56 protein-coding genes, 1 tRNA gene and 6 pseudogenes (2 of these 63 running past the window's edge) are annotated in these 55,445 nt (G+C 60.9%); 30 read left to right on the top strand and 33 right to left on the bottom strand.

Features of this window, described 5'->3' with window-relative positions; translation table 11 throughout:
- Positions 1-754, bottom strand: partial view of an ornithine cyclodeaminase gene (ocd, locus tag NKH57_RS01810; RefSeq protein WP_352941179.1) — the 5' portion only. It extends 314 nt beyond the left edge of the window; the window shows 754 of its 1,068 coding nt (coding positions 1-754); its start codon is at positions 752-754; its stop codon lies beyond the left edge, outside the window.
- 209 nt (positions 755-963) lie between these two features.
- On the opposite strand from ocd, the gene NKH57_RS01805 reads away from it, so the two are divergent.
- The 9 genes and pseudogenes from NKH57_RS01805 to NKH57_RS01770 all read left to right on the top strand — a co-directional run.
- Positions 964-1,650, top strand: coding sequence for a GntR family transcriptional regulator (locus tag NKH57_RS01805; RefSeq protein WP_352941176.1), 687 nt, complete (start codon positions 964-966; stop codon positions 1,648-1,650).
- Positions 1,651-1,859: 209 nt separating this feature from the next.
- Positions 1,860-3,098 (top strand): NAD(P)/FAD-dependent oxidoreductase, encoded by a 1,239-nt coding sequence (locus NKH57_RS01800; protein WP_352941173.1) that lies wholly within the window; start codon positions 1,860-1,862, stop codon positions 3,096-3,098.
- 247 nt (positions 3,099-3,345) lie between these two features.
- Positions 3,346-3,753, top strand: coding sequence for a cupin domain-containing protein (locus tag NKH57_RS01795; RefSeq protein ID WP_352941171.1), 408 nt, complete (start codon positions 3,346-3,348; stop codon positions 3,751-3,753).
- A gap of 85 nt (positions 3,754-3,838) precedes the next feature.
- Positions 3,839-5,068 carry an IS4 family transposase gene (locus NKH57_RS01790; protein WP_352941169.1) on the top strand — a complete coding sequence of 410 codons (1,230 nt, stop codon included), beginning with the start codon at positions 3,839-3,841 and terminating at the stop codon, positions 5,066-5,068.
- Positions 4,962-6,468: pseudogene (istA, locus tag NKH57_RS01785) on the top strand (IS21 family transposase). The gene NKH57_RS01790 and the pseudogene istA overlap by 107 nt, the downstream one beginning before the upstream one ends.
- A pseudogene (locus NKH57_RS33825) lies at positions 6,468-6,797 on the top strand (ATP-binding protein); the annotation flags it as partial. The pseudogenes istA and NKH57_RS33825, both read left to right, overlap by 1 nt.
- 101 nt (positions 6,798-6,898) lie before the next feature.
- Positions 6,899-7,189 (top strand): ATP-binding protein, encoded by a 291-nt coding sequence (locus NKH57_RS33820; RefSeq protein WP_502907261.1) that lies wholly within the window; start codon positions 6,899-6,901, stop codon positions 7,187-7,189.
- 35 nt (positions 7,190-7,224) lie between these two features.
- A pseudogene (locus NKH57_RS01775) lies at positions 7,225-8,304 on the top strand (IS5 family transposase).
- A 210-nt stretch (positions 8,305-8,514) separates the two neighbouring features.
- Positions 8,515-8,695: pseudogene (locus NKH57_RS01770) on the top strand (IS5/IS1182 family transposase); the annotation flags it as partial.
- A 118-nt stretch (positions 8,696-8,813) separates the two neighbouring features.
- On the opposite strand, the gene NKH57_RS01765 reads toward NKH57_RS01770, so the two are convergent.
- The 3 genes from NKH57_RS01765 to NKH57_RS33810 all read right to left on the bottom strand — a co-directional run bounded on the left by NKH57_RS01765 (position 8,814) and on the right by NKH57_RS33810 (position 10,379).
- On the bottom strand, positions 8,814-9,566 hold the full coding sequence (locus NKH57_RS01765; protein ID WP_352941167.1) for an SDR family NAD(P)-dependent oxidoreductase: 753 nt from the start codon (positions 9,564-9,566) through the stop codon (positions 8,814-8,816).
- A 394-nt stretch (positions 9,567-9,960) separates the two neighbouring features.
- The gene (locus NKH57_RS33815; protein WP_502907260.1) at positions 9,961-10,113 is read right to left on the bottom strand and encodes a hypothetical protein; all 153 of its coding nucleotides are present in this window, start codon (positions 10,111-10,113) and stop codon (positions 9,961-9,963) included.
- A complete protein-coding gene (locus tag NKH57_RS33810) occupies positions 10,113-10,379 on the bottom strand; it encodes a hypothetical protein (protein WP_502907259.1) in 267 nt (88 codons plus the stop codon). Before NKH57_RS33810 ends, NKH57_RS33815 begins: the two co-directional genes overlap by 1 nt.
- A 1,559-nt stretch (positions 10,380-11,938) precedes the next feature.
- Between NKH57_RS33810 and NKH57_RS01755 the strand changes: the two genes are divergently transcribed.
- The 5 genes and pseudogenes from NKH57_RS01755 to NKH57_RS01735 all read left to right on the top strand — a co-directional run bounded on the left by NKH57_RS01755 (position 11,939) and on the right by NKH57_RS01735 (position 16,706).
- A complete protein-coding gene (locus NKH57_RS01755; protein ID WP_352941165.1) occupies positions 11,939-12,127 on the top strand; it encodes a hypothetical protein in 189 nt (62 codons plus the stop codon).
- A 953-nt stretch (positions 12,128-13,080) separates the two neighbouring features.
- Positions 13,081-13,645: pseudogene (locus NKH57_RS01750) on the top strand (redoxin family protein).
- 133 nt (positions 13,646-13,778) lie between these two features.
- A complete protein-coding gene (locus NKH57_RS01745) occupies positions 13,779-14,759 on the top strand; it encodes a thiamine pyrophosphate-dependent dehydrogenase E1 component subunit alpha (RefSeq protein ID WP_352941163.1) in 981 nt (326 codons plus the stop codon).
- Between the two features lie 43 nt (positions 14,760-14,802).
- Positions 14,803-15,810, top strand: coding sequence for an alpha-ketoacid dehydrogenase subunit beta (locus NKH57_RS01740; RefSeq protein ID WP_352941161.1), 1,008 nt, complete (start codon positions 14,803-14,805; stop codon positions 15,808-15,810).
- A 476-nt stretch (positions 15,811-16,286) separates the two neighbouring features.
- A complete protein-coding gene (locus NKH57_RS01735) occupies positions 16,287-16,706 on the top strand; it encodes a hypothetical protein (protein ID WP_352941158.1) in 420 nt (139 codons plus the stop codon).
- Between the two features lie 178 nt (positions 16,707-16,884).
- Here NKH57_RS01735 and NKH57_RS01730 read toward each other — a convergent pair whose 3' ends face one another.
- Positions 16,885-17,106, bottom strand: a complete 222-nt coding sequence (locus NKH57_RS01730) for a hypothetical protein (RefSeq protein WP_352941156.1) — start codon at positions 17,104-17,106, stop codon at positions 16,885-16,887.
- A 49-nt stretch (positions 17,107-17,155) separates the two neighbouring features.
- Here NKH57_RS01730 and NKH57_RS01725 point away from each other — a divergent pair.
- Positions 17,156-17,682, top strand: a pseudogene (locus NKH57_RS01725) (IS66 family transposase); the annotation flags it as partial.
- On the opposite strand, the gene NKH57_RS01720 reads toward NKH57_RS01725, so the two are convergent.
- From NKH57_RS01720 to NKH57_RS01685, 8 genes are all read right to left on the bottom strand, one after another.
- Positions 17,625-18,170 (bottom strand): hypothetical protein, encoded by a 546-nt coding sequence (locus NKH57_RS01720; RefSeq protein WP_352941153.1) that lies wholly within the window; start codon positions 18,168-18,170, stop codon positions 17,625-17,627. The pseudogene NKH57_RS01725 and the gene NKH57_RS01720 sit on opposite strands and share 58 nt — an antisense overlap.
- Before the next feature lie 140 nt (positions 18,171-18,310).
- Positions 18,311-18,562 (bottom strand): hypothetical protein, encoded by a 252-nt coding sequence (locus NKH57_RS01715; RefSeq protein ID WP_352941150.1) that lies wholly within the window; start codon positions 18,560-18,562, stop codon positions 18,311-18,313.
- A 486-nt stretch (positions 18,563-19,048) separates the two neighbouring features.
- Positions 19,049-22,825, bottom strand: a complete 3,777-nt coding sequence (locus NKH57_RS01710; protein ID WP_352941147.1) for a vitamin B12-dependent ribonucleotide reductase — start codon at positions 22,823-22,825, stop codon at positions 19,049-19,051.
- Between the two features lie 621 nt (positions 22,826-23,446).
- Positions 23,447-23,752 carry a PilZ domain-containing protein gene (locus NKH57_RS01705; protein WP_352941145.1) on the bottom strand — a complete coding sequence of 102 codons (306 nt, stop codon included), beginning with the start codon at positions 23,750-23,752 and terminating at the stop codon, positions 23,447-23,449.
- A 93-nt stretch (positions 23,753-23,845) separates the two neighbouring features.
- Positions 23,846-24,334 (bottom strand): NUDIX hydrolase, encoded by a 489-nt coding sequence (locus tag NKH57_RS01700; protein ID WP_352602587.1) that lies wholly within the window; start codon positions 24,332-24,334, stop codon positions 23,846-23,848.
- A 211-nt stretch (positions 24,335-24,545) separates the two neighbouring features.
- Positions 24,546-25,046, bottom strand: coding sequence for a xanthine phosphoribosyltransferase (gene gpt / locus NKH57_RS01695; RefSeq protein ID WP_352602584.1), 501 nt, complete (start codon positions 25,044-25,046; stop codon positions 24,546-24,548).
- A gap of 244 nt (positions 25,047-25,290) precedes the next feature.
- On the bottom strand, positions 25,291-26,124 hold the full coding sequence (locus tag NKH57_RS01690; protein ID WP_352941141.1) for a universal stress protein: 834 nt from the start codon (positions 26,122-26,124) through the stop codon (positions 25,291-25,293).
- An 80-nt stretch (positions 26,125-26,204) separates the two neighbouring features.
- Positions 26,205-26,945: a competence/damage-inducible protein A gene (locus NKH57_RS01685; protein ID WP_023759468.1), complete on the bottom strand. Its 741-nt coding sequence runs from the start codon at positions 26,943-26,945 to the stop codon at positions 26,205-26,207.
- A 236-nt stretch (positions 26,946-27,181) separates the two neighbouring features.
- On the opposite strand from NKH57_RS01685, the gene NKH57_RS01680 reads away from it, so the two are divergent.
- Together NKH57_RS01680 and NKH57_RS01675 are read left to right on the top strand one after the other, a co-directional pair.
- Complete coding sequence (locus tag NKH57_RS01680) at positions 27,182-28,195, top strand: alpha/beta fold hydrolase (RefSeq protein ID WP_352941137.1); 1,014 nt, start codon at positions 27,182-27,184, stop codon at positions 28,193-28,195.
- Positions 28,196-28,247: 52 nt separating this feature from the next.
- The gene (locus NKH57_RS01675) at positions 28,248-28,529 is read left to right on the top strand and encodes a hypothetical protein (protein WP_352941134.1); all 282 of its coding nucleotides are present in this window, start codon (positions 28,248-28,250) and stop codon (positions 28,527-28,529) included.
- Positions 28,530-28,621: 92 nt separating this feature from the next.
- Here NKH57_RS01675 and NKH57_RS01670 read toward each other — a convergent pair whose 3' ends face one another.
- The 4 genes from NKH57_RS01670 to NKH57_RS01655 form a co-directional block, all read right to left on the bottom strand.
- On the bottom strand, positions 28,622-28,861 hold the full coding sequence (locus tag NKH57_RS01670; protein ID WP_023759465.1) for a DUF2188 domain-containing protein: 240 nt from the start codon (positions 28,859-28,861) through the stop codon (positions 28,622-28,624).
- 29 nt (positions 28,862-28,890) lie between these two features.
- Positions 28,891-29,169, bottom strand: coding sequence for a DUF982 domain-containing protein (locus NKH57_RS01665; protein ID WP_032907483.1), 279 nt, complete (start codon positions 29,167-29,169; stop codon positions 28,891-28,893).
- Between the two features lie 141 nt (positions 29,170-29,310).
- Positions 29,311-29,628, bottom strand: a complete 318-nt coding sequence (locus tag NKH57_RS01660) for an SH3 domain-containing protein (RefSeq protein WP_352941132.1) — start codon at positions 29,626-29,628, stop codon at positions 29,311-29,313.
- Positions 29,629-29,751: 123 nt separating this feature from the next.
- Positions 29,752-30,855 (bottom strand): NADH:flavin oxidoreductase/NADH oxidase, encoded by a 1,104-nt coding sequence (locus tag NKH57_RS01655; RefSeq protein WP_352941129.1) that lies wholly within the window; start codon positions 30,853-30,855, stop codon positions 29,752-29,754.
- A gap of 155 nt (positions 30,856-31,010) precedes the next feature.
- On the opposite strand from NKH57_RS01655, the gene NKH57_RS01650 reads away from it, so the two are divergent.
- Both NKH57_RS01650 and NKH57_RS01645 read left to right on the top strand, forming a co-directional pair.
- Positions 31,011-31,589 carry an NUDIX domain-containing protein gene (locus NKH57_RS01650; protein ID WP_352726657.1) on the top strand — a complete coding sequence of 193 codons (579 nt, stop codon included), beginning with the start codon at positions 31,011-31,013 and terminating at the stop codon, positions 31,587-31,589.
- A gap of 228 nt (positions 31,590-31,817) precedes the next feature.
- A complete protein-coding gene (locus tag NKH57_RS01645) occupies positions 31,818-32,075 on the top strand; it encodes a PilZ domain-containing protein (protein ID WP_031260248.1) in 258 nt (85 codons plus the stop codon).
- A 541-nt stretch (positions 32,076-32,616) separates the two neighbouring features.
- Here NKH57_RS01645 and NKH57_RS01640 read toward each other — a convergent pair.
- The 4 genes from NKH57_RS01640 to NKH57_RS01625 form a co-directional block, all read right to left on the bottom strand.
- Entirely contained in the window at positions 32,617-32,919 is a 303-nt protein-coding gene (locus NKH57_RS01640; RefSeq protein WP_084025427.1) for a helix-turn-helix domain-containing protein, read from the bottom strand.
- A gap of 422 nt (positions 32,920-33,341) precedes the next feature.
- Positions 33,342-33,536, bottom strand: a complete 195-nt coding sequence (locus NKH57_RS01635) for a hypothetical protein (RefSeq protein ID WP_050589529.1) — start codon at positions 33,534-33,536, stop codon at positions 33,342-33,344.
- A gap of 245 nt (positions 33,537-33,781) precedes the next feature.
- Positions 33,782-33,867: transfer RNA gene (locus NKH57_RS01630), tRNA-Leu, on the bottom strand.
- Between the two features lie 234 nt (positions 33,868-34,101).
- Entirely contained in the window at positions 34,102-34,767 is a 666-nt protein-coding gene (locus tag NKH57_RS01625) for an outer membrane protein (RefSeq protein ID WP_352941125.1), read from the bottom strand.
- A gap of 197 nt (positions 34,768-34,964) precedes the next feature.
- Here NKH57_RS01625 and ade point away from each other — a divergent pair, with 197 nt between their 5' ends.
- Positions 34,965-36,785: an adenine deaminase gene (gene ade / locus NKH57_RS01620; RefSeq protein WP_352485700.1), complete on the top strand. Its 1,821-nt coding sequence runs from the start codon at positions 34,965-34,967 to the stop codon at positions 36,783-36,785.
- A gap of 155 nt (positions 36,786-36,940) precedes the next feature.
- On the opposite strand, the gene NKH57_RS01615 is transcribed toward ade, so the two are convergent.
- Both NKH57_RS01615 and NKH57_RS01610 read right to left on the bottom strand, forming a co-directional pair.
- Positions 36,941-38,104 (bottom strand): alpha/beta hydrolase, encoded by a 1,164-nt coding sequence (locus tag NKH57_RS01615; protein WP_023759426.1) that lies wholly within the window; start codon positions 38,102-38,104, stop codon positions 36,941-36,943.
- 142 nt (positions 38,105-38,246) lie between these two features.
- On the bottom strand, positions 38,247-39,320 hold the full coding sequence (locus NKH57_RS01610) for an alpha/beta hydrolase (protein ID WP_023759425.1): 1,074 nt from the start codon (positions 39,318-39,320) through the stop codon (positions 38,247-38,249).
- 450 nt (positions 39,321-39,770) lie between these two features.
- Here NKH57_RS01610 and ilvA point away from each other — a divergent pair, with 450 nt between their 5' ends.
- Together ilvA and NKH57_RS01600 are read left to right on the top strand one after the other, a co-directional pair.
- On the top strand, positions 39,771-41,027 hold the full coding sequence (gene ilvA / locus NKH57_RS01605; RefSeq protein WP_352941121.1) for a threonine ammonia-lyase IlvA: 1,257 nt from the start codon (positions 39,771-39,773) through the stop codon (positions 41,025-41,027).
- Positions 41,024-41,584, top strand: coding sequence for a DUF1697 domain-containing protein (locus NKH57_RS01600; protein WP_352941118.1), 561 nt, complete (start codon positions 41,024-41,026; stop codon positions 41,582-41,584). The genes ilvA and NKH57_RS01600 overlap by 4 nt, the downstream gene beginning before the upstream one ends.
- Before the next feature lie 58 nt (positions 41,585-41,642).
- Here the strand turns inward: NKH57_RS01600 and NKH57_RS01595 are convergent, their stop codons facing one another.
- Together NKH57_RS01595 and gloA are read right to left on the bottom strand one after the other, a co-directional pair.
- Positions 41,643-41,936 (bottom strand): DUF2218 domain-containing protein, encoded by a 294-nt coding sequence (locus NKH57_RS01595; RefSeq protein WP_352602558.1) that lies wholly within the window; start codon positions 41,934-41,936, stop codon positions 41,643-41,645.
- A 129-nt stretch (positions 41,937-42,065) separates the two neighbouring features.
- Positions 42,066-42,506, bottom strand: coding sequence for a lactoylglutathione lyase (gene gloA / locus NKH57_RS01590; RefSeq protein ID WP_352941116.1), 441 nt, complete (start codon positions 42,504-42,506; stop codon positions 42,066-42,068).
- A gap of 217 nt (positions 42,507-42,723) precedes the next feature.
- Here gloA and NKH57_RS01585 point away from each other — a divergent pair, with 217 nt between their 5' ends.
- From NKH57_RS01585 to NKH57_RS01575, 3 genes are read left to right on the top strand one after another with little or no spacing between them, the layout of a single operon-like run.
- Complete coding sequence (locus NKH57_RS01585) at positions 42,724-43,320, top strand: cold-shock protein (RefSeq protein ID WP_032907472.1); 597 nt, start codon at positions 42,724-42,726, stop codon at positions 43,318-43,320.
- A gap of 25 nt (positions 43,321-43,345) precedes the next feature.
- Positions 43,346-43,909, top strand: a complete 564-nt coding sequence (locus NKH57_RS01580) for a DUF192 domain-containing protein (RefSeq protein WP_023759420.1) — start codon at positions 43,346-43,348, stop codon at positions 43,907-43,909.
- 20 nt (positions 43,910-43,929) lie between these two features.
- Positions 43,930-44,697 carry an alpha/beta fold hydrolase gene (locus NKH57_RS01575; RefSeq protein WP_352941113.1) on the top strand — a complete coding sequence of 256 codons (768 nt, stop codon included), beginning with the start codon at positions 43,930-43,932 and terminating at the stop codon, positions 44,695-44,697.
- A 33-nt stretch (positions 44,698-44,730) separates the two neighbouring features.
- On the opposite strand, the gene NKH57_RS01570 is transcribed toward NKH57_RS01575, so the two are convergent.
- Positions 44,731-45,333: an HD domain-containing protein gene (locus tag NKH57_RS01570; protein ID WP_352941337.1), complete on the bottom strand. Its 603-nt coding sequence runs from the start codon at positions 45,331-45,333 to the stop codon at positions 44,731-44,733.
- A gap of 147 nt (positions 45,334-45,480) precedes the next feature.
- Between NKH57_RS01570 and cysE the strand changes: the two genes are divergently transcribed.
- Together cysE and NKH57_RS01560 are read left to right on the top strand one after the other, a co-directional pair.
- Positions 45,481-46,329 (top strand): serine O-acetyltransferase, encoded by an 849-nt coding sequence (cysE, locus tag NKH57_RS01565; RefSeq protein ID WP_127415464.1) that lies wholly within the window; start codon positions 45,481-45,483, stop codon positions 46,327-46,329.
- A 150-nt stretch (positions 46,330-46,479) separates the two neighbouring features.
- Positions 46,480-46,683 carry a DUF3126 family protein gene (locus NKH57_RS01560; protein WP_006200852.1) on the top strand — a complete coding sequence of 68 codons (204 nt, stop codon included), beginning with the start codon at positions 46,480-46,482 and terminating at the stop codon, positions 46,681-46,683.
- A 72-nt stretch (positions 46,684-46,755) separates the two neighbouring features.
- Here the strand turns inward: NKH57_RS01560 and NKH57_RS01555 are convergent, their stop codons facing one another.
- On the bottom strand, positions 46,756-47,481 hold the full coding sequence (locus tag NKH57_RS01555; RefSeq protein ID WP_023759416.1) for a hypothetical protein: 726 nt from the start codon (positions 47,479-47,481) through the stop codon (positions 46,756-46,758).
- A 115-nt stretch (positions 47,482-47,596) separates the two neighbouring features.
- Between NKH57_RS01555 and NKH57_RS01550 the strand changes: the two genes are divergently transcribed.
- A complete protein-coding gene (locus tag NKH57_RS01550; RefSeq protein WP_023759415.1) occupies positions 47,597-47,938 on the top strand; it encodes a DUF6949 family protein in 342 nt (113 codons plus the stop codon).
- A 20-nt stretch (positions 47,939-47,958) separates the two neighbouring features.
- Complete coding sequence (locus NKH57_RS01545; protein WP_352941109.1) at positions 47,959-48,486, top strand: gamma carbonic anhydrase family protein; 528 nt, start codon at positions 47,959-47,961, stop codon at positions 48,484-48,486.
- Between the two features lie 36 nt (positions 48,487-48,522).
- On the opposite strand, the gene NKH57_RS01540 is transcribed toward NKH57_RS01545, so the two are convergent.
- From NKH57_RS01540 to NKH57_RS01525, 4 genes are all read right to left on the bottom strand, one after another.
- Entirely contained in the window at positions 48,523-49,074 is a 552-nt protein-coding gene (locus NKH57_RS01540) for an ankyrin repeat domain-containing protein (protein ID WP_352941107.1), read from the bottom strand.
- Between the two features lie 255 nt (positions 49,075-49,329).
- Positions 49,330-49,938 carry a transglutaminase-like cysteine peptidase gene (locus NKH57_RS01535; RefSeq protein WP_352831013.1) on the bottom strand — a complete coding sequence of 203 codons (609 nt, stop codon included), beginning with the start codon at positions 49,936-49,938 and terminating at the stop codon, positions 49,330-49,332.
- A gap of 283 nt (positions 49,939-50,221) precedes the next feature.
- Positions 50,222-50,839: a PilZ domain-containing protein gene (locus NKH57_RS01530; RefSeq protein ID WP_023759411.1), complete on the bottom strand. Its 618-nt coding sequence runs from the start codon at positions 50,837-50,839 to the stop codon at positions 50,222-50,224.
- 182 nt (positions 50,840-51,021) lie between these two features.
- On the bottom strand, positions 51,022-51,654 hold the full coding sequence (locus tag NKH57_RS01525) for a PAS domain-containing protein (RefSeq protein ID WP_352726678.1): 633 nt from the start codon (positions 51,652-51,654) through the stop codon (positions 51,022-51,024).
- 570 nt (positions 51,655-52,224) lie between these two features.
- Here NKH57_RS01525 and NKH57_RS01520 point away from each other — a divergent pair.
- Positions 52,225-53,259 (top strand): substrate-binding domain-containing protein, encoded by a 1,035-nt coding sequence (locus NKH57_RS01520; RefSeq protein WP_352941103.1) that lies wholly within the window; start codon positions 52,225-52,227, stop codon positions 53,257-53,259.
- A gap of 62 nt (positions 53,260-53,321) precedes the next feature.
- Here NKH57_RS01520 and NKH57_RS01515 read toward each other — a convergent pair whose 3' ends face one another.
- Together NKH57_RS01515 and NKH57_RS01510 are read right to left on the bottom strand one after the other, a co-directional pair.
- Positions 53,322-54,338, bottom strand: coding sequence for an ABC transporter permease (locus tag NKH57_RS01515; RefSeq protein WP_352726681.1), 1,017 nt, complete (start codon positions 54,336-54,338; stop codon positions 53,322-53,324).
- Positions 54,335-55,445 carry the 3' portion of a sugar ABC transporter ATP-binding protein gene (locus NKH57_RS01510; protein WP_352726683.1) on the bottom strand. Its footprint extends 419 nt past the window's final position, so the window shows 1,111 of its 1,530 coding nt (coding positions 420-1,530); the start codon falls outside the window, past its right edge; the stop codon is at positions 54,335-54,337. The genes NKH57_RS01515 and NKH57_RS01510 overlap by 4 nt, the downstream gene beginning before the upstream one ends.

Genomic DNA, 55,445 nt, shown 5'->3' with positions numbered 1-55,445 from the left:
AACGCAGAAGGATATCGCGGTGCAGTTCGGTCTTACCGGGGCAGTCGCCGCCGATCGCGTTGATATGGACGCCGGGACCTACCATGTTGTCGGTCAGAATGGTCGCGAACTGCTTGTCTGCGGTGCAGGTGGTGATGATATGCGCGCCCTCCATTGCCTCCTCGCCGTCCTTGCAGGCGACTACGTCCAGTCCCTTGCCCTGCAAGTTGCGGACCGCCTTTTCAGTGGCCTTCGCTTCGATATCGTAGAGCCGGACGGTTTCGATGCCGCAGATCGCCTTGAAGGCGAGGCACTGGAATTCCGATTGCGCGCCATTGCCGATCATCGCCATCACCTTTGCCCCCTTTGGGGTCAGGTATTTGGCGACCAGCGCCGAGGTGGCCGCGGTCCGTAAAGCGGTTAGGATCGTCATCTCCGTCAGGAGCACCGGATACCCGGTACCGACGTCCGACAGCACGCCGAAAGCCGTCACGGTCTGGCGGCCCGAGCGGACATTGTTGGGATGGCCGTTGACATATTTGAAGCCATAGCTGCGGCCATCGGATGTGGGCATCAGTTCGATGACGCCGTCGGGCGAATGAGCGGCGACCCGGGGGGTCTTGTCGAACTGCGGCCAGCGGCGGAAATCCTCCTCGATGAAGTCGGCAAGTTCGACCAGCATGTGCTCGACGCCCCGCTCGATGACGATTCGCATCATGTTCTCCACGCTGACGAACGGCACGAGGCTCATCGGCCCGGGCTTGGGAGGCGACATGGCAATATTCCTTCTAGACGGGCAGGCGCTCGCTTCACGGACCGACGTCAGGCCGACCAGTTTCGCCTCGGATGATCTGGGTGAGGGGAAGTAGCAGCAGCGTGGCATCCTGTAAACTGTTGACAGTTGACAAACTGAGGGTGGGGGTGTAAACCTCTCCCAATCATCGGGAAGTCAAACCGGCAACCCGTTCCAGCAGAGGGGTGTAGATGTACGAGGACGTCGTCCATCAAATGAAGTCTCCCAACCTCTCCGAGGTAGTTCGCGACGAACTTATCAGGCTCATCACCCAAGGCGCCTTGAAGCCGGGTGCGCGGCTCAACGAGGTTCACCTTGCCAAGCAACTTGGGGTGAGCCGCGGTCCCTTACGCGAAGCCGCCCGCGAGTTGGAAGGGCTGGGCCTGATCACCAGCCGCCCCCGTAAGGGCTTTTGCGTGGCCGACTTCACCGAAGCCGAGATCGTGGACCTATACGAAGTCAGCCTGTGGGTCCATCAGGCGCTGGCCAACGATTTCATGACCTATTCCAATGTCGAAATTTGCCGCATGATCCTGTTAGACGTTGACAGCATCAAGACCGGCAGTGTGCCGGAATACTCGGAAACCCTATTGCAAGTCCGCGAGCGGATAGTGAAGCATGTCCACAACCGCTATCTAGCCGAACATGTATTGTCGCTTTATCGTCGCTTCTACATCGTCGGCGCACTCGTTCGGGCGGACGACAAGCCGGGGCGCATGAGGCGGGTCATCGAAACCCAACGCTCATTCTGGGCGGCGCTGGCGGAACGCGACCAAGCGAAGGCAGTCGAAATCATTCAAGCCGACAGCCGGTACTGGCTGCGGGACATACCGCCGCGCTTTTCCCGTGTGGACGGCCCGCGCCAGGGCCGCGAGTAACGGCGTGAACTCAACCCGCCGACGCTCTGGTCTGAGGTTCGGCGCGGCTGTTGAAAAAGTCGGAGCCAGATGGATTCGATCAGAACACCATTCCGAAGCGGATTTCGGAAGTCCGCTTGAACGAACGGTACGTCCGCAGATGGGTGCGTTTCAATCAGTTTTGCCGGAGAGCACTAACCAGATGGCTTCATGTAAGGCGGCTTTTTGAGATGGCCCTTCAATTCGACACAGTCGTAATTGGCGGCGGCATAGTCGGCACTGCAACTGCCTACTATCTTGCTAGGGCCGGAAAGCGGGTCGCGCTGGTAGAGAAAGGTCGTATCAATGGCGAGCAATCCAGCCGAAATTGGGGCGCCGTTCGCACTCAGGGACGCGACCCAAGCCAAATACAAATGATGCTTGACTGCCTCCAAATATGGCGTGGCATTGAGGCCGAGCTGGGCGAAAGCGTAGATTGGCGTGAGCAAGGCCAGATGCGCGTGAACTATGATCGGAAAATGACGGAACGCTCTGAAGCCTTCATGCCAATCGCCCGCGAGTTCGGCCTCACCACCAGGCTTCTGACGGCCGGCGAGGTCGCCGAATTACTCCCGTACTACGACGCTCGCGACTGCCAGAGTGCGCTTTTCACGCCGACCGATGGCAGCGCGGAACCTGAGAAGGTCGCCCCGGCCTTTGCTCGGGGGGCCTCGCGGCTCGGAGCCACAATATTTGATTTTACCTCAGCAAAGTCCATCGATGTGCGGAATAGTGCTGTCTGTGCAGTCGAGACGGAACATGGCCGGCTTGATTGCGAAACGATCGTGTTAGCCGCGGGCGCATGGACGGGCCGCCTCTTAAAGCCCTTTGCGATTGAGCATCCAACGCTTTGGATTCGCGGGTCTGTTGGCCGTACCGGCGTAGTGCCTATCGAGATGCGAAAACTAGTGGTTTGGGGCAAATGTGCTTACCGACAGCGTATAGACGGGAAGGTGAATATCGCTGTGGCGGAAGATGGCTTCCACGACCTGATGCTTGATAGCTTCGCCCACGGGTTGAAGTTTCTGCCACTGGCGGTGCGTAACTGGCAAAATGTTCGCTTCAGCCTCGGAAAACCCCTGGTACAGAGCGTGATGGGGGAGTTTTCCGATTTTACGACACATCGTACATTAGATCCCCGTCCCGACTGGAAGGGGTTGGCGCGAGCCTCAAAACTGTTTCTGGAAGAATATCCGAGCGCCGGGCCGATCAAGTTCGAGTGCGGCTGGGCCGGTTATATAGACTACATGCCTGATGAGCTACCAGTCATCGATGCTTTGCAAAAGCCTGAAGGCTTGTTTGTTGCGGCTGGCTTAAGCGGCCACGGTTTTGGGATAGGCCCGATCATTGGAAAGACTGTTTCTGACCTAATATGTAAAGGCCGCAGCGACTATAATCTGGCGCCGTTCAGTTCGCGCCGTTTCCGCTAGAGATTGCGGTTGTTCAAGTCTTTTGGTGAACATGCTGGGCGAACGCTTACCTAGTGAATATTACGCATGGCCGGATAACGACAGAGATTGGCAGTATTACTGGCTTCGACGCTGCGCCTGATCAATCAGATACTGCTTCGTCAGCGAGCCGCGGCTACGTCCAGAGACTTCTGGCAAGCGCCGGGCAATGACGGTGCCCAGTTGAGTGATGGCCTTCTACGAAACCTTCAACATTGGAAGTGAACAAATGTCTGAACCTATCCGAGTCATACGCCTGACCCCTGACGGCGATCCCGTCACCGGTATGACACCTTGGGAGCCGATCTCCCATAATAACGTCATTGCCGGTGAACCGAAGGAGCGCAGGCACCGCTTCTATGTAGGGGAGCGTGTTCAACCCGGCCAAGTTTATGTGGGTATCTGGGAAGCAACTCAGTATACCGAAGAACTCAAGAATTACCCTGACGACGAATTCATGTACGTCATTGAGGGTTCAGTCACGATCATCGAAGAGGACGGACGTAAAAATACCTTCGTCAAAGGCGATAGCTTCTTTATGCCGTCCGGATTTAACGGCATTTGGGAGCAGAAAGAGACGATGAAAAAATATTTCATGGTCTTCAGCGCCCGCAACGGCGATGGCCGAGAGCTTTAAGATCACTGGCACGGTACACGACAGTCAGGGTGAGAACGGGATGATGTGTTTGGATTGAAGATTCCTCAGCAAAGGATCTTCGCCCATGACACTTATTCATTCCGCTCTCATCGAGACGTTAGGTTGGCACTTTGCACTGAGCAAGAGGCGTCTTGCGACGCTTGCGGCGCTGATCGCCAGGCTTGCCCAGTCGCGCAGCGTCAACCTTTCGCATCTGGCCGTGCATCTATGCGGTCCGGCGCAGCATGCCTCGAAGTATCGGCGGTTGCAGCGGTTCTTCCAGTTCGTCCGGCTCGACCAGGCCGTGGCGGCACAGCTTGTGGTTTACATGCTCAATCTGGAGCGACCAAAATATCTGGCGCTCGATCGCACCAACTGGAAGCTCGGATCGCGCGACATCAACATCTTGATGCTGGCGATCGTCACAAGGCGCTTCCGGGTGCCGTTGCTGTTTACCCTACTACCGCATCAGGGTAACTCCGACACGGGTCACCGCGTCGCGCTGATGCGCCGTTATCTCAGCCTGTTCCCTGCGGCCTCCATCCGCTGCCTGCTCGCCGACCGCGAGTTCATCGGTGCCGAATGGATGGATTTCCTCAACGAAAACGATATCCCCTTCGCCATCCGCGTGAAGGTCGACATGACCGTCACCCTCGAGGACGGTCGCGCATGGTCGCTCGCCACGCTCTTGCGGCGCAGGCGGGCCCGATGCGCAACCCTCGTCGGGCACATCAACGGCACGGCGGGCACCACGTGCGAACCTCTTCGTTTTGCCGCCAAACGCCTTGGCACTGGCGAATGGCTGATCGTGGCCACCAACCGCCCCGATCCCAAGCAGGCCCTCAACGACTATCGAAAGAGATGGGGGATCGAATGCCTGTTCGGCGATACCAAGACACGAGGCCTCAATATCGAGGACACCCACATCACCAATCCAGAGAAGCTCGCAAGCCTCATCGTCGTCGTCATGCTCGCCATCACATGGGCCTATCGGTGCGCGGCGACAACTACGGTGGCCGGTTCAGCGACGACTATGATGGCCGGTGGGGGATCGCCCGTCAGGCCCGGTCGTAGGGAGGGGCGAAGCCCCGACCGGAGAGCGGGTCTGACGGGCGGGCGCGACAGAAGTCCCTGCGAGGGGGCTCTGATCGGGGCGCGTGGAGTGGTGGTATCGGAGCACCTATCGAACATAGCAGCGATAGGTACCGATGGCTGGCCTCCACATCACCGATCAACAGGTACATCGTTACATGTCTCAGCGTCGTCACCACACCCAGGCCGTTGCGGCCGCCAAGGCCGGTATCAGCGAACGTAGCGCACGCCGGATCGACAAGAATCCGCACCTGCCATCACAGAAGAAGCGCGAGCGGCACTGGCGTACCCGGGCCGACCCCCTGGAACAGATATGGCCACGCGTGGAGGAGCTGCTGAAGATCAGCGGCATCCTCTCCGTCACCATTTTCGAGACTGTGCAGGACGAGTTCGGGGAGGCCGCCGTTCCCGATGGCGTCAGGCGGACCCTCGAGCGCCGGATTGCCCGGTGGCGGGCACTGAATGGGGGCGAGAAGGAGATCTTCTTCCCACAGCATCACGTGATGGGCCGGCAAGGCCTCTTGGATTTCACCGTCGCTGACGATTTGCACGTCACCATCGCCGGCCAGCGCTTCGACCATCGCCTCTTTCATTTTCGCCTCGCCAGTAGCGGCTGGGAGGATTCAGCGGTCGTGCTGGGTGGAGAGAGCTTCACCGCTCTGTCCGAGCACCTGCAAGATGCGCTGTGGAAGCTGGGAGGCGCACCCGCCGAGCTCCGCAGCGACTCGTTATCGGCCGCCTACAAGAACCTCGACGCCGACGCCCAGCGCGATTTCACCCGCAACTATGAAGCGCTGTGCCGACATTATGGCATGACGCCGACGCGCAACAACAAAGGTGTCGCCCATGAGAACGGTTCAATCGAAGCTCCCAATGGCCACCTGAAGCGACGGCTCGATCAGGCCCTTCGCCGCCGGAGCAGCCGCGATTTCACCAGCATCGAGGACTACCGCCGCTTCGTCGATCAGGAGGTGGCCAAGCAGAACCGACGCCGGGCCAGGCTCGTGGATGATGAGCGCCGCGCACTCAAACCGCTGCCGCCGAAGCGAACCACGGATTTTACCCTGGTCAGCGCAGACGTCACGCGCAACAGCACCCTCAGCGTCGACCGTATCACCTATTCGGTACCCTCGCGCCTCATCGGCTACCGGCTCCATGCCCATCTCTACGATGACCGGGTTGAGTTCTTCCTCGGGCCGGACCGGGTGATGACCGTCGACCGGGTCCGCGTCAAACATTCGCAGCGAGGACACAATATCGATTTCCGGCACTTCATCGGCAACCTGAAGCGCAAGCCCCAGGCCCCTGCGCTATCTGGTCTACCGCAACGCCTTGTTCCCCACCCATGCCTATGCCCGGGCATGGCAGGCGCTCGATGCCGCTCTCGACGCCCGGCAGGCCTGCCGCGACATGGTCGCCCTCCTCGATATCGCCGCCAACGGCAACTGCGTCGATGCTCTGGCCCTGCGTATCGAGGCTGCGCTCGATAGAGGCAAACTCCCCGATGTCGCCAAGCTGAGGAGCGAGTTCCTGCCCACGGTCAGAAGCCGTGCAGACGTCACTATTCCACCGCCCGATTTCGCCAGGTACAACCATTTGCTCGCCAACGCACAGGTGCTGTGATGAGCCGGACCAAGGATCAGGCTGCCGCCGTGTTGCCCACCCTGCTGTCGGCACTGCGCCTGCCCAGCATCAGCCGCAACTGGAAGCATCTCACCGACACCGCCGATCGAGATGGCTGGCCCGCGGCCAACCTTCTCGCCTGCCTGCTCGAGATCGAGATGGCCGAGCGCGCCTCTCGACGCATCCAGCGCCATCGCGAACAGTCCGGGTTGCCTGCCGGCAAGACCTTCGCCACTTTCGATTTCGACTTCCCTTCCGGTATCCGAAAGCCCCATTTGCTTTCCCTGGCTACCGGGGAAGGCTGGATCGAAAGCGGCGGCAACATCCTCATTTTTGGTCAGAGCGGCACCGGCAAGACGCACCTGATTGCCGCCATCGGCCACGCCCTCATCGATGCGGTCGCCGCGTCCTGTTTTCCACAACCACCGATATGGTGCAGAAGCTTCAGGCCGCTCGCCGCGAGCTCAGTCTCCCCGCGATGCTCGACAAACTCGACAAGTACGACCTCATTGTCCTCGATGAGCTGTCCTATGTGCGAAAGGACCAGGTGGAGACCAGTGCCCTGTTCGAGCTCATCGCTCACCGATACGAACGACACTCCATCGCCATCACCGCCAACGAGCCTTTCTCCGGATGGTCGGACGTTTTTCCAGGTCCCGCCATGACAGTCGCGGCCATAGACCGCCTCGTGCACCACTCCGCCTTTGGAACCGGATTTTGATTCACTCGACGCATTGATTTGCGCGGAGGCAGTGGATGCGGGGACAGGCTGGTTTCTGGGACATTGATGAAGCGATATGTCCGGTTGAGCGAGGCTGGCGATCCGCTGGAGAAGCTGAACGCGCTGGTACCGTGGGAGGTTTTCCGCAAGCCACTGGCCAAGGCGCTGAAGCGTTCCGATGGCGCGAAGGGTGGTCGGCCCCTTACGATCCGGTGATGATGTTCAAGATCATGGTTCTGCAGGCGCTCTACGGCCTGTCTGACGACCAGGCCGAGTTCCAGATCCAGGACCGACTATCCTTCATGCGCTTCCTCGGGCTGGGTCTCGGAGACAGGGTGCCGGACGCCAAGACGATCTGGCTGTTCCGGGAGCATCTCACACAGGCCGGCGCGGTGGACAACCTGTTCGCCCGTTTCGACAAGCACCTCGGCAAGGCCGGCTACCTGGCGATGGGCGGGCAGATCGTCGATGCCACCATCGTGGCGGCGCCCAAGCAGCGCAACACCGACGCCGAGAAGACTGACATCAAGGCAGGCAAGGTTCCGGACGAGTGGAAGAACAAGCCCGCGAAGCTGCGCCAGAAGGACCGCGATGCACGCTGGACGGTGAAGTTCTCGAAAGCCAAGGTCGCCGAAGAGGGAAAGGCGCAGCAACGCGACATCGCCATTCCCGCCTTCGGCTATAAGAACCATGCCTCGATCGATCGCCGGCACGGCTTCATCCGGGGATGGAACGTCACGAGCGCGGCGGCCTATGACGGCGCGCAGCTTCGCAATGTGCTCAACCGCGGCAACACCGGCTCGACGGTGTGGGCCGACACGGCCTATCGCTCGAAAAAGAACGAGGAGTGGCTGGAGAAGAACGGCTACGTCTCTGACATCCCCCAGAAGAAACCGAAGGGTCGGCCGATGAGCGAGGCGACGTCGCGGGCCAATGGGCGGAGATCGAAAACCCGCGCATTCGTCGAACACGTCTTCGCGCAGCAGAAATCCAGGATGGGCCTGTTCGTGCGCACCATCGGCATCGCCCGCGCCAGGACCAAGATCGGCATGGCCAACCTTGCCTACAATCTCACCCGCTTCGTCTGGCACGAGGGGCAAACTGCGTCCGCATAACGGCGAGTGCGGCGAAAACCGCCGACGCAACGCCGAAATCAATCAGCCATCCACCCAGGCAAGGGGCGAAGAACCTTGTCATAGAGTCAGATGCGGCCAACCGCGCGCGTTTGTCCGCCTTGCCGTTCAAAAACCGCAGTAAATCGATCTGTCCAACCGACGATAGACCTCCCGACCCAAGGGACCGGCATAGCCGCAATCAGCAGAGACGGGCGAATGAAATGCCAAGCTTCCACCGGCCGCGGCAGGCGCGCGCGGGTCGAGATCGCCAGCGGGCGATACAAATCGATCATCGGACCACGGCTGCGGGCTCGGTCGTTTCACGCTCAGCAGACGGAAGTCTGCCATCGGCTGCGCCATCCTCAACCGCATGCTTGCTTGTGCACGCCCCGCAGTCCGTTCGCCGGAAGGCAAAGGAAGCGTAGCCCGCGTCATCAAAGATCGAGATCCGCCACGCTCCGTGCACCAACGTCCGTACACGGCCCTTAACGATCCTCGTTATTCTGCACTCACCAACTCGTGTACCCTCCGTCCACGTTAAGAACCGCGCCGGTCATGTAGCTGGAGGCGTCGCTGGCGAGAAAGTGAACAACATTTGCGATCTCCTCCGTGCGGCCCAAGCGGCCCATCGGCGTGAGTTCGACCCAGGTCGAAATGTCGTTGCTGTTATTGGTCATCTTCGTGGGGATGTATCCTGGAGCGACAGCGTTGACGCGAACGCCTAATTTTGCCCATTTGCAGGCGAAGGTCTTTGTGAGCATGTGCACGCCAGCCTTGCTAGCGTGGTAGGCTGGATCGTTCTGCGGCTTCGTAACGATGAAGCCGCACATCGAACCAATGTTGACGACGTTGCCCGAACCGCGCTCAGCCATCGCCGCGCCAAAGGTACTGCAGCAATAGAACACGCCGTCGAGGTTAACGGAGATCACGCACCGCCAGTCGTCGTCGCTTGTATCTCGCGTCCGCCCCTCGCGTCCGACGCCGGCATTGTTAACGAGAATATCCGGGCAAGGGCCGATCGCTGCGGCTAGGTCGCGCACCGACTGTGGATCGGTGACGTCGCAGCGGAAGGCGCCGACGTCGGGACCTACATCGGCTGCGGCCTTCCTGGTAGCATCCAGGTCGAGATCGGCCACAATGAGCGAGGCGCCGGCCATCCTTAGCGTGTGCGCAATTTCCAGACCGATGCCTCGCGCGCCGCCGGTGACCAGCGCCGAACGGCCGGTAAGGTCAAAACGCTTCATGAAATCGGGATGCATCATTGGCTTTGCTCCTCTGGGTGTGCTCCTCTGGGTTGCCATCTTGAATTCGCTGACGGATACTTGGCTGCGCTGCCTCGATTGGCTCGGTGCCCCAACAGCGACGATCAGACACAACTAGATGCCCTCGCGCATTTCCGGTACCTGGGGGGGATTCGTTGCCCTTGCGGTCCACTTGGTGGTCTCGAGGGCAATCGGTTGAATATCGTCATTGCTTTTCAATCTCCTTAGGGGCACTTGCCCGCGGCAGCAGATATCCCGCCACCGATTGGTCCAGATTAAGAAGAGAAGCTGGTTGGGATCGCCCTCGACGCGCGAGCGCCGCTCCTCCAGAATGACATTGCGCTTCCGGCACCATCACCGCGTCGGTGGATACGAGATGGCGCATCCGGTCAGCTTAGAATTCCATCATCGTCCGGAGCGCCTCCGGCGTGACCGTCTGAAAGTAAGCGGTTTGGTCGGACGAAGTGATGGCGCTCTCCTCACCGCCGATCTCCGGACCTTTGTCCCAAACTCGCCGGCCGGGTGGCTTCTCCGGGTTCTTGAACATCAGATGTTCCAAGAAATGAGCGATGCCAGATTTGCCGAGTGGCTCATCAGCGTTTGCCGACCTTGTACCAGACCATGTGCGTGACAATCGGCGCAAGGTGATCGGGTGACGACCACCTCCATGCCGTTGCTCAGCAGGAAATTTCTGATCTCGGATTCGGCTCGCGGGGCCTCGACGTCCGCCGCTTCCCAGGTCATCAGAGTTTGCAGCGCGACTATGCTCAGGGCAAGTGCACGGATACGCGAAATCATTCCAGCATGGATCATTGGTCGCCCTTCCCAGTTGCCGTGGCAGTGCACCCTTTGCGGAGATCCAAGACCGAACGGTTTGGACCAGTTGCAGAATTGGCGTCCGCCGAGGACAGACCTCTGCATGTGGAACGTCCCGACGCAGGAATGGCTGGACGCAGGCCGTGGCAGAAAGTATTGTGCTAACATCTCTACATTCTCCGCACGATTGTCGATCCGTTGCGCGTTTGCGGATGACACGATGCAATATGCGCGCCAAAGAAAAACTCCCTGGGTTCAAGGCAATAGATTAAACCGACTATGTCGCATGCCCAACATCGTCGTACATTGGACGATGCCGGTAATTTCTGGGGGGCGGATACGGCCCGAGCAGTCCATCCGCATCGTTTGTTCGGAGACAAAACGAAGGCGGTGAATGGACGATTACGACCGAGAGCAGGAACGAACTTGGCGACATCTGTCGGAAGGAGGGCCGCATCGACATGAGATGGGGGCTTGTTGACAGCGACATCGGCTTCTCGATCGACGAGGTCAAGAAGATCATGGCGGCGCCGCAGAGCGCGGTCGTGAACTATGAGGCGGAGACATATTCCCCCTTTCGCCGGATCTGCGCGGATTGCCACATGTCCGGCCGGTCAAGGACCACACGACGCGCCGGATACGGACCGTCTTCGGTATCGTTGAGTTCGTAATCCGCGCCGGATGCTGTGTCGGCAGTGTTACTCGGGCATAGTCGGCGCCTTCGCGCCGCTGAAGGAAATCGGTCCCGATCGAGCGACGGCCGACCTGATGGAATTGACAATGCGGCTGGGGAGCATGATGCCTACCGGCAGGCGGCGAACGTGCCCGCCGATTTCCAGCCCATTGAGGCCACCGAGACGCATGCGACCGTGCGCAAGCGCACCATCATGATCGGCGAGCGGCTCGACGACCAGATCGCGCAGGAAACATGGCGGGCGAGGTTTCAAACAAGTGAACGACGGCAGCTCGAAATGCAGCTTCCTGTGATCGTTGCAAGGAGTTCGTCATCAGCATCTCGGCGGCCGCTATTTCATCACCGGCGGCACCGACCAACAAGCAATCCGAGACCGAACTCTGCATGCACTTCGGCGCGGCTTCGGCGAACTCTCCGTGATTTCGGATGGCGCAGAAATTCCTAAGCGCCTGCCCTGCGCTATGCCGAAACTGATGACCCATATCATCAACTGGTTCCACACATCGCTTTGAAGATGCAGCCCATTCAGCAGATCGCCGATCACATGCCCGATCTCCCCGAAATCGTTTCCTCCATCGACAGAGACGCAGAGCCATGAAATGGGGGGTCTGGCATGGGCAGGTCCATCGCGCGATCCGCGACTTGGAGCGTCTTCTGCCGAGCCTGAAGGATTCGCAGGAAGAAGCCAGGTCCGGATCGCACGGCTTCACAGCCTCGGCGCGCAGCTCCTGACCTGTCCGTTCGAACCGCAGTGCTATCGTCAACTACGGAAACCGCAACCGGGCTGGGCTTCGCGTCGCCAGCTCTCGCCAAATCGGCAGTGAATTCACTCGTCGGAAAGCGGACGGCCAAGAAGCAGCCGATGCGCTGGTCGTTCCACGGGTGCGCTATGCTCATGCAGTTCCGGGCGGCGGAGATCAATGGCGAACTTCACAACCACCTGCCGGCTGCGTATTCCGGTGATGCCGGACGGCTATTCCAATCTGAAGCCGGACAAGCCTGTCCGGTCATTCCCTGGAATCCGCATGCCGGCACCGTTTCGACAGCTTGAGACCGTGCCTGCAATATTCAAGCCCATACCGCCTCTTCTGCATGCGCGCACCCAAAGAGAAATTGCCGATCTCGCAGACCGACCTCAAAGCGAGGACATTTGCAGGGGCAGGTCACGCCGCTTGTCGGTAGCACCGGCCCGGCCCATCCTTTTGTTAGGGCTTCCGACATTCTTGTCCCGCTTCGAACAAAATAAGGCTTGCGGATTTCTTCCGACTACGCCCTGTCGCTGCAAACGTAGTGTGATTGCCTAGCCTTAAGTCAAATGGCACCGCACTTGCGTCAGACTCACTGGAACCCAGAGGAAGCACGTAGAGCACTAGGAACAAGGCCATTGCTGACGTCGCAAAGCTCGATGGAAACGCCTGAGAAGACCGAGCCCACCCCAGTTGAACATCGGGACAGGGTCCACTCCAGAGGTCCGTGCTCGGCAGCTGTATTGTGCACGACTGGCCAACGCGTGGCGCTCGCCGTTTTGACCGGTCTTCATCCGCATGTGCGTGTCGAAGGCATCTATCTAAGGGTCACTCAAGCCAAGGTCGGCGTTTCACCCGCAATCCTAAAGGCGCTGAACCCATTCCGCGAACCGGGGCTTTTGCGCGTTTTCACAGTTGACCCATCACATGCCTCTTTAGACACGGACCCATCCGATCACTACCGATTTTTCCTCAAGGACGAGAAGCGGTCATCCATGTCCATTCCAGGCCATCAGCGTAGAAGGCCCGCCCGAGCCGCACAAAGGCACTCAGATCACCAATACCAACCTGGTCGTTCGGTGCGGGCGGCGAAGACGCGGAGCCAAAAGGTCCCTTCAACTGGATGGCAAAGAAACAGGAGCCGGAAAGGCCTCATCTCATGCGCGGGATGCCGGCCGAGATGGACGTTGCGTCGGCCCGACCGAGAAAGCCATGCATCAGTTTTCTTCTAGAGGAGCAACATTGATGACCGTGAAAAATGAGATTTCGCACGAGTGTCCGCGATGAGACCATCCAGGGGCCAAACCCATACCGCTGGGAAGACAAGACCTCCGACGACTGCTTCAGAGGCAACCGCGTCATCATGTTTTCACTGCGTGGTGCCTTTACCCCGACCCGTTCGACCTACCAACTGCCTAACTTCGAAAAGCTCTATGACGAGTTTGAGAGGGAGGGAATTGATGCGATCTACTGTCCGTCAACGATGCCTTCGTCATGAATGCGCGGGGGAAGGCTATAAGGGCTGCCGAGGTCAAGCTCATCTCGGGCGGCTCCGGCGAGTTCACGCGCAAAATGGGCATCCTGGCTGCCAAGGACAGTCTCGGCTTCAGTATGCGCTCTTGGCTCTACGCCGCCCCGATCAACAATGGCGCGGTGGAGCAGGGGGTCGAGGAGGAAGATTTCTCCGACAACTGCGAGGCCGATCCCTCTCCGGCGTTTCATCCCCCAGAACGTTCTTGAAACCGAGGCCGTTAAAGCTGAGGCCGCAAAGCAGACAATTCTCATCAAGCCTAATAGCGCAGCCAATCGCGCTGCCCAGATAGTTTGCTGGTAAGCTCTTGTTCTGGATTTCGTGATAGAACCAGGAATTTCGTTAATTATACGCAATGAATTTACAGAACATGCGCTCTGCCAAGGCGGCTTATTTTACCTTCATATTGGAGAAAAGTTTGAACCATGCAGTTGAGCGGAGATCTGAGATTAGAAGCTTATCGGCGGATGCTTCGTATCCGCGGATTCGAAGAAGAGGGTATGCGCCAGTTCAAAGATAGCAAGATCCCGGGTTGGTTCCACTCAAGCGTGGGTCAGGAAGCCGCTATCGTAGGGGCATGTCTCGCCTTCCGGGACGATGACGCCATGACCGGAACGCATCGTTCGCACGGCCATTCGATTGCGAAGGGTGCCCATCTTGACGCGCTCATGGCCGAGCTTATGGGAAAGGAAGTCGGCGTTTGTAAGGGGCGCGGCGGCTCGATGCACCTTGCAGACAATTCCGTCGGGATCATCAGCGAAGTGGCTATCGTCGGAGGGGGCATCCCCCTTGCTGCGGGGTGCGCGCTCAGCGCCAAGGTGCGGGGCGTCGATCAGGTTACCCTTTGTTTTTTTGGCGATGGAGCGGTGAATCAGGGCACCTTCCATGAGAGCCTCAACATGGCCTCGCTGTGGAAGCTTCCGGTCGTCTTTCTTTGCGAGAATAACGGCTATGCAATTACCACCTCGGTGGCGCAAAGTCACGGGCAGACCGACATCGCGCTGCGGGCGGCGGGCTACGGCTTGCCAGGGGTAACGGTTGACGGACAGGACGTGAACGCCGTCTATGGAGCTGCGACACAGGCCGTCACGCGAGCACGCGCGGGTGAGGGGCCTACTCTCATAGTAGCTAACACCTATAGGTTCGATGATCACAGTGTCCGCATGGTTGTTCGGGGCGTGCCGTATCGAACGGTTAAAGAGTTCGAGAGATACAAACGCGACCGCGATCCGATCACGCTATATCGTAACGTGCTCCTAGAACAAGGAGTCAATGAAGAGAGTGTGAGAGCAATAGAGGACGATGTCGCCGAGGGCGTCAAGCGGGCTGTACAATTTGCTTTGGTCAGCCCCATGCCTCGCCGCGAAACCCTGCCCGACTACATGTTCAGGTCGCCCCTCTCGTAGGACACAACAGCTTCGTGGCTGGGCAAGCGAGGACTTAATCGAAATGCAAACTAATGCACAGAAACTTGCCGTTACGCCCCGCACCTATATTCAGATGACATATCTGGATGCGATCATGCAGGCGCAGTTAGAGGAAATGACGCGTGACGAGCGCGTGATCTTGATGGGAGAAGACGTAGAGGTCTACGGCGGGGGTAAACTAATCGAGCAACTCGGAAGGAATCGGGTCTGGAACACGCCGATTTCTGAAGGCAGTTTCACCGGAATGGGAATCGGGGCTGCCATAAATGGGTTGCGCCCGATCATAGACCTGACAATGGCCAGTTTCGTCTATCTTGCTTCGGATCAGATTATCAACCAAGCCTCGAAGTTGCGTTATATGACTGGAGGTCAGATTAACATTCCGATCGTGGTTCGTTGCTGCATGTACCCGGAGGGGAACAACGCGGCGCAGCATGCCGACCGGCCTTATCCGTCTTTCATGAATGTTCCGGGCCTCAAGATTATCAGCCCGACCAGCCCAGCCGACATCAAGGGCCTTATGAAATCGGCCATTCGCGACGACGACCCTGTACTCATCTTTGAGGACAATCGATTATGGGCAGTCAAGGGTGACTTGTCCACAGATCCGGATCATGTGATCCCGATTGGCAAAGCGGATTTGAAGCGCGAGGGAAAAGACGTAACACTTATCGCTATTGCAGGCGCAATTCGGCCGACGATAGAAGCCGTCAATGCGCTTGCCGAGGAAGGCATTTCCGTGGAAGTGATTGACCCGCGTACGTTGAAGCCACTCGACCACGAGTCGTTCAAAACCTCGGTCGCAAAGACCGGTAGACTTGTAATCGTCGATAACGCGCACCGCGTCTGCAGCGTCGCGAGTGAAATCGCCGCAGTGATGGCGGAAGAGGCGTTTGATCTATTGAAGCGCCCGATCATTCGCCTGAGCGCTCCCGATATTCACGTGCCATTCAGTCCCGCCCTTGAGCAGGATTTCTACCCGACGAAGGATGGCATTATCGCAGCCGTTCGGCGGCTGCTCCAAACGTGAATCATCGAAATGTTTGTGGAGGGAGTTGGTGGCGGCGAACGGATTGCGGGCGTGCACAGGCAAGCATGCGGTTGAGGACGGCGCAGCCGATGGCAGACTTCCGTCTGCTGAGCGTGAAACGACCGAGCCCGCACGCTTCCTCAAGCCCGACTTCAACAGTCGCGTGAGAACAAAGGGGGGATGAAGCGTAACCGGGGCAATTTCCGGGCGGAGGGGGTTTGCAGGCGGGTGCGTTCGTGATTCACCCTTTGCGTGACGCTAGCACCGACTGGTTCGCTTAAAGGTCTGTCGCTTGCGGAACTCCGCGGGCTGGTTTCTGCGTTGATCGGCGAAGTGCGCGGTCTTCAAGGCCGGGTCGAGAGCCTTGAGATGGAGAACCAGGCGCAACGCACCGGAACCAGACCCTGAAGGATGAGATCACCCGGCTGAAGGACCTGCCGCCGCGTCCCCCGGTCAAGCCGACCAAGCCATCGGGCATGGAGAAGGCGACGCAGCCGACCTCTGGCAAGCGCCAGCGGCGCGGCGCCAAGCGCGATGGCGGTCGCGTGAGCCGCACGGTGACGGTTGCGGTGAGCGTACCCGCGGGCTCTCGCTTCAAGGGGTATGAGACGATCCTGGTGCGCGATCTGGCGTTGTCGGCCGAGGTGGTGCGCTATCGCCGCGAGCGCTGGGTGACACCGACCGGCGAAACGATGGTGGCGCCCTTGCCGGCGGGGATCATCGGCGGCTGGGGCGCGAACCTGCGCCGCTTCATTCTGGCCTGCCACATTCAAGGCCAGGTGACGACGGAGCGGTTGACGGCGGTTGTTGACCGGGATCGGGGTCGACATTTCGAAGCGCCAGGTGGTGCGGCTGATTTCGGAAGGCCTGGAGGCCTTCGCGGCGGAGGACCGTGAGGTGCTGCGCGCCGGGCTGGCGACGGCGCCCTAGATGATACGTCGGCGCGCCACGCCCACCAGGACGGCTACACCACCCAGATCGGCGATCGCCGCTTCACCGCGTTCCGCACCGGACGATCGAAGTCACGGGAGGCGTTCTTGGCGACGCTGCGTGCCGGGCACAGCGATTACGTCATCAATGAAGAGGCGCAAGGCATTTGCCGACAGCGCCGCATGGTAGGCGCATCTGGCGGCGCTGGGCCTTGACCAGCTTGCGGTTGAGCCCAACCCAGTCAGGGTCGCCATCGAAGGGGCGATGTGGGGGGCGATACGCCACCACTGCTTTCTCGCCGATACCGTCGTTTCCGATGATGCCGGCCAGTTCCGCATTGGCCAGCATGCGCTGTGCTGGGTCCACGCCGAGCGGCTCGTCCACAAATTGATACCCGTGACCCCGGATCAACCCAGGATGTTGGGCGCATCTGCGGCGCAAGTTTTACGAACTGCATATCAGTGGGATCTCGCAGGGCGCGACGGCCTCGGTCACAGCCATGAGCAAACTGTGGAAGGTCGAGGACGAGGTCCGCGGCAAGGATGCCGATAGCCGCGCTGCGCTGCGTCAGGAAAAGTCCGCGGCCATCGTCGCGAGCCTCTTCGAGCAGTGGGAAAAGGAACTGGGCAAAGTCTCCGGAAAATCCAAAACGCCTCGCGCCGGGTGAGCGCGTAGCGGATCGCCTCGGCAGGCTGGAACGCTTTCTCACGGACGGTCGCATCGAAATCGACTCCAACATCGTCGAGCGCCCCATCAGGCAGCCTATTTGCTGGCAGCGAGGGCGGTGGACGAACTTGGGCGACCGTGGCGACCCTTCTGCAGAGGGCAAAAATGAACAACGTCGATCCGCTCGCCTGGCTTTCCCAGACCTTGACCCGCATCGCTCAACGCTGGTCCGCAGCCGAAATCGACATGCTCACGGCGCATCGACATATGCCGTGAAGTTGTCGATGTCGGCGTACACCGAAATCGTCTCCATCCGCTTCGAGTTCCCCGGGGTAAGAGCCGAGATCAAGGTCGCGCAGAGGAGGAGCCGCCCGGGTGAACGCGAAGGCGCCGATCGGGTTTTTCTTGTTGTCAGCACGCCAGTCGGACACGACGGAATCCTTGCTCAGGCCAAGATTTGCCGCTTCCTGGCAATCTGCGATTTCGGCTTCCGTGAGTGGCGTGAGAGGGACGTCTTCGTCGTCAAGATCTTCGAGCCCGATTGCCTTCCTCGCCTCGTTGCTCAGATATATGCCGATGTCGCTCCTATTCGATGCGATCTTCGCTGCCATGTTGGCGGGACGACCTAGGAACAGCGGTTCACGGTTGCCGTTGCGGCGGTTGTTGACGACGAGCGCCCGGCCGCTGTCGATGCCAATTCGAACCTCGGCTGCCGGGATGTTCTCGTCGTCATCGCCAGTTTCGAGCAGGACGTCGCTGATCAACTGTGCGATGGCGACGGCGCGGTTAACGCGATCGTCTTCCGCGTCTTCGCCATAGGGCTTGGCGACGACCGCATGGAGCCGCTGATTGTGGAAGTCTACGCGGATTGCGTCGGACGCGGCCAGAATGCGATGGACGGCCGCTAATGCAGGTTGAGGAAGCGCAGCGTTCGCTTGTGGCAGGTTTCGCCTTCCGACTGCGTGCTTTCCAGCATGCCTTCCAGGTTGAGGATGTCGACATAGAGGTGAACCGCATCCATGCGGTAAGCCTTGTTTTTCGGTATCGAGGTCACCGAGGTGTCCCGCTTGTAATCCACCACGGTGACTGCCTCGACTTCCTTGATGCGGGCGTCGATCGCGTCCTTGGCGCGATCGTATTTCCAGTTGTTCGACAATTTCGACTCCACTTAATTCTTGGGCGCCTGGGCGCTAACGGCTTCGATCAAATTCCTGTCCGGCTATTCCGTCGTGAAAGGAGAGCTGTCGTTAGTTGTACGTCGGGCGGTATGCCCTCCATGCGGTCAATTCTCTGTTTGTTCTGCAGAGGATTTTTCCGGACGCTTTGCATCCGGAAAAATCGTTCCTTCACCTAAAGCCTCGGTCACCCACCTCTCGGAACGGCGGAAAACGTGTTGAGGCGTGTCTTTCGAGGCGGTTTAGCTGGAAATGTTACCAAACTATGCGCGCACCGATAGGAGAGGGCGGCACCACTTGCTCAAGAAACCTCCTGAGTTTGTGTCACCGCAGGTGTCGCACTTCTCGCACGATCCCTTTCTTCTCGCCCGTTCAGTTACCTGAAGAGCGTCTGCCGAGCCACTCCAGGTACATAACATTGGCTTTCAGACACCCAACTTTGGGTGTGGTACCACGTTCAGATTTCCTCAGCTGCACCCGCTCGTCGAACCACATGTATCGCACTTCTCGCAAGTCCCGTTCCGCACCATGGTGAAATTCTGGCACTCGGAGCAGGCATTGCCGGTGTAGCCCTGGAGCAGGGACTTGGCGCGGCGGTCGTTGGCGAGTTTCTTGGCTTCGGCCGCCTCAACGGCCGCGGCGTCGGTGAACAAGCCTGCCGTGGCGTCCGAAGCAGCCGCTTCCTCGAAAGCGATGTCCTCGGCCAATTCCCTAGCCCGTTCCTCATAGTCGCGCTTGTAGGCGACCGCTTCGTCGCTGGCCGGTTTCAGCGCTAGCACGTTGGAGCCGGAAAAGGCTGTCGGCACCGAGCGGGCAGGGGCTCCCGAAGGGGCTGCAAAGCCTTTCGGATCGTTGCCGCTGACGCGCGACACCAGCTTCACCGGCGAGGCGCCGCGGGTCAGGCCCTTGGAGACCGCATCCGTCTTGCCTTCGCTGATGCCGCGGCCAAGTGCGGTGTTCGAAAAGTCGGACTGGTCGACATGGGCGAGGTCGTTGCGGCCGAGATAGGAGATCGCCAGTTCGCGGAACACGTAGTCGAGGATCGACGTCGCACTCTTGATGGCGTCATTGCCTTGCACCATGCCGGCCGGCTCGAACTTGGTGAAGGTGAAGGCGTGCACATATTCGTCGAGCGGCACGCCATATTGCAGGCCGAGCGAGATGGCGATGGCGAAGTTGTTGAGAAGGCCACGCAGCGTCGCGCCTTCCTTGTTCATGTCGATGAAGATTTCGCCGAGGCGGCCATCGTCATATTCGCCGGTGCGCAGGAAGATGGTGTTGCCACCGATCTTGGCCTTCTGCGTGTAACCCTTGCGGCGGCTGGGCAGCTTTTCCTGCTCGCGCGACACGCGTTCGATGATGCGCTCGACGATCCGCTCGGTGATCTGTGCCGCGCGCGCTGCCGCCGGTGCGGCGATCAGCTGCTCGAGGGCTTCGTCCTCGTCGTCCTCGACATCGGCGAGCAGCGAGGAATTGAGCGGCTGCGACAGCTTCGAGCCGTCGCGATAGAGCGCGTTGGCCTTCAGCGCCAGCTTCCACGACAGCATGTAGGCGCCCTTGGCGTCTTCCACCGTGGCATCGTTGGGCATGTTGATGGTCTTGGAGATGGCGCCGGAGATGAAGGGCTGCGCCGCCGCCATCATCTGGATGTGGCTGTTGATCGAAAGCGAGCGCTTGCCGATCTTGCCGCACGGGCTGGCGCAGTCGAACACAGCCAGGTGTTCGGGCTTGAGGAAGGGCGCGCCTTCCAGCGTCATCGCACCGCAGACATGGATGTTGGCGGCCTCGATGTCCTTCCTGGAGAAGCCGAGCGCCGGCAACATCTCGAACGAAAAGTCATTGAGCTGCTCGTCGGTGAAGCCGAACGTCTCCTTCACCCAGTCGGCGCCGAGCGTCCACTGGTTGAAGACGAACTTGATGTCGAAGGCCGACTTCAAGGCTGCGTTGAGCGCCGCGATCTTCTCGTCGGTGAAACCCTTTGCCTTGAGCGCGCCGGGGTTGATGGCGGGTGCCTGGTTGAGATTACCGTGGCCGACCGCATAAGCCTCCATCTCGCCGATCTGGGCTTCGGAGTAGCCGAGCGTGCGCAGCGCCTCCGGCACGGCGCGGTTGATGATCTTGAAATAGCCGCCGCCGGCGAGCTTCTTGAACTTCACCAGGGCGAAGTCGGGCTCGATGCCGGTGGTGTCGCAATCCATGACCAGGCCGATCGTGCCGGTCGGCGCGATCACGGTCGCCTGCGCATTGCGGTAGCCATGCTCCTCGCCAAGCTCGATGGCGCGGTCCCAGGCGGCCTTGGCGTGGGCGGCGAGCTCCTGCTGCTTCAGGTCGGAAGCGACCAGCGGCACCGGATTGACGGCGAGCTTCTCATAGCCCTGCTTCTCGCCATAGGCGGCGCGGCGATGGTTGCGCATGACGCGCAGCATGTTCTGCGCGTTGCGGTCGTAGTCGGCGAAGGCGCCAAGTTCGGAAGCCATCTCGGCCGAAGTGGCATAGGCGACACCGGTCATGATCGCGGTGAGTGCGGCGCAGATGGCGCGGCCCTCGTCGGAATCGTAGGGAATGCCCGAGGTCATCAGCAGGCCGCCGATATTGGCATAGCCGAGGCCGAGCGTGCGGTATTCATAAGACTGCTTGGCAATCTCCTTCGACGGGAACTGCGCCATCATCACGGAGATTTCCAGCACGATGGTCCACAGCCGTACGGTGTGCTCGTAGGCGGCGATGTCGATGGTGCCATCGGCATTGCGGTAGGGCAGCAGGTTGATCGAGGCCAGGTTGCAGGCCGTGTCGTCGAGGAACATGTATTCCGAGCACGGGTTGGAGGCCCGGATCGCACCGGCGGAAGCGCAGGTGTGCCAGTCGTTCATCGTCGTGTTGAAATGCAGGCCCGGATCGGCCGATGCCCAGGCGGCATAGCCGATCTTTTCCCAGAGATCCCTGGCCTTCAGCGTCTTCAGCACCTTGCCGTCCTTGCGGGCGGTCAGGTGCCAGTCGCCATCGTCCTCGACAGCGCGCAGGAAATTGTCCTTCAGCGACACCGAATTGTTGGAGTTCTGGCCCGAAACCGTGAGGTAGGCATCTGAATCCCAGTCGGTGTCGTAGGTCTTGAACGACATCGACTTGTAGCCCTGCTTGGCGAACTGGATGACGCGGTAGATGTAGTTCTCCGGCACGGCGGACTTCTTGGCCGCCTTGATCTCGCGCTTCAGCGCGGAGTTGATCGATGGATCGAAGCAATCGTCGCCATTGCCTTCGCAGTTGACGCAGGCCTTCATGATCGCTTCGAGATGCTTCTTGACGATCTTGGAGCCGGTCACCAGCGAGGCGACCTTCTGCTCTTCATTGACCTTCCAGTCGATGAATTCCTCGATATCGGGGTGGTCGGCGTCGACGATGACCATTTTGGCGGCGCGGCGCGTCGTGCCGCCCGACTTGATGGCGCCTGCCGCGCGGTCGCCGATCTTGAGGAAGCTCATCAGGCCGGACGAGCGGCCGCCGCCCGACAGCTTTTCGCCTTCGCCGCGCAGCAGCGAGAAGTTGGAGCCGGTGCCGGAGCCATATTTGAACAGACGCGCTTCACGCACCCAGAGGTCCATGATGCCGCCCTCGTTGACGAGGTCGTCCTGCACGCCCTGGATGAAGCAGGCGTGCGGCTGCGGATGCTCGTAGGAGGATTTCGACTTGGTCAGCTTGCCGGTGAACGGGTCGACATAGAAGTGGCCCTGGCTCGGGCCGTCGATGCCATAAGCCCAGTGCAGGCCGGTGTTGAACCATTGCGGTGAATTCGGCGCCACGCGCTGCGTCGCCAGCATATAGGCAAGCTCGTCACGGAAGGCGCGCGCGTCTTCCTCCGACGCCTTGAAGTAGCCGCCCTTCCAGCCCCAATAGGTCCATGTACCGGCCAGCCGGTCGAACACCTGGCGGGCGTCGATCTCGGAGCCGTAGCGCTCGGCTTCCGGCAGCTTGGCAAGTTCGGCCTCGTCGGCGACGGAGCGCCACAGGAAGGAGGGGACGTCGTTCTCCTCGACCTTCTTCAGGCGCGCGGGGACACCTGCCTTGCGGAAATACTTCTGCGCCAGGATGTCGGCGGCAACCTGGGAGAATTGCGCCGGCACATCGATGTTGTCCAAGCGGAACACCACCGAACCATCCGGATTCTTGATCTCCGAAAGCGCCTTGCGGAATTCGATCTCCGCATAGGCAGATTGTCCTGGCTTGGTGAAACGACGCTCGATGCGCATTGGTCCGGTCCCTTTTGCCTACATATAGCGCTTTCGTCAGGGGATTTCTGCCCCCAATGCGAAACGCGCATGTCCGCCGTCTGCCGGCGTTCGAAAACGGCCGGCTCTCCATTTCGCGGTCTCCGCCGACCCTGCTGGTCAAAACTCCTTGCGAAGTTACTGTCCAACGCGCTGGCGAACCCCACGGGTCCCTCAAAACTGATTTTTTTCGATTCCCTCACTTGAGGGAAAATTCACACTATCTAGCGTCGAACCTACCTGCAAACACTAAATATAGTGTTAACAGACAATTTATTCAAGCCCGACAATTGTCCCAATTGTCCCCAACCGCCCCACAATTCCAACGCTTCCGCCGGCCTCGTAAACGGGCGGAAATGCGAGCAAAAACGCACATAATCCGGGAAAAAGACCGGGCTCAGAACTTTCCGGTCGCACTCTCAACAGAAGCGCATGGCCTATAAAAGGCGACTCGTTTTGCGCCGTCAAGGATTCGTTTGCGTAGCTTTTGTGACCCCAACATCTTGTGTGTCACACATGTGGATAACGGGGATAGAAAGCCGGCGCTGCGATCGCAATTTGCCGCCCTGAGGCCCAAGCTTGCCACGCCAGGTCCAGGCAGGATCAGCCGTAGTGAAGCCGGGGTTTTGGCTCGGTGCCGGTGAACTGCACTCCGAGGCGGTCGTTGTGCCGCCAGCGAACCTCGCATCGATAGGCGATGCCGTCGAGCGGCACATAGAGAAGGAAGCGATCGGGAACGCGGGCTTCGAGCGGTATCTTCAGTTCGGCGCCGCTTTCGTGCTGATTGCGCAGCGTGCAACCGACTTCCGAATTCGAAATTCCGGTAATGATCGACCCGCCCTTGAGCACGCGCGGACGATGGTCGCGCTGGGGCTGGCCGGACTGGTTCGGATTTGCAGGGTTCGCCATCGATGAAAAATACCAGAGCTGCCGAATCGTATCCTTGATTCCTTAGCAAAGCATTCACGTTGAGGCGCGGCGCCGTGGCCGTTCAATGTCCCTTCAGGGGAAGCTGTGCGGGTCGGCACAGAAATAGGCGATGATCTGACAAAGGTCGGGTTCGTTGATCATGCGCACCGCTTCGCTGGAACTGACCCATTTGCGGGTGCGGGAGTTTTTTTCCTTCCAGCGGTCGGCGACCTTGTCGACGTGCAGCGGGAACACCAGGACCTCGCACGGCACTTCTTCGCCGGAAGCCAGCACCTTGGCGTAGAAGTAACGGCCGGCTTCGAGATGAGAGACAGTCCCGCGCAGTCCGGCTTCCTCGCCGGCCTCGCGCGCAGCCGCCTCGCAGAGCGGCTCCCTGGCCTCGGGCCAACCCTTGGGCAATACCCAGCGGCCGGTGTCGCGGCTGGTGATCAGCATGATCTCGACACCGTTTCCGGTATCGCGCCAGGGTAGGGCGGCAACCTGCAGCCGGCACGGGGCCGTGCCGAAGAGCCGTCGGACCCTTTCGGCCAGATGATTATGCGTCGTTGGCCTCGTCAACATCGAAGAAGCTAGCCCCAGCCTCCGGAATCGTTTGCCGTCTCACGAATCTTACGGCTAATTGTCGGCAATAAAAGTAAAAAATTTCGTTCGCCCGGTTGAGTTCCGTCGATAGATGTCGATTTCACAAAATATCTGGCCCGCCGGGCCCGTTTGCGAAGGCAAATAGCGCCCGGTGCAAGCTGCCGATCTGTAACAGGCAGGTTGTTGCGAATCAGCCGGCGTGGTCGTCGGCGATCGGCTTCTGGTAGGTGAAGCCCATGTCCCATGGAAAATAGATCCAGGTGTCCTGGCTGACTTCGGTGATGAATGTGTCGACCAGCGGCCGGCCTTTCGGCTTGGCATAGACGGTGGCGAAATGCGCCTTCGGCATCATCGCGCGCACGATGCCCGCCGTCTTCCCGGTGTCGGTCAGGTCGTCGATGATCAGCACGCCGGCACCATCTTCGGTGAGCAAGGTCGGTGTAATCTCTTTGAGGACCTGCATCTGCCCCTGGCTGGTATAGTCGTGGTAGGAGGCGACGCAGACCGTCTCGATGACCCGGATGCCGAGTTCGCGTGAGATGATCGCAGCGGGAACCAGCCCGCCTCGGGTGATGCAGACGATCGCTTTCCATTGGCCCTTGTTGGCGCTGGCAAGCCGCCAGGCGAGCGCGCGGGCGTCACGATGGAACTGGTCCCAGGAGACCGGAAAGGCTTTTTCGGGAAGGGACATGTCGCGCACTCCGCAGCACGCGGGGATCGCGCGCAAGAAAACAGGGGAATGCGCGCGGAATTAGCTGGAAAGCCCCCGTCTTGGCAAGAGCAGCGGTCTTGGCAAGAGCAGGGGCCTTGGCAAGGGCAGGCCTGAGCGATCGCTGTGGACTTCAAACGCGTCGCATCAAAACAGATTCATGCGATCCGCTTCAAGTCTGCATGTCATCGTCTCAAAATCCGCGACCATTTTTGCGCGACATGCGTCAACGCGACAGGAAGGCTGCCACTGGCGCGGTGCGCAGCACACTGCGGGTCACGCCGCCGAACAGAAGTTGTCGCAGCCAGGAGTGGCTGTAGGCGCCGAGCACCAGCAGATCGGCGCCGGTCTCCGCGATCCTGGTCTGGATGATGTCGTCGATCGAATTGCCGCCCGACTGTTGCAGCGAGACACTGACGGTGGCGCCGTGGCGCGACAGCGCCGACGCGATTTCGGCGCCGGCGGCCTCCGGACTGTCGTCGAGCGTTTCAGGCGGGTCGATGACCAATATGTCGGTCTTCTCGGCTTCGATGATGAAGGGCAGCGCGTCGAAGGGGGCGCGCGCCGCCTCCTTGCTGCCGTTCCAGGCGAGCAGTACGTGTTTGAAGGTGGTGATCAGCGGCCCCCCATGCGGCACCACCAGCACCGGGCGGCCGGCATCATAGACCAGCGTGTCGACATCCGCGCTCGGGTCACCGCCCGTTTCGCGCTGCGCCGCAATGATCAGATCGGCGGCGCGCACGCTCGAAATGCCGGTCAGCGCGCTGTCGCCCGAAAAGCTCTCAAGGCTTCGCCACTCGAAGGACAGGCCGGAATCCTCGATACGCTTGAGGAAAGTCGCTTCCAGTTTTTTAGCGCGCTCCCGGTTCATGTCGGCCGAAACCTGCAGGAATTCCGTGTCCGGAAAGCCCGTGGCCGAAGTGTAAGGCACGGGAAGCGTTTCGGCGTGGATACCGATCAGATGGCTCTGGAACCGGGTGGCGAGCGGAATGGCGCAGTCGAGCACGCGCTCCGCGTCCTGCTCGTTCTGCAGTATGGCGACGATGGTTTTGAAGCGCATGATAATCCCTCAATCTGCGAGCTACCGAACTCGTGCCGAGGAAACGTTGCAGCGACGTGCTTGGTTCCGGTCTGGACAGATCAACCGGAATTGCTGAACCCGGTGACCATTGCCTCGACGTCGGCACGCGCGGCATCCAGGGCCGACTGGCTGCGGGCACGCACGACCAGTTCGGTCCAGAACTTGCCGTCGCCATATTTCGGGTAGGAGCCGATGATCGTGTCCGGATGCGCTTTCTGGATATCGCCAAGCGGCCCGCCGATGAGGCCTTCGCCGAATGGGCAGGGCACGGTTGCCGACAGCATTTTCGTACCCGCCTTTAGCGTCGGCACGACATTGTCGAGCATGGCCTGGAAGATCGACGGCACACCGGCCATGACATGGACGTTGCCGATACGGAAGCCGGGTGCAACAGACACCGGGTTGTCGATGAGATCGGCACCGCGTGGCATGCGTGCCATGCGTTTGCGGGCCTCCGTATATTCGATGCCGCGCGCGGCGTAGCTTGCCGCCAGCAGTGCATAGGCCTTGGCATCGTATTCGCAAGGCACGCCAAAAGCCTTCGAGACGGAATCGGCCGTGATGTCGTCATGCGTCGGGCCAATGCCACCGGTGGTGAACACGTAAGTGTAACGGGCGCGCACGGCATTCACCGCAGCAATGATTTCGTCTTCCTCGTCCGGGACGATGCGCACCTCCTTCAGGTCGATACCGATCGCCGTCATGATATCGGCGAGATGGCCGATGTTCTTGTCCTTGGTTCGGCCAGACAGAATCTCATCGCCGATGACGAGCATGGCGGCGGTTACGATTTCAGGCATGGAAGGCTCCGGCATGACGGGTGGCCTGAGATAGCGCGGCTCGGCGGCGGCCGCAATGCCGCCCGGACAGTGAACAATCTGCACCCATAAACCGAGATATCCATTGCATGCCCGACAGGGTGCCGCGCCACAGAAGTCGACCGTCGAAATGTACGGCCTTCGCTCGCGGTTCGAGGGGAAGGTTGCACCTGGATCGGAGGCAGGTAAGCTCATGCGGGCTCAGGTGCGGGTGAACGATGATGTTACCGATTCTGTCATGGCTTTTGGGCACGCTGCTCCTGATAGCGATCCTGTGGGTCGCCAGTTTGGTGGTGGCGACGCTGTGGATCGCGGCTAAAGCCGAACGGCTGGTGCCGCCGGTCGGAAAATTCATCGAGATCGACGGCAACCGCATTCATTATGTCGACCAGGGTGAGGGGCGCCCGATCGTCTTTGTGCACGGGCTTGGCGCTCAACTCCATCATTTCCGGCACACTCTGTTCGGGCGGTTCGGCCCGGGCTACCGGTTGATCGCGCTCGATCGGCCGGGGTCGGGCTATTCGGAGCGCGCGAGCGGCGCCACGGGTCGACTGCCCGAACAGGCCGAGATCGTGCGACGCTTCATTGAAGCCCTGGGGTTGGAAAGGCCGCTGGTGGTCGGCCACTCTCTGGGCGGCGCCGTCGCGCTGACCTTGGCCGTGGAGCACCCCGAGGCGATTTCCGGCATCGCGCTTTTGGCGCCATTGACCCATCTGGAGGCCGGCATGCGCGAAAAGTCCGGCTTGCTCTACATTCCCTCGCGTCTGCGGCGCTGGATCATGGCTTACACCATGGCGATACCGACAAGTCTCCGATATGCGCGGCCGACAATGGAATTCATCTTCGCGCCTCAGGTTTTTTCTGCTGACTACATGGTCGACGCAGGTGGTTGGCTCGGGCTGAGGCCGGCCCATTTCTACGCCACGTCGTCCGATGTCGTCGCGGTCGAGCAAGATCTCGGTCGCATCGAGCGGCGCTATGGCGAAATCGTCATGCCGACCGGCATTCTCTTCGGAACGGCCGACCGCGTCATCGATATCCGTACCCATGGCGAGCCATTGCGGAGCACGATCGAAAGACTTGATTTTGAATCGATCGACGGCGTCGGCCACATGCCTCAATTCGTCGAGCCAGACCGGGTCATTGCCTTCATCAAACGCCTCGCGACGCGTGCGTTCGCCGATTCGACATCAAACCGGCTTCACGACAAATTCAAGCAACCATTCGGCTGACTGCTGGCTTTTATCCTGTCGCCCCAAGGCGACCAAGATAGGAGTAAAAGCGATGTACAGAAAACTTCTCGCAGCATCCGTCCTGACCATCGGTCTCGCCACATCGGCGATGGCGCAGTCGTCGGACAGCAACTATTCCAACCATCGCTGGTGGTTGTTCGGCAATCAAGAACGGACGGCTGTCGATACCAACACCACCGGCAGCATCAATGCAGATAGGTCCGGGTTGAACGCTTTGGGCAACACCGGCGGGATTGGCCCATGTGCCGATCACACGCCCGGTCCAGACGCTAATTCCAGGCAGAACGTCAACGATCAGTACTGCGGCAAATAGGGCCACGTAGCGGCTGCTGGCTGCGGGACGTTTCCTCTTCGGACGTCTGCGGCTGGCGTCCCGCTCAATGCAGCCAAAAATTGACTGTAGACTTAATCGGAAACCTCTGTCTGCGGCCGATCCCGACCGTCGGCCAGTTCCTCATGCCATTCGCCATCGGCATCCTCGTACTGAATGCCGTCCGTGGCTCCGGCGATCCGTTGCTCGGCCGAAGCGATTTCGGCGGCGCGCAATGCGTCCTGATGGGTGGGAAACGTCTCCGAGAATGTCGCTCCGACCTTGTAGGCCCAGCCGCCGTCATGCTCGACGATCTTGTAAGTCAGTTTCGCCATGAAAGCCTCCAGTTGAAAGGTCCGACCGCTCAATGCAGCCGGTCGTCGGGCAGTTTGTCGTCGGGCACCAGAACTTCCGATTCCTTGGCAGCTTCGATCAGCGCCCGGCGCGCATCCGCTGTCGAACGATAACCTTCCAGCACTTTGAGGCAAGTGTCGAGGGCATCACGATGGCGCGGCCCGCGATTGAGCGGCCACACGGTCATCAAGCATTCCGCCGCCTCCTTGGCGCTGCGGATATGGCGATATTTGCCGACGTGGCCAAGTTCGACGACGACCGGCACTTCAAAAGGTTTGTCGTCCATGATGGCCGCAACGCAAAGCAGTCAATTTGGTTGCAACCATGGCCTTCAGCCTGCGTCGAAAAAGTCGCGTCGCGTTTCCTTAGGTCTTCGTTTGATGCATGTCGTAAAAACCGGATCCACTTTTGGGTGACATGCACCGGCGTCTCAGTAGCCACAGTCGTTGCGCAGCCAGCGTGCGTTTGCCCAGCCGGTCCGGCCGCCGATTTCGACCTGATACCAGTTGCCGCGTCGGTCGAAGATCTCGGTATGATCGCCATTGAACAGCTGCCCGACCATCCGCGACGACGAGTTCGGCCGCGTCCGCACGGCGAGAAAGCCGCTGCCGGTCGCCGGATTGTAGCGACCGGAGAGGCCGTGCACCGTGCCCTCGCAATATTGTGGGCCGGCCGGCGCCGATGTGCCGATCCAAAGTCCGGCCACAACGGTCAGCGCTGCAACCGGCAAGAATGCCCTCAACGACATGATTTCCTCCCAAGCCCGACCGCGCCCGCCGCAGCCTCACCGACCGTAACAGTTTGCGGCGAGAATTGAAGCGGGGCGAACTGTCCAGGGTAGAGGGCAGGTTGGACCGGCAGAACGGGCCGATCAGCCCGCCGCCTTCATCCAGTGCTGCATCGTGGTCACTGAGCGCGCAAGCTGGGGCGCCGGGTGGATTGTCTCGCTGAACGTCGCCGCCGCACGCCAGCCCCAGCGCGGATCGGCGAGGAAGGCGCGCGCCAACGCCACAATGTCGGCGCGGCCTTCGGCAACGATCGCTTCGGCCTGCTTCGGGTCGTCGATCAGGCCAACTGCACGGGTGGGAATGCCGGCGCCCCTGCGCACAGCCTCTGCCAGATGCACCTGGTAGCCGGGACCGGTGGGCAATTTCTGCAACGGTGAATTGCCGCCGCTCGAGCAGCAGAGATAGGCGACGCCAGCGTCCTTGAGTGCTTTCGCCACTTCGATCGCATCCTCCACGTCGAAGCCGCCATCGACCCAATCCTTCACCGAAAGCCGCGCACCCAGCATCAGTTTTGGCGTCGCCTTCCGCACCGCCTTGGCGATTTCGACGACAAGACGCATGCGGTTCTCAAGCGAGCCACCCCAGCGATCGGTGCGTTGGTTGGATAATGGCGACAGGAACTGGAAGATCAGATAGCCATGCGCGGCATGCAGTTCGAGGAAGTCGAAGCCCGCGCGTTCGGCGCGCCTTGCCGCGTCTGCGAAGCGTTCGATGAGCTGCAGGATCTCTTCGTCCTCCAGCGCCCGTGGCACGTTCCAGCCGGTGTCGTAAGCGATGGCCGACGCCGAGAATGTCTGCCAGGGGTCTTCATCAGGTTGCAGCGGTCCGCCGCCCTCCCACGGCTTGCGATTCGAGGCTTTGCGGCCGGCATGGGCAAGCTGGGAGCCGAACTTCGTGCCGGGAGCGGCGACGCGTCTTGCCGCGTCGAGCGCCCGGCGGGCAGCTGCCTCATTGTCTTCGGAATAGAGGCCGAGGCAGCCATGCGTGATGCGTCCGCGCCGCTCGACATCGGTCATCTCGACGGTGACCATGCCGGCACCGGACATGGCAAGGTTCATCCAATGGTAGAGATGCCAGTCGCTGGCCGAGCCGTCTTCGGCCGAATACTGGCACATCGGCGCGACAGCGATGCGATTGGGAAAGGTAAGGCCGTCGAGGGTGATCGGCTGGAAAAGCGATACTGTCATGAAAAGCGCTCCGGGGAGGGGTAGCAGCTATTTAGGCAGCCGTTCGCGTCTACGCCAGACACGAGGCGGTGAAACGGGTTCTGGACCAATCACTGAGGGCATTGCCGAAACGCTGGTTCGCGGCTAGGCCTCGACCCGAAAGCATGGAGATCATGATGGAAGATCGCGTTCGCATCCGTTCGGAGGAAATCCTCTCCGACGACTGGGCGGTTCTGAAGAAGACCGTCCTCGACTACCGCCGGCGTGACGGGGAGTGGGAGACGCAGGTGCGCCAGACTTATGATCGCGGCGACGGCGCGGTGATCCTGCCTTATGATCCCTCGCGCTCGACCGTGCTCCTGGTGCGCCAGTTCCGTTATCCCGCCTACGTCACCGGTCACCGCGAGCCGCTGATCGAGGCCTGTGCCGGGCTGCTCGACGAAAACGATCCGGAAACCTGTATCCGCAAGGAAGCGGAGGAGGAACTCGGCTACCGGCTGCAGAATGTGGAGCGGCTGTTTTCGCCCTATATGAGCCCGGGCAGCGTCACCGAACGGCTCTGGTTCTTCATCGCCCGTTATTCGCCCGCTGACCGCATCTCGGCAGGCGGCGGTGCGGCGGACGAAGGCGAGGACATCGAGGTTCTGGAAATGCCGCTCGACGAGGCGCTGGCCGGCATTGCCGACGGCCGCATCATCGACGCCAAGACCATTATTCTGATTCAGCACTTGAAGCTGAACCCGATCCCCGCCTGACCCTTGGCGGCGATCCGGCGCCCTGCAGGCATCGGGCGCTGGACCACAGCGTCACCAAAGCAGACCAACTGACGGCCACCGGAGGTCTTCTCGAGCAGACAAACCGAGAAGGGCGTCGGCTTTGCGTTTTGGCAACCATTTTAGTGATAGCTGATTGAATCATGGTTTTGCGAGTCATGCGTTGAAGTTCATCGACCGTTCACCGCTGATTTACGGGAAGAAAACGCGATGACCCCAACCGATCCGCCGATGGAGCGACGCTCTCACACACGTGGGATTGTCCTGAAGGATGCGACCATCATCACGGACGATGCGAAGATCGATTGCTGCGTTCGGAATCAACACGCTCACGGTGCGGAATTGCGGGTTGACCCCAGCATCACAATTCCCGACCGTTTTACCCTTCAAGTGCCTGAAGATGACGCCAGCTATCGAGCTGTGGTGAGGTGGCGAAGGCGTGAGCGCCTTGGCATTCAAATATATTGAGTTGGAATGCCGCAGGCCCATCCGCAGAAAAGCAACGGAAGCTGGGATTCTCAATTTCACCTGCGCGCGGCCATCTGGCGCGCGTTCATTCGGTTTTGTAAGTCTGCCGATGATTTTGATTTGAAGCAATGCAGCTTCTGGTTGCGGACATAGAACGCCGGCTGCAACCTTAGGGGCTTGGACATGACTTTTCATGCAACGGCCAAACGCATTGTGCTCGGCACAGTCGTCTTCATTCCAGCGATAGGGCCGCTGCAGTGGAACATTAGCGCTGCGTGAAAGTTGAATCTCAATCGAGGCTTTGAAACCCGGGTAGGGAAAATGTCCGTATTGGCGTTTGCTTTGGTCTACAATTCGGGGCTGGCCGGCGACGACCTCATAGGCGCTTTCGTATCGCTGATGGCATGCTTTGTACTTTTCAACGTCATGGCGAAGGATCGCGCAAATCGCTAGGCCGCGTTCCTTGACCGAATTTTCAATTCAATTGTTGTGGTCGAGGAGCACCTGCCAACGGCGTCTCCATTTCCTTGAGCAGCCTATGCTAAACCGCATCACCAGAGGGGTAGTTTAGCGACGGCGATCCAGAGGTGAAGACAACACCGGCGGCCTCCAATGCTCGGCGAATGCGAGTAAGGTTGCCGTTGCGGGGAATTCTGTTGCCATTCTCAAACTCGCGGATGGTGTCTTCGCTGACATCGGACTTCGCGCCAAGTCGAGCGCGCGACCAGTTCAAGAGCGCTCGTGCTGCTCGCGACTGCTCTGCCGTAACGTTTTGCAAGCGACGCCTCCGTCCCGAAAAACCTGCTGCAAGAACAGCGGAATGGGCGGAAGGTTCCGACAACATTTTCGGCTGCGACTTAAGTCCTGTCCCGCGAAGCAACGGTCCCAGAGCAAAGCGCCGCCGAAAGCAGGGCGGCCCCCTCGGTGCGGCGCGCACTAAAATGAACGTGCGGTAACGGTTGATTCAACCATTGCTGGTATATTGTAGTGTAAGGTGGCGGCTCCGACAGTCCGGCGGGCGCTCAGTGCCGGAGCCGCCTGCGCAGTCCGGTTGGGTTTGACCGCGCCGTCCTATTCTGGGACAGCGCGGTCAACGATTCGTTAAAATCCTCCGGATCTGATTAAGCACGCGCTAATTAATTGAATCGCTATTTGCGAGTCGGGCCGCGACCGCCGGCCGGTGTTCTTCACCTGCGTGCCTGATTGTCAACGCCAGGACGAGGCACGCTGCATGCGGATTCGATCGCACTGAAGTGCTGGACGATTTCAGTAACGCCTCGGCTGAAGTGAAAGCACCAGCCCGACAATCAGGCCGAGCACGAAGCCCAGCGGACCTGTGATGAAGATGCCGAGCAGCGGGCCCTGGTTTGCTTCGGGCGTGAAGACAATCGGCCCCACGAACCCGCCGATAAAGCCGATGACGCCAAGGATCGCGCCCCATCGAAACATCGTGGCAATCATACCCGATCCTTCCGCAGCCTCAAGTCAGCGCCGCCGCCGTTCTCGGCGGTGACCTCGGCGCCGGCAGATTCAAGAGCTCTTGCATTGGTGTAGTTTCGTGGCAGGGCCAGGTCAGATTCAAGGCAAGCTCCGATTCCCGCTCAAAGTCAAATCTTGCGCACGCTCCGGCTACCCGCACGGCTTCCCACGAATGATCTCCTTGGGCATCCACCACCTCAGAATGCTATAGTCGTTGGAATTCAATCTGGTGCGGACGACGGGAATCGAACCCGTACGATCAGAGATCGAGGGATTTTAAGTCCCTTGCGTCTACCAATTCCGCCACGTCCGCAGGCCAGCCCTTTTCAGACGCCAGACACAGGCCGTCAAGTCGTGTTCTTTGGCCTTGGCCGAACGTGCAAACAGGCCGGGCGGCTTGGCGATACTGGCGCGATAATCCGCGAGGCCGGCGCCTCTCAGGCCCAACCCATTCCCCCGCCCATACGGAGCGCCGGCCGCCCCAACTCTTTTGAGGTGGTTCCTCAAGCTCCCCTTCTGGCCGGCAAAGCCATAACAGTGGGCTGGTTCAGAACTTATAGCTCAAATTGATCCCGACCGTGTTGAGCTTCACGTTCTGATCGCGATCGTTGAAGGGTTCCGCCACGTCGTAGTGCTCGGAGCCGAAATCATAGTAGCGATACTGAGCGCCGACGACGAACTTGTCGGTCAGTGCGTAGTCGACGCCGGCACCCACGGTCCAACCGACATTTGTGCGCGTGCTGGCGAACGCCGGACCCGCGACTTGCGATGTCTCGATGCCGGCAAAGGCGACGCCGCCAATACCGTAGACCAGCAGGCGATCCACGGCGTAGCCGGCCTTGGCGTTGACCGACCCGAACCATTTGATGTCGGTCCCGAATGGGCTTCCCAGGCCCGATTCCGTCGTGCCTTCGATCGAGGAATAGTTGAGGTCTGCCTCGGCGCCGAGCACAGCCTGGTCGAACTGCCACAGGCCGGCGACATGGCCGCCGACGAAGCCGCCATCAATATCGGGGGTGATGGAAAACGGCGCGCCTTCCGTCGTTGATATATCGGATCGGCCCCAGCCATAGCCGCCCTGCAGACCGGCGTAGTAGCCCGTCCAGTCGAAGCCGGGCGCTGTCATCGGCACGTCGACCATCTGGTCGGCTGCCAAAGCCGGCACGGCCGAAGCGACAAGAAAAACGGCACTTGCGACCACCAGGCGACGCATCGAACTCCCCGAAATGGCGATCCAGAAATGTCCTTGCGGGAAGGGTAACCTGATTTGCCACAAAACGGAATTCCATTTCCGACTGCGACCAATATGTGGTGAAGACGGCGTAATCCGTTGATCGACAGGAGCAATGACCGTTCAGCGCTGGTCAAAACCACATCGGCTTGGCACAGTCGGGCAAAGAGGAGTCTTTCATGACAAAGAAGCCGTCGGGGCATGCGACGAAACCCAAACCCTGGACCGAGATGGCGACGCATCTGGTCGATGTCGCCATGGGGCGCAAACCCGCCGATCTCGTTATCCGCAACGGCCGCTGGGTGAACGTCCATTCGGGCGAGATCATCGCCGGCACCGACATCGCCATTGCCGGCGGGCGCTTCGCCTTTTGCGGGCCTGATGCAAGCCACGCCATCGGCCAGGGCGTTACCAAGGTAGTTGACGCAGGCGGGCGATATCTGGTGCCCGGCCTCTGCGACGCGCACATGCATGTCGAGAGTGGCATGGTGACGGTGACCGAGTTCTGCCGGGCTGTCATTCCGCACGGCACCACGTCGATGTTCATCGATCCGCACGAGATCGCCAATGTGCTGGGGCTGCCAGGCGTGCGGCTGATGCATGACGAGGCCGTTGCCATGCCCATCAACGTGCATGTGCAGATGCCGTCCTGCGTGCCTTCGGCGCCGGGGCTCGAACATGCCGGCGCCGAACTGACGGTCGCCGATGTGGCGGAAGCGATGACCTGGGAAAACATCATCGGACTGGGAGAAGTGATGAATTTCCCCGGCGTCGCCGCCAATGATCCGGTCATGTCGGGCGAGATCGCCGCGACGGTCAAGGCAGGCAAGACGGTCGGTGGCCACTATGCCTCGCGCGATCTCGGTCTGCCGTTCCATGGCTATGTCGCAGGCGGCCCGGAAGACGACCACGAGGGCACGCGCGCCGAGGATGCCATTGCGCGTGTGCGCCAAGGCATGAAGGCGATGCTGCGGCTGGGTTCGGCCTGGTACGACGTGGCCTCGCAGATCAAGGCGGTAACGGAGAGCGGGATCGACCCGCGCAACTTCATCCTGTGCACCGACGACAGCCATTCCGGCACGCTGGTTCATGAAGGCCACATGGACCGCGTGGTGCGCCACGCCATCCAACAGGGGTTGAAGCCGGTGACGGCGATCCAGATGGCGACGCTCAACACCGCCCGGCATTTCAAACTGGAACGTGAGATCGGCTCGATTGCACCGGGTCGGCTGGCCGATCTGCTGATCGTCTCGGATCTCGCCGCAATGACCATAGACGAGGTCTATTCACGCGGAGTCAGGCTGGCCAAGGGCGGCAAGCTCGAAATCGATATTCCGGCCTATGATTACCCGAAGACGGCGAAGAATACCGTCAAGCTCGGCAAGAAGCTGAAGGGCGGCGACTTCGACATCGTGGCTCCCAAGGGCGCCAACGAGGTGCGGGTGCGCGTCATCGGCGTCATCGAGAACCAGGCGCCGACGCGGGCACTGGAGGCCGATCTGCCGGTCGAGGACGGGCTGGTCGCCATGGATCGCCGCAACGATGTCTGCCAGATCGCGCTTGTCGAGCGCCACAGAGGCACGGGCGGCGTTACCAACGCCTTCGTCTCCGGGTTCGGTTACATGGCCGACTGCGCCATGGCGTCCAGCGTGGCGCATGACGCCCACCACATTATCTGCGTCGGCACCAACAAGCAGGACATGGCGCTGGCCGTGAACCGTCTGGGCGAGGTCGGCGGCGGCGTCGTGCTGTTCTCCAAGGGCAAGGAACTGGCGCTGGTCGAAATGCCGATCGCCGGGCTGATGTCGGACGAGCGGGCGGAAATCGTCGCGGCCAAGGCGGACAAGCTCACCGAGGCGATGCGCAAGATGGGCTGTTCGCTAAACAACGCCTATATGCAGCACTCGCTGCTGGCGCTGGTCGTCATTCCCGAGCTCAGGATTTCCGATGTCGGCCTGATCGATGTGACGACTTTCCAGAAGGTCGACCTGTTCGTCTAGGATTGGTCGATATTCAGGTGATGCCGGCCTGCAAACGCCGGTTTCCTGCGCTTCCGGTGCTCACGTACTTAAGTACGCTCCGCTCCGGTTCTCGGACACCACCATTTTCGGCTCGGCCTGACCTGAATCTCGACCAATCCTGGCTGATGGCTCGCTCACCCGCCGGTGGCTATGGTCAGCACCTTGAACGGCGTGGTGATGACGATCTCGGCGACCGAGCCGACGGCCTTGCCGAGGCCTTGACCGAGATTGTTGAGCTGTGTCGGGCCGGGTTCGTCCGAGGCCAGGCCAGCTGGCGCCCGCAGCCGGTCGCCGAGCAGTTGCACCAGCATCGGGTTGTCGGCGAATTTGGCGTGGTTGAGCCGGTCGCCGCCCTTGGCCTGGGAAAGATCGACCACCGACACGCCATAGCTGGCAAGGTCGGCCGCATTGCCGTAGTCGCCGACACGTGGCTTGTCGCCCGAGATCAGGGAGGAAAGCTTGAGAGCCCGGTCATCCGCGGAGAGCAGAATGGCGAACGGCTTATCGGGTTTGCCGTAGCGGATCATCTGCTTCTTGAACACATCGACATCGATGTCGGGCGAGGCCAGGATGACGTAGCCGAGCTTGCCGCCGAGATCGCGGTCGCCGGTGATGGCGAGCTGGCGCAGCGCCTCCATGGTCACCCAGGTTCCCATCGAATGCGCGATGATGTCGATGCTCTTGACCTTAGTCTTGGCTAGCATCCTGAGCGTCGCCTCGAGGTCGTCGCGCGCCGCGTTGGCGCTTTCCTTGTCGTAGATGTAACCGGTGGTCTTGCCGCTCGACGCCCATGAGAACAGCACCGGCGTACCTGGATATTTCGTGTCGTGGGCGATCTGCGTCAGCCGATAGATGCCGTCATCGAAGCCATTGTTGAAGCCATGCACGAAAACCAGCACACGGTCTCCGCGCATGGCGATGTCTGCGCCGACCGCCTTGGCGAATTGCGGCGCGCCTTCGTAGAAGGTTACGTCCCTGGCGGTGAAGTCCTTGGCCGGAGCGCTATTTGCCGATCCTTTGGCCCGCTCTATGGCGCCGACCTGATGGCTTTTCGGAACGGTGACGTCGACACGGGCAAAGCTGGTGGTCAGCGAGCGATCGCCGTCGTACACCTGTCGCGGATCCTTGATTGCCTTCTGCCGGGTCGTTGCAACGAAGATCTCATGCGTCGCCGCGATGTCGGAAGCGGGCACCGAGACAGCGGTCCTGTTGAGCAGGTCATGCGTGTTCTGGCCGGCGCAGCCGGTCACGGCGAGCGCGATAGCAACGACGAGGCAACTCTTCGAACGCACGGTCACGCGCCAGCTCCCGTAAGGGGGGACGTCAAACGCGTGACGTCGCTGGCTACTCCGATAGAGCCAGACACCGGCGCGGTCCAGTTCAAAGTGAGTCCATACGTCCGCAATACTGAACAGGCACGGCGAAACCGCGGGACCCCATCTATTGGCCGAGCAGGCCGATGCGGTCGGTCACGTCACGGTCGCTGGCAAAGCCGTCATCCTCGCGCAGGCGCTGGCCGATCATCTTCACCAGCGTTGGATTGTCGGCGAATTTCGTATGGTTGAAGCTGTCGCTTCCCTTGACCGTGGAGAGGTCGACGACGGTCACGCCGTAGGAGGCAAGATCGGCGGCATCCTTGTAGTCGCCGACGCGCGGCCGGGAACCGGCAATCAGGCCGGAGAGCCTCAGGGCCCGATCGTCGTCGGACAACAACAGGATGAACGGCTTGTCGGGCTTGCCGTAGCGCCTCATCTGGCTCTTGAACACGTCGACGTCGATGTCGGGCGAGGCCAGCACCACGTCGCCGAGCTTGCCGCCGAGATCGCGGTCGCCGCTGATGGCCATCTGGCGCAGCGTTTCCATGGTCACCCAGGTTCCCATTGAATGCGCGACGATGTCGATGCGCCGGGCGCCCGACTGCTGCAGCATCCTGAGCGTCACTTCCAACTGATCGCGGGCAGCACTGGCGCTTTCCTTGTCGTAGACATAGTCGGTGGTTCTGGCGCCCGATGCCCAGGAAAACAGCACGGGCGTGCCGGGATAGCCGGAATCGTGGACAATCTGGGTGAGGCGATAGACGGCGGCGTCGAAGCCGGTGTTGTAGCCATGCACGAAGACCATGACGCGGCCGCCGCGCGCCGCGATGTCGGCGTTGAGGGCACTGGAGAATTTCGGCTGCGTGTCGTAGCCGACGACCTCGGAGGCCATGAAATATTTGGCCGGGTCGTCCGACTTGCCGCGTGAGCGCCGCTCGATCTGGCCGGTCTCATGGATCCCCGGAACGGTGACGTTGACGCGGGCGTAGTTAAGCGTCGCCGAGCGCTCGCCGTCGAAAACCTTATTGGGATCGTCGGATTTCTTGCGCGTCGTGGCGATGAAGATGCTGTGGTTGCCGGCGATCTCCGTCACCGGGGCGGATACCATGGCGCTACCCAGCAGTTCCTGTGTTTGCGAGCCGGCGCAGCCGGTGACGAACAAGGCAAGGACAACGGTAAAGATCTTCTTCAAAGGCACGCTTGAAATTCCAACTCCGGCCGAAAGGCCTGTCTACCCCCACGACACCTCCCGGACAGGGAGAGTGCGGCGGAACTAAGTCGTGTGCAGTCGAAATGTGATCAGCGCCCGGTTACAGCCGCCGCAGTGTTGCGCGAAAGCCAAAATGACGGGAGGAACGCCTCCCTGGTGCGCGCAATGAGCCGCATCCACCGTCGACGCGCCGGTTTCGGCAAGGACAGGATTTCAGGCCGACCGCCGCCGAAGCATTAGCAAACGCCTTCAAGAGATTGCAAAGCTTTTGCGAACGCCTGTTGCGAGAGGACATGAATGGCGGGACGATGGCGTCGCAAGGCCGGATATGCAATAGGCGGGTTCGTGCTGCATCGTAGCATAACGCCAACAACTGACGGTGCGCGGCCGGATCGGTGATGAGGTCTGCGGACGACATGCGCCGCGAGGGGGTTTTCAATGAACAGTTTCTCTTCCCGCGTTGCCGCCGCTGCTGCCGCGATCCGTCAGATATTTCCGGAAACGCCGCTGCAGGAAAACGACTATTTGTCGAAAAAGACCGGCGCGCGGGTGCTGTTGAAGCGCGAGGATCTGTCGCCCGTGCGTTCCTACAAGATCCGCGGCGCCTTTAATTTCTTCCGCAAAACGCTGGCGGCGGGCAACGAGGCCGAACTGTTCGTGTGCGCGTCCGCCGGCAACCATGCGCAGGGCTTTGCTTTCGTCTGTCGCCATTTCGGCAAGAAGGGTGTGGTGTTCATGCCCGTGACGACTCCGCAGCAGAAGATCGACAAGACCAGGCTGTTCGGCGGCGATTTCGTCGAGATCAGGCTGGTTGGCGACTTTTTCGACGATTGCTATCGCGCCGCCTTCGAATTCACCGAAAGTTCCGGCGCCCATATGGTGCCTCCCTTCGACCACAAGGACATCATCGAGGGCCAGGCGACTGTCGCCTATGAGATCGCGGACCAGATGCCCGGCGCCCGCATGCCCGACATCATCATGCTGCCGGTTGGCGGTGGCGGGCTTGCCGCCGGTGTCACTCATTATTTCGCCGATCAGGGCCGGGAAGCGCGCTTCGTCTTCTGCGAGCCGGCCGGCGCGCCGAGCCTGCGCGAGAGCCTCGCTGCGGGTAAACGGCTCAAGCTCGCCAAAGTCGACAATTTCGTCGATGGCGCGGCGGTGGCCGAGATCGGCCGCGAGCCGTTACGGCATCTCAAGGATTTTCCTGCCGACACCGTGCGGCTGATCCCGGAAAACCGGCTCTGCGCCACCATGATCGAGATGCTCAACGTCGAGGGCGTCGTGCTGGAGCCGGCCGGTGCCCTGGCGATCGATGCGCTGAAGGATTTCTCCAGAAAGGAGATCAGGGGCAAGACCATTGTCGCCGTGGTCTCGGGCGGCAATTTCGATTTCGAGCGGCTGCCCGACGTTAAGGAGCGGGCACTGCGCTTCGAGGGCCTGAAGAAATACTTCATCATCCGCTTCGCCCAGCGGCCGGGCGCGCTGCGCGACTTCCTCGAACTGCTCGGTCCGGACGACGACATCGCCCGTTTCGAATATCTGAAGAAATCGGCGCGCAATTTCGGTTCGGTGCTGATCGGCATCGAAACCAAGGACCGCCGCAATTTCGACCTGCTCAAGGCGAATTTCGAGGCAGAAGGCGTCCAGTACCAGGACATCACCGATAACGAGACCTTGGCCGGGTTCATCATATGAGGGGTGCCGGAAAAACCTTCGTCGCGCTGTTTTCCGGCATCAATGTCGGCGGCAACCGCATCGTCAAGATGACGGAGTTGCGATCGTTTTTCGAGGATCTCGGCTTTTCCAATGTCGCCACCTATGTGCAGAGCGGCAATGCCGTGTTCCGCGCGAAGACGGCCGATGCGGTCACGCTGACAAAACAGCTCGAAGCAGCCTTCGAGAAGAAATGGGGCTTCCATTCCCGCATCATGGTGCGCGATCTCTCATGGTTCGAGCGGCTGGTGAACGAAAATCCCTATCCGGACGTGGCTGCGGACCACACGAGGCTCCATGCCTATGTGCTGGAACGCGAGCCGACCGCTGATGAGGTGGCGCGGCTGGCCGAAAAGTGCACAGGGCCCGAACGCTTCGAGGTCAAGGGCGATGTGCTCTACCTGCATGCGCCGGATGGACTGGGCAAATCGGTGTTTGCTGGGTTGACCCCGCGCACCCTGAAAGTGCTTGGCACGGCACGTAACTGGCGCTCGGTGCAGGCGCTGCTGGCGATGGCCGTTCAGGCTGATGCGAAGTGAAGCATGATCCCGAAAAGTGGGTACCGGTTTTCGCCAGAAGTCGTGCTCGAATAAGCGCTTATGCCGCCGGCGCGGGTTTCCAGTCGAAGGTCAGTTCTTCGCGGAAAGCAAAGCGCTTGATGTGATCGGCGACGACGCTTTCCAGCCGTTCGATCGATCCGGCTTCGTCAGTTGAAACCGTGATATGCAGCGCGGTCGCGTCTGCGTCCAGAACCGTGCGACCCATTGAGAGATCGATGGTGCCATGGGCGGGATCGAACTCGACCGGGAATTTGTGCGCCCAGTGCTTGCACAACTGCTGCAGGTAGCGGCTGGCATGTTCGGTGGCAATATCGGCACGGCTGGTCGGCATGAATGAATTCTCCAGGTAAGCGCCGGCCTTGCCGGGCAGGCGCGATAGGCAGGTAGATAGGTGCCGTCGATCAGAACCGCAAAGGCGGCCGGCTTGTCCCCGTGGCCGCCCACTCAAGATGCGTGATCGCTACCAGGTGCCGGTGTTCGGCATCGAGGCCCAAGGCTCGGCTTTGGGCTTCGCCGGTCCCTTTTGCAGCAGTTCGATCGAAATGCCGTCCGGCGACTTGACGAAGGCCATATTGCCGTCGCGCGGCGGCCGATTGACGGTGACGCCGTTGTCCATCAAATGCTGGCAGGTGGCGTAGATGTCGTCGACCTCATAGGCGAGGTGGCCGAAATTTCGCCCGCCCTTATAGTCTTCCGGATCCCAATTGTAGGTCAGTTCGATCAGCGGCGCCTTGTCGGCGATGCCGCTTTGCTCGTCTTCCGACGCGGCGAGGAAGATCAGCGTGAAGCGGCCTTGCTCGTTTTCGTAGCGGCGCACCTCCTTGAGGCCGAGCTTGTTGCAGTAGAAGTCAAGCGAGGCATCGACGTCGGCGACGCGGACCATGGTGTGCAGATAGCGCATGAGGATTCCTCGTGAATTGCATTGCGGTGCAACATAGGGTCGACCCCGTCAAAGGGCAATCATGCGGCAGCGCGCGATGCCGGCAAGAACAAATCCGGTATTCACCCCATTGAACCGTGAAAAAAGGCACGGCAGGTCTTGCACACACCGGAAGCGGCAGTGTTAATCTGGTCCCCAAGAATCAGTTGCGGTGTTCTTTAAAAGAGGGGGCATTCTTATGGGGGAAAAGGCCTCTTTCATGGGGCGGGACGAACCTCTAGGCGATGCCTTGCAGCGTGACGAAGGCGGTGACGCCGCCGACCTGCTCGAAATTGCCGGCGTGATCAAGTGGTTCGATGTGGCCAAGGGTTATGGTTTCATCCTCCCGGATGACGGCATTTCGGGCGACATCCTCCTCCATGTGACGTGTCTTCGAAAGGACGGCTTTCAGACGGCCCTGGAGGGCGCGCGCGTGGTCTGCCTCGTCAAGCATGGCGACCGCGGATTGCAGGCCTTCCGGGTTCTCTCCATGGATCTCACCACAGCGGTTCACCCGGCCGAGATGCAGGAGCAGCGCACCCATGTCGCGGTGACGCCGGAAAGCGGTCTCGAACGCGCTTTGGTGAAGTGGTTCAACCGCACCAAGGGTTTTGGTTTTCTGACCCGCGGCGAGGGCACCGAGGACATCTTCGTCCACATGGAGACCTTGCGCCGCTACGGCATCACCGAGCTTCGGCCAGGCCAAGTCGTTCTGGTTCGTTTCGGACGCGGCGACAAAGGCCTTATGGCCGCCGAAATTCACCCCGATATGGGGACCTTGCCGGTCTCGCACTAGGACGATTTCCGGCTGAGGATTTCGAATGGCTCACAGGAACTGGCTGGCGGCGGGCGTGGTGTGCGCCGTGATTGCCGTCATCGTCGCCGCAGGCGCCTTCTTCTATTCCGAACGGCCGACCGCGGCGGACAGTCGGGCGATGATCCTTGCGGTCGACCCGACGCCACTGGTCGTGGTGACGAAAGGCGGCGATCGCTCCTTTTCCATCGAAATCGCCGACACCGATCCAGAGCGCGAAGCCGGTTTGATGTATCGCCAGGACATGCCCGACGATCACGGCATGCTGTTCGTCTTCGAGATGCCACAGCAGGTCAATTTCTGGATGCGGAACACGCCGATGCCGCTCGATCTGATCTTTGTCGGCCAGGACGGCAAGATCCGGGCGATCAAGCGCGGTGAGCCGCAATCCGACGCCGTTATTTCGCCAGGTGTCCCGGTACGTTTCGTGCTCGAACTCAAGGCCGGCACGGCCGCCAGCAACGGCATCGAATATGGCGACCTGGTGCGCCATCCGGCCGTGGGCACAGCGTCCGGCCCCGGCATGCCGCCCGCCGACAATGGCGATGCGCCCAATGGCGGCGGCGGTTGAGTGGACAGGCGGGATCGCCGATGCAGCTTTTCACCCATGACGGCTTCGACATTGCCTTCCTCGACCGCCAGCCGGCGTCGGGCGAGGGCGATCCGGTCCTCATGATCCACGGCTTCGCTTCGAGCCACTATGTCAATTGGGTGTCGCCCGGCTGGTTCAAGACGCTGAACGATGCCGGTTACCGCGCCATCGCCTTCGACAACCGCGGCCATGGTTCGTCTTCGAAGAGCTATGAGGAGGCCGACTATACGCCGGCGAAGATGGCTTCGGATGCCGCCGCCTTGCTCGACCACCTCGGCATCGAGCGCGCCCATATCATGGGCTATTCGATGGGCGCGCGCATCGCGGCGTTCCTGGCGCTGTCGGATCCGGACAAGGTGGCGACGCTGGTTTTCGGAGGTCTTGGCATCGGCATGATCGATGGCGTCGGCGATTGGGATCCGATCGCCGCGGCCCTGCTTGCCGATGATCCGGCCGCGACAAGCCATCCGCGCGGCCGTTCGTTTCGCGCCTTCGCCGACCAGACCCGCAGCGATCGCCGTGCGTTGGCCGCCTGCATTGCCAAATCGCGCGAACTGCTGAGCGAGCAGGATATTGCCCGCATCGCCCAGCCGACGCTGGTCGCTGTCGGCACGACCGACGACATTGGCGGCTCGCCCGATGAACTCGCGGCGTTGATGCCGAACGCCAGGGCCTTTCACATCGTGGGCCGCGACCACATGCTGGCTGTCGGGGACAAGACCTTCAAGCAGCGTGTGCTGGAGTTCTATGCCGAAAATCCGCTCTGAGCGGACGGCGAGGGGAGCGGGACGCGACTGCCCTCAGTCTGTGGTGAGAGCCGCCAGCGACCGCACCATGTTTTCGCGGGCCTGCCGTTCAAAGCGTTGCCGGAATTCCTCCGTGTGGAAAATGTGTGGGCGGGAGAGGAAATTTCTCAGCACGGCACTGCGCCCGGCCCGCCACATCGGCCCCTCCACCCAGGCGTACTCGCGTCGCACGGCGCGCTCATAGGCATCGAAGGCGTCCGGCGCGGCACCCAGGATCGACAGATCCATATCGAGGAAAAGACTTGCGTCCCGTGTGCTCGTCGCGTCGTCAAACGGCGGCACCTGGTGTGTGGCGGTGGCGACGATCATCGCCGAGATGCGGTTGAGGCGGGAATGGTCCACGCGGCCCGCCAGCTTCTTCTCGGCAAGGACAGCACTTTGCGCCTCGTTGTCCTTGGCCTTGCTGTCATAGATGGCATCGTGGAACCAGATCGCCGCTTCGACGGCTCCGGGGTCGCCGAGCGCCGCCCGATAGTCACCTGCAAGCGCCAACATCGCTTCGATATGGGCAAGGTTGTGGTAATGGCGGCCTGGTCCCCGGTAGAGCGCTGAAAGCTCGCTCTTCAGAGCGTCATCGATCAAGGGTTCGTTTTCCATGGCTGCTTGAATTCCCGCGAACCAAATCCATTTGACAATGCACTGAGGAAAATTGAGTTCAATCGTGCTATGATTTGACTTATATGTGCGGCCGGACAACAGGCAAGCACAACAAGCAAGCCCGGCAGGGCGCAGGACGAGACGGCGATGAACAGCATCAGCATTTCCCGACACAGCGCATTGAAGCCGGTCGACCCGATCTGGCGTTCGATCCGCGACGAAGCGATGGAGGCTGTCAACCGCGACCCATTGCTCGCCGCGTTCCTCTATTCGACCATCCTCAACCAGGACAGCCTGGAGGAAGCGGTCATCCATCGCCTGGCCGAACGGCTGGCGCACCAGGACATCGGCTCCGATCTCATCCGCCAGACCTTCAAATCCATGCTGGCCGACGACAAGGACTGGCCGACGACCGTGCGCGTCGACATCCAAGCCTATTACGACCGCGATCCGGCGTGCGACCGCTTCATCATGCCGGTGCTCTATTTCAAGGGTTTTCACGCCATCCAGACGCATCGCCTGGCGCATTGGCTGTGGAACCAGGGCCGCAAGGATTTCGCGCTCTATCTGCAGAGCCGCTCGTCCTCGGTCTTCCAGACCGACATCAACCCGGCCGCGCGCATCGGCAAGGGCATCTTCATCGACCACGCCACCGGCCTTGTGGTCGGCGAGACCGCGGTGATCGAGGACGATGTGTCGATATTGCATGGCGTGACACTGGGCGGTACCGGCAAGGCCGGCGGCGACCGTCATCCCAAGATCCGTTACGGCGTGCTGATTGGCGCAGGTGCCAAGATCCTCGGCAACATCGAAATCGGCCATTGCTCGAAGATCGCGGCAGGCTCGGTGGTGCTGTCGCCAGTGCCGCACAACAAGACGGTTGCCGGCGTACCGGCTCGCGTCGTTGGCGAGACCGGCTGCGATCAGCCGTCGCGCCAGATGGACCAGCTTCTGCCGTCGCAGACGATGGATCAGGTCGTCAGCTTCGACATCTGATTTTCATAAGGCCGCCGCCTGCTGCCGGATTCCGGCCGTGGGCATGAGTGGCGGTTGTCTCGCCTTATCGGGCCGCTTGCCTTTACATCGCCATTGTCGACGTGTCAGAAGCGCGCTCGAACGAGCAAGCCCGATGATCGGAGAAGACTGTTGAAGCCGGACGAAATCAGAAAGCTGGACGCCTATTTCAAGCGCGTCTTCCAGAACCCCAAGCTCGAGGTCAAGGCACGGCCGCGCAAGGAAGATTCAGCCGAGGTCTATGTCGGTGACGAATTCCTCGGCATCGTCTTCAAGGATGAAGACGACGGCGACTACAATTTTTCGATGGCAATCCTCGACATCGATCTGGCCTGAGCCAGCACCTTGCGCTTGGCCGGCTGCGCCTCGAATGCGGCCGGCCAGCCGGATCTCCCGACGCTTTCTATTCTAATGTCCTGTTTTCAGGACACGCCCGGCTTCTGTGGCGATTGCCGCGTCAAGCGTCTGCCAATCACCCAGAAACTCCCTTGGGAAGCGATAGGTGAGGCTGAGTTCGTCGCCGACCTGGATGTCGCGCTCGCACGGCGCCAGCGATTCGTCGGCACTCGGCCCGCTCAGGCAACGTGCCACGAACGGGTCCTTGCCGGGGCGCTCGGCGACAACCAGCACCTCGTTCAAATAGCCTGATTTCTCGTTGAAACCGTACACCGTCGTGCCGCCAGGCCCCGCAATGCCGGGTTTGGTGATCAACGCGCTGTAGATCGGCGCGAAGCGGCCACTCATGTCACGCGACATCATCCGCTGTTCGAAAGACAGGAAGACGATGTTCTTGGCTGCCCCGGTGTGGTTGAAATCGTCGCGCGCGGCCTCGCTGTAGCCGTCCATCTGGGGGTAGCGCAGATAGAGATCGAGCCGCGAGGCGATACCGTCGCGCCTGGCCTGGGCGAAACGGATGGCGTTGGCCGGCACGGCGATGACATTGTTGCCGATCACCACCTGGTGGATTGTTGCGTCGTCGGTGTATCCGGCCATGGCGATCGAATGGCCGAACCATTTGCCGCCGAGGCTGATCGCTGCCGACAGCAGAGCCAGCGCCGCGAACGCGTAGAGCACCCGCTTCATCAGCCTGGAATCGACCACGGTGAGTTCGTTGGCGAGCGCTGCCTGTTTCATCTCGGTTCTCGGATCCCAGCCGCCTCTGTGTCCCTGGGCGGTACACGTCGCACGGCATGGCTTTTGCAGCCTTCATGGAACGACTGTGCAATTTCATGGTAAATGGGAAGTTAAGATGGGACCGCTGGAACTCACGCTCTTCGCTTTTGTCGTCGGGTTGACCGCCTGCGGGATGGCCGGATCGGCCATGGAACTGGTTTCGGGCCGCAAGGTCGCCTTCACCGAACCCTATGTGTCGCCGTCCCATATCTTGCGCTCGCTGCTCGCCACCGCGTGTGCCGGCCCTTTCATGCTCGTCAACGATGCCATCGATGCCCGGCGCGAGCGCCGCATTTCGATGATGGCGCTGATGTCCTGCGGCTGCACGGCAATAGCCTGGTCCTTGGCGCTGGGCGTGGTCGTGCTTGCCATTGCCTCTTGGACGATCCGTCTCCTAGGGTCCGACTTGCCAGGCTGAGACGATTCGGAGACCAAGACATGCCTCTCTACGCGATCGATGGAACGGGGCCCAGTTTCGCGGATGTGCAGACCAACTGGATCGCGCCCGATGCGACGCTGATCGGCGACGTTCGGGTCGGCCGCAATGCCGGCTTCTGGTTCGGCGCCGTCATTCGCGGCGACAATGAGCCTATCGTCATCGGCGCCGACACCAATGTGCAGGAACATACGGTCATGCACACCGATCCCGGCTTTCCGCTGACGATCGGGGAGGGCTGCACGATCGGCCATCGCGCCTTGCTGCATGGCTGCACGATCGGCGACAACAGTCTGATCGGTATGGGCGCCATCGTGCTGAACGGCGCGAAAATCGGCAGGAATTCGTTGGTCGGTGCGGGTGCGCTGGTCACCGAAGGCAAGGAATTCCCGGACAATTCGCTGATCGTCGGCTCGCCTGCCAAGGCAATCAGGGTGCTGGACGACGCGGCCGTGGCGAAGTTGCGCGGCTCGGCGGCGCACTACGTTGCCAATGGCAAGCGCTTCAAGGCGGGCTTGAAGAATGCCTGAGGCCAGTTTGGCCTATATCTTTCATCGCGGCCTAACTCACCGGCGGTTGGAGCCAGGCCCGGCTATCGCATCGCGCAGCAAGGACGCACCGGCGTCAAAGCAGGCAATGTCGGCCTCTGTCCTGTAGTGATCGATGCGGGTCTCGAGCGTCGGGTCGGCGCCCGCCGCCAAAAGCAGGCGGATCGCATCGACGCTGCGGATGGCCACCGAATAGTGAAGCGGCGTCCAGTCGTTCACACCCCGCATGTTGGGGTCGGCACCGGCCTCGATCAATACCCGCACGATGTCCAGCCTGTCGGCCCGGTCGGTGGACAGCGCCGCGATGAGGGACGGAAACCCGCCGTGATCCTGATAATTTGGATCCGAGCCAGCATCCAGCAAGGTCGAGATGAAACCGACGGGGCTCCAATAGATTGCAAATTCCAGCGGATGCCCGAGCCCGAGCTCAAACGGTATGCGCTCGTCGAACCAGCGGGGCGAGCCACCCATAGCCATGCCGAGACCATCGAAATCGCCCGCCTTGAAGGCATCGTCGATGGCCTTGTACAGGCGATGGCGCTCGCAGCGATCTTCCGGGATTTCCAACATCGCGGTGATCCAGAACGCGAAACCGACGGCCTATAGTGCGCCGATCTCCTGCCGGTGAAAAGGCGGGACGATTCGACTGAATGAGATTGAGATATTCCAGTCTGCCTGCGAACGATCATCGCCAGAAATGGCGGAGCCGGCCCGGGGACGGGGCCGGCTCCTTTCACCCGGTCGTTGGGGCGGGGGTGGGGGGGGACTCGACCGGGTTTCTCCTTAAGCGCTTCGCACTCATGCGGCGCGCTTGATCTGTGATATCTAGCGGACGCTCGCGACCGCGTCGGAGCGGCCGTCGTTGATCGTCACCCAAACGCCGGAATTCTGGTCGGACTGGCGCTTGAGATAGGTGTAGTCGGTGTCCGTCCAGGACAGGACCTTGGTCTCCAGATTGTCGAGGATGAATTCTCCCAGGCTGGTGCGCACGGTCAGCACCGCGTGACCGTCGCCATTCGGCTGGCGCGCTACGGTCATCAGCAGATTGCCGGCGGGCACGCCCGCATTCATCAATTCACGACGCTTTTCCAGTGCGTAATCCTCGCAATCGCCATAGCCATTATCCGGATAGGCCCAGTATTCCTCGACTCCGTAGTTCTCCATATCGGTGCGCGGCTTGATGCGGGTGTTGACGGAATTGTTGATGTTGACGATCGTCGCCCACAGTTTGCGGGTCAGTTCGACCGGCGCGCCCTTGGGGGTCCTTTCGCTGCATTCGCCAGCTATGCGCTGGCAGAACTCATAATGGCCGACAGGCTGCGTGGTACGTCCGCCGGTGTGCATATAGGCCGGTCCCGCGGCATATGCTGATCCCCAGGCGGAAAGCTGCATCGCTATTGCCACCAGCAACAGCTTGCGCCTCGTTTTCTTCATTGTTGTAGTCTCCCCGTTCGAAGGAGACATTGCCACATGTGGATTTATTTGAGGCAAAAGCACGAAGTAGATTTTTAGTAAAACGCCAGTAGAATAAACGTCTAATTTTATTCATTTGAGTATTAAATTATTGGGAGTTTCGAAGCTGACCCCTCGGGCTCGATGTCACGCGGGCCTTGCAGGGCAACGGCCTCGAGCTTGGCTGAAGCATCTCAATCGGCGATGTCGCGAACGCAAAAGCCGGCCGCAAAGGGCCGGCTTCATGAAAGCGTTGCTGGCCTTGTCAGGCGCGCGGCGCGTTGAATTCGGAATCGAGCGTTTCGGGACGCTGGATGACGGCGAATTCGATGGCGACGCCATCCTCGAAGTGGCGGACGACCTGCCCGCGCATGGTGCCCAGCATGACCTGGATGCCGATTGCCGGCTTGACGTCGATCTCGACCGCGGCGCCGGAAAGCGACAGGTCGATGATACGGCACTGGTACTGGCGGCCATCGGTGAGCTGCAGAACGCTGGTCGGATTGCGCGGCGCGACGCGCTCGTGGCGACGGTCTTCCGGCAGGTCGAGTTCATGCTTGTTGGCAAGCCAGGTCAATTGCGCGGCAAGCTTGTCCTTCTTGCGATCCGACGCGATGACGGTCATTGCGAAACCGTCCTGCAAGGTGCGCGTGACGACACCTTCGATGCGGCCGATATGATCGATGTAGGCGATGACTTTTTCGCCGGGCATGCCGATGCGGTCGGTGCGAAATGCTACATTGCCCGGCGACATGTCGACGACCTGGCAGGGGTGCTCGGTGCGGTCTTCCAGCATGAAGCGCCCGTAAATCTTGACGCGGACGCGCTGAAAGTTACGCCTTTCAGCTTGGGACGGCGCATAGTCGATCGCCGCTGACCTCATGACTGCCTTCACCCTGTTTGCGTCCCACGCGTCCATGCGAGAACTTCATCAAAGAAGTACAACAAAGCAGGTTAACAAAGGGGAAAAGCGGGCGCTTTTAGGCTCGTCCCCTTGTATGTATGTCGTTGTTCCAAGACCGCTGCGCACTTTTGGGCGACATTACCGAGACGCGAAACTGCGGATTATTCCTCGCGCCCGCCATCGAAGACGACGAGATGACGGATGCGGCGCGCCCGGCCGAGCGCCGAGATCGTCTCGGGTGCCCCGAGGTCATTGGGAACGAGCGAGGGAACATCGATCGCCGGACGGTTGTTCAGGAGCTCCTTCTCCGGGTCGATGACGCGGATCGAATCGATCAGCGCGTCGGTGATCGGGTCGGCGCCCAGCCAGAAGGGCTTCTCCACGGCACTGACGACGCCCAGGCAGCGCGGATTTTCGACGCCGCCGTCAAGCGGCAAAGCGAGCAGCTCGAACTTGTTGGAGCGCCCGTTGCGGCTGAAGCCCTCATAGGTGATGAGCACGACCGACTTCTGCTCGAAGACACCATGGATCAGCCGCGAGACGAGCCGCTGATCCTTCTCGCGCCACAGCGATGGAAAGGAAAACCCCTTGAGTTCGCGGCCATAGCAGGCGCAAAGCCTGGTGCCGGCCAGCCGGAACACGGCTTGCCCGCGCGTGTCCCGTTCCAGGATAAAGGTGTCGGCCAGCAGCGACTTGATATCGGCCGGCTCGACCTCCGAACGCTTCGGGGCAGGGCGTCCGTCACGCAGGCGATTCCAATAGTGGAACAGCGTGATCGATCCATTCTGGTTCATATTATGCTGCTCCGCGCAATCTGTCGTCTGATGTCCCATCGGTGAACAGAAGGGCGCCCTCCGATGACCTACATGCGTTGCGGAGCAGGAAGCGTGCCAGCGTCGTTAACACTTGTTCACGGGTCGGGGCCGTTAAGGTTAACAAGTGGTTTACGTTGCATCGAAGCAAGCCCCGTGGCACACAAAAACCACTCCAGAAGCGGTCGTTTCGCGACGATCGGCAGCACTTCAGTCAGAGTTTTAGGGGAGCAGGGGGCTCGACCAGCCGTTCAGGGGAAACCTTGAACGGCTTCTTTTTTGATTCGCGCCCAGCGATTCGGGGTTAACGGCGGGCTGAGATTTCCGCTCGCCGCGATGCTGGAACAATCCCGACGATCGACAACGCGGCATCGCCCAAGCCTGCGACAAGCAACGGCAACATTTGCCAATCACGCGCTTCGAAAGAGAAAAATCTGCGTTCCGAACGGCTCGATTGCCGCTGTACTCTTGCGCATTCGCTCCTTGAGGCGCGACGGCGGCGATCCCGCGGTCGGAGACGCGCCTTGTCGGCGTTATTTTCTGGGGACCTTCATGAAGACTTCCGTTCTTGGACTGATCACCGCCAGCCTGCTCGCCTGTGCCATTCCGGCCGGGGCCGCCGGGTTGGCCGGAGCGCCGGCGCCCTTCGACAAGGGCGGCGTGAAGGTGGCACTCGTCACCTTCATCTCCGCCGGCGATTTCTTTCAGGCCTACCAGGCCGGTGCGACGAAACAGGCGAAAGCGCTCGACATCGATCTCACGGTCTTTTCCGGCCGGCAGGATGCGGCGGCACAACGTGACCAGATCGAACAGGCGATCAATCTCGGCGTCCAGGCGATCATCATCGACCATGGCCAGCCGGAAGCTTTAAAGGATGTCGCGCAGAAGGCCCTCGACGCCGGCATCAAGGTTGTGGCTTTCGACGTCGATCTCGGCAATCCGAAAATCCCGCAAGTCGAACAATCCGATCACGAGTTGGCCAAGGCGTCCCTCGGCCAGGCCCTCAAGGACAACGGCACCTCATTCCAGGCGGGTTATGTCTACGTCGCCGGTTTCGCGCCGCTCGACCGTCGCAATGAAATCTGGGAGGAGACCAAGAAGGCCAATCCCGGGATCGTCGAGAAAGCCCGCTGGGGAACGGTCAATGATACGACCGCGGTGTCGACCGCCGACCAGACCAAGGCGGCGTTCCAGGCCAATACCGACATCAGCGTCGTCTTTGCCCCCTATGACGAGTTCGCGCGCGGCGTGAAACTCGCCACCGATGAGCTCGGCATCTCGAACAAGGTGAAGATCTATTCGGCCGATGTGTCGACCGCCGATATCACCGAGATCACCGCGGAAGGCAGTCCATGGGTCGCCACCGCGGCCACCAACCCGGCCGTCGTAGGCGCCGTTTCGGTGCGGGCGGCGGCAAAGCTGATCGCGGGAGAGGATCCCGGCCACAACATCGTCGTCAAGCCGGTCCTGCTGACACAGGAGGAGCTGCGCAAGAACGGCATCAAGACGATCGAGGATCTCGATGCCAAGTTGCCCGCTTTTGGTCAGAGCGACGCAGCGACCGCAAGCTGGATCCCCACCAACTGACCTTTTCTCCCCTCCCTCGTTTCGCCGCGAAGGAGGGGAGATAACGCCTGTGCCGGCGTGAACTATCGTTTCTTTCCCAGGCCGAACGTCAGCGCCAGAGCGCCAACCAGCACGACGCCCTTGACGAAATCTTGCGTGTAATAGGGCGCGTTCAGCATGGTGAGGCCGTTCAGGAGGACGCCGACGAAGATTGCGCCGGCCACAGTGCCGATCACATGCGGGCGACGCTTGTCGAGCACGGCATATCCGATCAGCGAGGCGGCCACCGCATCGAGCAGGAGCGAGTTGCCGGCTGAGACATCGCCTCGGCCGACACGCGAAGCGACGATCAGACCTCCCAGCGAAGCAAGAGTGCCGGACAGGATATAGGCCCAGAGCCGGTATGCCTTGGTCGGCGCGCCGGATAGATGCGCGGCCGTTTCGTTGCCGCCGATCGCATAGAAGACGCGGCCCCAGCGCGTACGCTCCATCAGAAACCAGGCGAGGACGGCGACGACCGCCATGACCACGACAGACAAGGGGATCGTGTCGAAGAGCCGCGACCGGCCGAGGATCAGGAAGGCTGGATCGTAAGCGCCAGTGACCGATGAGCCGTCGGGAAGCACCATCCCGGCGGTGATCGAGCGGCCGCCTGTCGGGATCAGCTGCAGGCCGGCGAGCAGGAACATGGTCGCCAGCGTGGCGAGAAGATCGGGGACGCCGACACGCACGATCAGCAGCCCGTTCAAGAGGCCTATGAAGGCGCCCATCAGCAGGACCAGCACCATGGTCTCAGCCGCGTCCAGCTGCCAGACGACCATGGCGTAGCTCGCCGCCATCACTGACGAGGCGGCGATACTGCCTACCGAGAGATCGAAGCCGTCGGCCGACATTGTGATCGAGACCCCGACGCCGAGGATCGCCACGACAGAAACCGCCTGCAGGATCGAGAACAGGTTGGCCGAGCGGATGAAGGCGGGCTGTGCATACCAGAAGCCGATCACCATCAGTGCCAGCAGCACGAAGAGCGCGTAGCGGCGCGTCTCCCGAAAGAACGATGTGCGCGGGGCGGCCGGTTGCTCGGTCGTCAGGTTCGTCATCGATGATCTCCGGCCTTTTCGCTCTCGACCTTGCCGATCTGGTCTGTCAGCGAGCCATGGCCGTCACCGGCCTCGTGAAGTGAATGATCGCGCATGACGAGGATGCGGTCGGCAACCTCCAGTGCCTCTTCGGTGTCGCTTGTCGCGATCAGCGTGGCGGAATCGCTCTGGCTGTTGCGGATAGCGGCGATCAGGTCGGCACGCGCGCCGACGTCGACGCCTTGGAAAGGCTCGTCGAGCAACAGCAGCCGGCAAGGTGCCGCTTGCCAGCGGGCGAGCACGACCTTCTGCTGGTTGCCGCCGGAAAGCTCATCGAGTGTGTCGTCGGGTCCGCGCGCCTTGATGCCGAGCCGGGCGATCGCCTCGGAGGCGACCTTGCGCTCGCGCGCGGCCCGCAGCAGACCGCTGGGAAACCAACGCCGCAGATGCGGCAGGGCGATCGTGCCGGCAATCGAGGCGCCCGGAATCTCGGCTGGCAAAAGCGACGATGCCCAGCGATCTTCGGCGACCATGAAGACGCCGTTTTCGATCGATCGCGCCGGTCCGTTCGAAAGCCACGGTTTCCCATCGAGCACGAAGCTGCCCTGCGCCAGCATTTCCAGGCCGAAAAGCGCGCGCAGCAGCCGGCTCTTGCCCGAGCCGAGCGTGCCGGTCAGCGCGACGACCTCGCCGGAGCGCAGGTCGAGATCGAAAGGCCGCGCACCGGGAATCAGCCGCGCGCCCTTGATGGAGGCGACGATCGGGGCCGTCGATGTTTTGCCGTCGTGGATAGCGGCTTCCAATGTTCGGCCGATCATGGCCGCAACGGCGGCAGGGAAATCGATCGGCTTAGCAAAAGCGCCGACGATGCGGCCGCCGCGCATGACGACGGCGCGGTCGGCGATGGCGGCAAGGTCGCCAAGCCTGTGCGAGATGTAGAGGATTGCCATGCCGCCGGCCCGCAGCCGCCGGATGATGGCGAAGAGCCGGTCCGCTTCCGTGGCCGAGAGGCTGGATGTAGGCTCGTCGAGAATGAGGACCGAGGCCTTGGCCGCTACGGCGCGGGCGATGGCGACCAATTGCCGTTCCGCCGGCCGCAGATCGACGAAGTCGCGGTCGAGCGGCAGG

The sequence above is a fragment of the Mesorhizobium sp. M1050 genome (assembly GCF_040318715.1).
In the GTDB taxonomy this organism is placed as follows: Bacteria; Pseudomonadota; Alphaproteobacteria; order Rhizobiales; family Rhizobiaceae; genus Mesorhizobium.
The sequence above is the reverse complement of the archived record's forward strand: the minus strand, read 5'-3'. Positions and strand labels throughout refer to the sequence as shown.

Coding starts and splice junctions, on each gene's coding strand:
- cysE (WP_127415464.1), top strand. CDS start 45,481: ATGAACAGCATCAGCATTTCCCGACACAGCGCATTGAAGCCGGTCGAC.
- NKH57_RS01520 (WP_352941103.1), top strand. CDS start 52,225: ATGAAGACTTCCGTTCTTGGACTGATCACCGCCAGCCTGCTCGCCTGT.
- NKH57_RS01550 (WP_023759415.1), top strand. CDS start 47,597: ATGGGACCGCTGGAACTCACGCTCTTCGCTTTTGTCGTCGGGTTGACC.
- NKH57_RS01585 (WP_032907472.1), top strand. CDS start 42,724: ATGGGGGAAAAGGCCTCTTTCATGGGGCGGGACGAACCTCTAGGCGAT.
- NKH57_RS01580 (WP_023759420.1), top strand. CDS start 43,346: ATGGCTCACAGGAACTGGCTGGCGGCGGGCGTGGTGTGCGCCGTGATT.
- NKH57_RS01790 (WP_352941169.1), top strand. CDS start 3,839: ATGACACTTATTCATTCCGCTCTCATCGAGACGTTAGGTTGGCACTTT.
- NKH57_RS33820 (WP_502907261.1), top strand. CDS start 6,899: ATGGTGCAGAAGCTTCAGGCCGCTCGCCGCGAGCTCAGTCTCCCCGCG.
- NKH57_RS33815 (WP_502907260.1), bottom strand. CDS start 10,113: ATGTTCAAGAACCCGGAGAAGCCACCCGGCCGGCGAGTTTGGGACAAA.
- NKH57_RS01535 (WP_352831013.1), bottom strand. CDS start 49,938: ATGAAGAAAACGAGGCGCAAGCTGTTGCTGGTGGCAATAGCGATGCAG.
- NKH57_RS01650 (WP_352726657.1), top strand. CDS start 31,011: ATGGAAGATCGCGTTCGCATCCGTTCGGAGGAAATCCTCTCCGACGAC.
- ilvA (WP_352941121.1), top strand. CDS start 39,771: ATGAACAGTTTCTCTTCCCGCGTTGCCGCCGCTGCTGCCGCGATCCGT.
- NKH57_RS01745 (WP_352941163.1), top strand. CDS start 13,779: ATGCAGTTGAGCGGAGATCTGAGATTAGAAGCTTATCGGCGGATGCTT.
- NKH57_RS01700 (WP_352602587.1), bottom strand. CDS start 24,334: ATGTTGACGAGGCCAACGACGCATAATCATCTGGCCGAAAGGGTCCGA.
- NKH57_RS01685 (WP_023759468.1), bottom strand. CDS start 26,945: ATGCCTGAAATCGTAACCGCCGCCATGCTCGTCATCGGCGATGAGATT.
- NKH57_RS01755 (WP_352941165.1), top strand. CDS start 11,939: ATGCGCTGGTCGTTCCACGGGTGCGCTATGCTCATGCAGTTCCGGGCG.
- NKH57_RS01575 (WP_352941113.1), top strand. CDS start 43,930: ATGCAGCTTTTCACCCATGACGGCTTCGACATTGCCTTCCTCGACCGC.
- NKH57_RS01545 (WP_352941109.1), top strand. CDS start 47,959: ATGCCTCTCTACGCGATCGATGGAACGGGGCCCAGTTTCGCGGATGTG.
- NKH57_RS01710 (WP_352941147.1), bottom strand. CDS start 22,825: ATGCGCATCGAGCGTCGTTTCACCAAGCCAGGACAATCTGCCTATGCG.
- NKH57_RS01635 (WP_050589529.1), bottom strand. CDS start 33,536: ATGATTGCCACGATGTTTCGATGGGGCGCGATCCTTGGCGTCATCGGC.
- NKH57_RS01600 (WP_352941118.1), top strand. CDS start 41,024: ATGAGGGGTGCCGGAAAAACCTTCGTCGCGCTGTTTTCCGGCATCAAT.
- NKH57_RS01660 (WP_352941132.1), bottom strand. CDS start 29,628: ATGTCGTTGAGGGCATTCTTGCCGGTTGCAGCGCTGACCGTTGTGGCC.
- NKH57_RS01595 (WP_352602558.1), bottom strand. CDS start 41,936: ATGCCGACCAGCCGTGCCGATATTGCCACCGAACATGCCAGCCGCTAC.
- NKH57_RS01570 (WP_352941337.1), bottom strand. CDS start 45,333: ATGGAAAACGAACCCTTGATCGATGACGCTCTGAAGAGCGAGCTTTCA.
- NKH57_RS01740 (WP_352941161.1), top strand. CDS start 14,803: ATGCAAACTAATGCACAGAAACTTGCCGTTACGCCCCGCACCTATATT.
- NKH57_RS01805 (WP_352941176.1), top strand. CDS start 964: ATGTACGAGGACGTCGTCCATCAAATGAAGTCTCCCAACCTCTCCGAG.
- NKH57_RS01655 (WP_352941129.1), bottom strand. CDS start 30,855: ATGACAGTATCGCTTTTCCAGCCGATCACCCTCGACGGCCTTACCTTT.
- NKH57_RS01670 (WP_023759465.1), bottom strand. CDS start 28,861: ATGGCGAAACTGACTTACAAGATCGTCGAGCATGACGGCGGCTGGGCC.
- NKH57_RS01705 (WP_352941145.1), bottom strand. CDS start 23,752: ATGGCGAACCCTGCAAATCCGAACCAGTCCGGCCAGCCCCAGCGCGAC.
- NKH57_RS01680 (WP_352941137.1), top strand. CDS start 27,182: ATGATGTTACCGATTCTGTCATGGCTTTTGGGCACGCTGCTCCTGATA.
- NKH57_RS01800 (WP_352941173.1), top strand. CDS start 1,860: ATGGCCCTTCAATTCGACACAGTCGTAATTGGCGGCGGCATAGTCGGC.
- ade (WP_352485700.1), top strand. CDS start 34,965: ATGACAAAGAAGCCGTCGGGGCATGCGACGAAACCCAAACCCTGGACC.
- gpt (WP_352602584.1), bottom strand. CDS start 25,046: ATGTCCCTTCCCGAAAAAGCCTTTCCGGTCTCCTGGGACCAGTTCCAT.
- NKH57_RS01625 (WP_352941125.1), bottom strand. CDS start 34,767: ATGCGTCGCCTGGTGGTCGCAAGTGCCGTTTTTCTTGTCGCTTCGGCC.
- NKH57_RS01555 (WP_023759416.1), bottom strand. CDS start 47,481: ATGAAACAGGCAGCGCTCGCCAACGAACTCACCGTGGTCGATTCCAGG.
- NKH57_RS01515 (WP_352726681.1), bottom strand. CDS start 54,338: ATGACGAACCTGACGACCGAGCAACCGGCCGCCCCGCGCACATCGTTC.
- NKH57_RS01690 (WP_352941141.1), bottom strand. CDS start 26,124: ATGCGCTTCAAAACCATCGTCGCCATACTGCAGAACGAGCAGGACGCG.
- NKH57_RS01675 (WP_352941134.1), top strand. CDS start 28,248: ATGTACAGAAAACTTCTCGCAGCATCCGTCCTGACCATCGGTCTCGCC.
- NKH57_RS01795 (WP_352941171.1), top strand. CDS start 3,346: ATGTCTGAACCTATCCGAGTCATACGCCTGACCCCTGACGGCGATCCC.
- NKH57_RS01765 (WP_352941167.1), bottom strand. CDS start 9,566: ATGATGCATCCCGATTTCATGAAGCGTTTTGACCTTACCGGCCGTTCG.
- NKH57_RS33810 (WP_502907259.1), bottom strand. CDS start 10,379: ATGATCCATGCTGGAATGATTTCGCGTATCCGTGCACTTGCCCTGAGC.
- NKH57_RS01640 (WP_084025427.1), bottom strand. CDS start 32,919: ATGTTGTCGGAACCTTCCGCCCATTCCGCTGTTCTTGCAGCAGGTTTT.
- NKH57_RS01525 (WP_352726678.1), bottom strand. CDS start 51,654: ATGAACCAGAATGGATCGATCACGCTGTTCCACTATTGGAATCGCCTG.
- NKH57_RS01540 (WP_352941107.1), bottom strand. CDS start 49,074: ATGTTGGAAATCCCGGAAGATCGCTGCGAGCGCCATCGCCTGTACAAG.
- NKH57_RS01735 (WP_352941158.1), top strand. CDS start 16,287: ATGGAGAAGGCGACGCAGCCGACCTCTGGCAAGCGCCAGCGGCGCGGC.
- NKH57_RS01530 (WP_023759411.1), bottom strand. CDS start 50,839: ATGAGGTCAGCGGCGATCGACTATGCGCCGTCCCAAGCTGAAAGGCGT.
- gloA (WP_352941116.1), bottom strand. CDS start 42,506: ATGCGCTATCTGCACACCATGGTCCGCGTCGCCGACGTCGATGCCTCG.
- NKH57_RS01645 (WP_031260248.1), top strand. CDS start 31,818: ATGACCCCAACCGATCCGCCGATGGAGCGACGCTCTCACACACGTGGG.